Raw genomic sequence first — 57,671 nt, forward strand, 5'->3', positions numbered from 1 at the left:
GGCTGCGTCTCCTCCGGAAATAGCATTGCCTCCTAGAATCGCGTTCCCAGAGTCAATTGGATTTCCCTGCCAATAAAATGAACTTGGCGGTACTGGCGGTGCATTCGGGATCATAAATGATCCAAGATTGAGGGGAGACCCTGGTAATATAGGCTGACCTGATACACCACTTACATTACCGGCTTCAACTGGATTTCCAGGGTCATATGCCTTACCGGGAATAATAAAGGTTCCACCTGAAATAGGCTTCCCTGGGGTGATACTTTGTCCCGGTGTAATCGGTTTTCCTGGTGTAATAAAACCAGCTGCTCCAACAAATGCTGGAAAGGCACTCCAAAAGACAAGTACAGCAATCATTAGCAGAGCAACCACACGATTAAACAATCTTTCACTCAAAAATAATCACCTCGCTTATTGAGCATTCGTTTGATATTTTTCTTCGAGTGTTCTTAATGCTTCACTATAGCTTTTTTCGTTTAAGGCTTTAAGCTCCTCATTGAATTGATCAATTTCTTCTCGAATCCAATCATGATATTCATTGTTTTTCTGCTGCAAATAGTCTCTTGCTTCATTACTCATTTTTCCATTTTGCGCCATCTGTGAAGTGATGAGGTATATAATGGACTTTTCTTTGGTGGTTTTGGATTTCTCATCTGTGATATATACGAATATATCAATTTTATTATTAACATTCTTATACTCTAGGCTTTGTTGACCTTGTTCCTTCCACTTTTCCCATGTTTCAGCCAAATCACTTACTTTCGCAAGCTCTTCGCTTAACTCATTTCCGTCAGCAGCATAAGTGTAAATACCCTCTGTCACATCAGCAATTTCTCTGAGCTGATTTTGACCTTCATTATCAACATCGAACCCAATGACATTCACAATCGGTTCAATATTAGAATCGTATAGTTGCTTTGCTGCTTCTACTGGCTGGTCTTCACATGTAGAAACACCATCACTGACCAAATAAACAATATTTGTGTTATTTGCTCCATTAAACTCTGATAGATCTTTCTGTGCTTCAGTTATCGCTAATTCGATTGGTGTCCATCCACTTGGAGTAACTTCATTTAAAGCAGATTGAAACGAAGATTCTTCGTAAGCTGAAATAGGATAAATAATATCGCTACTGCTGCAAGACTTTTGCTTATCAGCTTCAGAACCGCTTCCTTTATGACCATAAACTCTAATTCCTACATTAGCAGTTTCTGGAAGGGACTCGACGAACTGCAGGATTGATTCTTTAGCTGCGTCCATCTTTACATCTCCATTTACCTCTGCTGCCATACTGCCAGAAGCGTCTAAAAGAATTTCAACATTTAAATTTTCTTTAAATTGATACCTTGAATTCTCCTGTTCTGGATTCCCAATAGACTGGAAACGCAACTGTTTAATGGCCTCTTCTGGTCCTTTGTATCCTTGCTGAACCTTTTTCAGAAGCTCTTGAAAGTAATAATCTAATTCTTCATTTGATGGTTCTTCTGACAGTTCAGGAAGATCACTGAATGTATCTAACATTCTTTGGATATCTTCATCATTTAAATTAAACGTAAAATCATGATGTTCCCCGACTGGCCTAGAAGCTAATTCTTCATATGTTGATGGAAGAGGCTCAATATCTAATTTAGGTTCTTCTTCATCAGACTCACTTAATTTATTTTCTTCCTCTTCTTCCTTTGTATTATCAGCTACTTCTTCTGTATCAGCAGAAACAGATACATCTTCAGTATTAGATTTAACCTGTTCCAGCTCCTCATCATTGCTGCAGGCAGCCAAAAGCAGGATAAACAATATGAAAATAGGAAAGATCCTTTTGGTATATGTCAATTTTTTAACCACCTTAAAAATAAAAATACCCCTAGAGTTTCAAAACGTTTATATCTTGTAAAATCCGAAGGCCATGAGAGCGTCCTGCAGCCTCAGGCAAAGACGCCAGTTTATAAATGACGAATCAGCCGCCTACCATCTGTGATATTTGCTCAATAATTTTAGAGATAATGGATCCGATCCCTGTACTCTGCTCACTTACTGCAGTCGATACAATCCCTAATACGAGAATAAGTAAAGCTGCAATTCCTAACCACTCGAGTGACTGTGCACCTTTTTCGTTTTTCACCGGATTCATTACTTTTGTCCAAGCCTTAATCATCATGTTTTTCATCGTAAATCTCTCCTTTTTTAATTAAATAAGTTAAATAGATTACTGCTATCTTTAAACATATTGATAGCCATCAGGCCGCCAATTAATATGATGGCAGACGGCATTACAATAAAAGTGGTTATCAAGGTGACCTTCGGTGAGGCTTTGGCTGCCTCTTCTTTAATTTTTTCTTTCTTGATCTTCCGCATTTCTTCGGATTGCTGTTTAAAGGTCTTGGAAATCGGAACACCAAGCCGTTCACCTTGAATTAATGATTTAATCAGCATCTGGAACTCTCTGCTTTCATTGCGCTTTAAGAGTTCCCGATAGGCATCTGCTCTTGGCACCCCTACATCTGTTTCCTGTATAAATCGGCCAAATTCATCTTTAACAGGTCCTTCAAAGTAAGGGACAATATCTCTAAGAGCTTGATCTAAGCCCACACCTGCCTGCAAAGTTACACTCATCGTATCGAGAAAATCCGGAAGCTGATAGGAAAGCTCAGCCTGGCGCTGCTTTGCCTTTTTCTTAAGCCAAAGTATCGTCAGCATATAGCCTGCAACAGGCAGCAGAATGACCGAAACTTCCGCAAAAGGCAGTCGAAGAACAAGTGATACTCCTCCAGCAATGACACCAACAATAAGTAAGAAGATTTTCTGGCCTTGAAATCGCTCTACTGTCAATCCATATGGAAAGCCAGCCTGCATTAGCTGCTTCTTTACTTCTTCGTTTTCACTAAAGAAATTGATTCTCTGGCCAATGCCAGAAAAGTCATCAGCATATTGCAGCATTTTTGAAATCATTTTCTCTTTTCTTGTAATCTTTTTTTCAAATGAATTATAGATAAATGTTTTCTCTTTTATTTCCTCTTTAAGTCTCTCTTTTGAGATGAGATACTTATAAAAACTTCTTAAAGAAAGGGCAACAAATATTAAACATAAGCTAACAATAATAAGGATTAATCCATCCATCTTTTCACACCCTAATATTCGTCACTTTTCGGACTAAAATGAACGTTAGTACAGTTCCAGCTACGAAAAATGCGAGCAGGAAGATTCCCAATCCAGAAAATAACGGATCTAAAAATCCATCGATGACATTATTCATCATTAACACTAGGAATATAGGAATCACCGGGACAATATAAGAAACATATCTCTGTTCAGCTGTCATTGTTTTGATCTCCTGCTGCAGGATTTTTCGATCTTCCAGCGTCTGACTCATTTCATCAAGAACAGCGTAGAGATTGCCTCCAGCCTTCTTTTGGATTAGCATAGTTGCGACAAAGAGCTGAAACTCTCTGCTGTCAATGCGTTTCTCCATTGCTTTAAGACCTGTATTAAAATCGATTCCCAATGACAGCTCCTGAGCGAGCCTGCGGAACTCACTTTTAGCTGGCTCACTCACTTCCTGTGCAACAAGGTTAATTCCTTGCGTCAATGTCATACCTGAGCGGCTGGAGTTGGCCAATGTTCGGCAAATCTCAGGAAGCTGTTCAATAATACGCTGCTTCATATAATTTTTTCGGATTAAAAACAGCAGCCTTTTGCCTCCTTCAAGCACTAATGCAGCAACAAGCAGATTGACTGGAAACCCAATGCCGAAGAAGTTCTGCAAGGAGATAATAATTCCCATAAAAATAACCACATGCGCTCCAAGGTATTCAGACGGTGTTAAAGGGATATTGGCACTGCGAAGCTTTTCATAGATCGGCTGTGCTGTTTCCGTTTGATCAAACTTCGTGCCGAGCAAAACAATAACACTTTTCCTCTTCACTCCATCGTTGTAAAACTCATGAACATCCTTGCGCCATTCCCGTTTTTTCATCCGGTAATCGAGTATGAAATAGATGGAGATAATCAACATAAGAGCGGCAAACATGGATAGAAAAAACTCGGCCATTACTTCACCTCCTCATAAACAGACGTAAAGGAAGATTCAGGGATATTTATTCCAAAGACCTTTAACTTATCAAGGGATGCCGGAATGTAACCTGTCGGTGTATAAAAGCCTTCAATTGCTCCATCTGATGACATGCCTGTTCGTTTAAAATGGAATATTTCTTTTACAGAATGGGAGCCATCCTGTTCTTCCACAACCTCAGAAATCGAGATGATTTTTCTCGTTCCATCGGTTAGTCGGGTAGCTTGAATAATGATATCGAGTGCCCCGACGATATATTCTCGGACAATATGACTTGGCAGCTCCATTCCGGCCATAACAACCATTGCTTCTACCCTTCTTAGAGCATCATCTGGTGAATTGGCGTGTACAGTTGTCAGCGAGCCTTCATGACCCGTGTTCATTGCCTGCAGCATATCAAAAGCCTCACCGCTTCGGACCTCACCGACAATAATTCGGTCCGGCCGCATCCTAAGTGCGTTTTTTACAAGCTGACGAATGCTTACTTCACCGCTTCCTTCCACATTGGCCGGACGCGCTTCAAGACCTGCGACATTTGGGCGGTTCAGTCTTAATTCAGCGGAATCCTCAATCGTTACAACTCTTTCTCCGTGCGGGATTGATGCTGCTAATACGTTTAGGATCGTTGTTTTCCCGCTTCCCGTACCTCCGGATATTAACGTATTCATTTTTGCCCTTACAACACCATCTAAAAATTGGGACATAGCAGAATTAAGAGCATTGAAGTTTAATAGATCATCCATTGTAAACGGCTCTTTCCGGAACTTACGGATCGATACCAATGTGCCATTCAGACTTATTGGCGGTATAACGGCATTGACACGGCTTCCGTCCGGCAGTCTGGCATCAACCATCGGAGAGCTTTCATCAATTCTTCTCCCGATTGGAGCTACGATTCGATCAACAATATGTCTGACATGATCATCATCGCGAAATTTTACATCCGTCAGCTCCAGCTTCCCTAACCGTTCCACATACACCTCTTCAAAGCCGTTGATTAAGACCTCTGTTATGGATGAATCATTAATTAACGGCTCTAACGGTCCATAACCAACCGATTCATCTAGTATTCTTGTAATTAATATCTCTTTATCATGGCGGGAGATAATCACTTTCTCCTCTGCCATGAACTGGCTCACAAATTGTTCAATGCTAAGACGCATTTCCCCTTGGGACAGCTTCGTCAGCGCCTCTAAATTCGTATCTCGAAGCAGCCTTGATTTGTAATGCTCAACCAATTCGTCCACTAGGTGATTTTCATATTGATAGGATTGCAGTTTGGCTGAGCTGATGATTTTTTCTTTTCTTTTGTCAAATAAGGATGCCATTTGCCAAACCTCCTATTCCAGTACAGAAAGTCCCCATTTCTTCACATCTTTTGCAAATGGAATGAGCCTTCTTTCCTTTGCTGTTTTTCTGATCGGCTCTCCTTTATTCAAGAAAGGCTGAAGTCCTTTATTATCCAATCTGACTGTTGCTGCAAGCGGAAACCTTAACACATTTTTAATATCCTTTACCTGCACCTCATTATCTTTGCTTGTTTTATTCAAAATAATGGAAGTTCGTGACGGCAATTCAATTCCCAGTCTCACTGCAAGCTCTTCAAATTGCTTTAGCACCTTTAAAGATGGTGTATCTGGTGTTAACACATAAAAAATGCGATCAGATTCTTCAAGTGCTGTAACAACATGATTATTCATATAAGAAGGAAGATCGACTATAACAAAATCAAAGCTTCTTCTGCATGTTCTCAACAGTTTAGCCACAAAATCCTCTGTTATTTTTTCTGCTGTTTCAGCATCACATGGACTGATCAGCACTTCAAGCTTAGAGCTTTCCAGCTTTTGCGATACATTCCGAATATGACTTTCGTTCAGCTCACTCACAACTGGCATCAGATCGGCTATAGAACGGTTAGATTCAATGGCCATTAACGTTTCAAGCCCGCCAAATTGTAAATTCAAATCAATCAGAATAACTTCTGCTGTTGACTCTACCTTGATCGTCTGTGCAAATGCGGATGCCAAGTTAGATTTGCCGCTTCCGCCATTGCCGCTGAAAATTGAATAGATCTGCCCTCTTCCTCTTGTAAAAGAAGATAACGTTTCCGTCTGTTTTGATTTATTAGCTTCATAGCTTTGAAAAATAGTAGGTATTCTGCTGATGAATAAACTATGTTCTTCCGGGTAAACAAAAAATTCAGAAGCCCCTGCCTTCGTAATACTGCGAAGCTGGCTAAAATCTGAGCTTTTCGCAATAAACATGACGAATGTCGTTGGGCTTGCCGATTTAATATACTCAATACTCTCTACCGCAATATCACTGTCAGGCTGCACAAAAATGACAATGTCCCGATCTTCCCGGTTCATTTCTCTGACAACATCTCTTGATTCGATCAGCTGGACCGAGTAGCTTCCTGACATGGCATTTAAAATCTGATTATGAATAACCTCATCATCACTGACTAACAGTACTTTTAAATTCGACTCCATACGATTCCCTCTTAGTTATTATTTTGATCGGCTTCTGTTTCACTCTCTCCAGATGAATCAGCCGCTCCATCCTCGGTTTCGGCTTCTTCATTTACTGCCTCTTCTTCATTCGCTGGAGATGGTTCCTCCTCCGTATTGTCTTGCTCTGGTATCTGAGCTGGAGGTGTATCCTCTTTCCCTACATTGGCCTTCAAGACTCTTACTTTATCTGCGTAATTTTGCATATGTATGAGTCTAGGTGCGTCCTCTATGCTAACCTCGAGAGCCACACCAGCGAAGTCTTCCTCCGTTCCATCAGCATAAGCAACTGGTACATCCCTCATGAACACTTCTGTCTTTTGCTCTCCGTTATTGTCAGTCGAAACAATGATATCAACACGATCCAGTGTCTCAATTACTTGATCAAACTGTACCTTTTCGGAAGGATACATAGCTATAAGCCTATTGTTTTCATCCCGCAATTCAGTGAAAGGTTTTAACATATTATTTGTTATGATTTCTCCTTCTGATAATGGCACAACAGAAACATTATGAATAATTTCATCTTTATCTGTTATGTGCGCATCATTCAGAAACTTATTCGGGATTTCCATTGTTCTAATTTGACTGCCCTCAATTAATGTCCTAACAGGGATATTGCCATTCGCAATATATATTTTCGTCATCCCTCCCAATTCAGCATTCAGATCTCTTACCTTATCCAGAACAAGATAACCTGCTCCAGCTGCTAGCAGAAAGGCAAGCAATAAAAAAATGGCAGCTCTTCTTTTAGACTCTAACATCCTGTTTCTTCTCTCCCACAGTCGTTCTTTTGTTTTTTTAAAAGCTTATTCAGCTGTCAAGCCATAAACTTGTCAGCAGCTCTTACACTTTGAAAGATAATAGCACCTGTTCTCTATAATGTTCCACTAAGCTATTTTCTTCTTCAAAACATAAGGAATTGGAAAACTTTTCCCTACCTTATACCTCGGCAAGGAGCAAATAAACCTATACTTTTAGAAAATTTTTCTTCTTTGATGCTATATATTAACTAACACGCGTTCACATTTCCGTCAAACTCTCTCGGGCAATGTCGAAATATGTCTGATATTTTCTCCCTATTATTCTCTCAAAATCGAGATTTTTACTTAGTTCCATATTCCCAGCAAGTAATAGGAGCATAGATATTTTTTTTAAGTCAATTTTAAATTTTCCTTTTCGTTTATTACAAATGTTACAAATAATAGTTATTTTTTCTTATTTTCCGATCAGGCTTTTATTTTGAAATGTGAATGTTCGTAGATAAATAGTTTGAATTAAGAGTAATATTTCACTTCTAGGGTATTTGTTCTTTTTTAAGAACGTCTCATTTAATAAGGAATTTGGCGGACAAGTTTTTAATCCTTTTTTTAATCGGCTACGATCGAAGGGGAGGCAGAGATCTTTGGGGTAAAACAAGTCCAAGCACTTTTTTCTATTTTTTAAAAATAATTCATAAAAAAGGTTTAAGCGTTATCTATATGTGGTATAGGGGTAATATTATTGCACATTTTTTCCTGCGGAGGGAACTTTTGAGTGAAACTATATATAGTCATGCATCTATAAGGGGGTAATGAAAATAGGAGAACAAATAATAACAAGTCTCGTGGATCATTCTCCAGATCCGGTCATTCTTTTACGGGACGGGGTGATTTTGTACCATAATCAACAGGCAGCACAATTATTTGGAATTCCTGAAAAAAATTCACTCGTGGCTAATAATATTTTTATGTCTGTAGCACCAGGATCCTTAAGCTCGTTTCAGCAGATGCTTATGAATTTGAAACAAGATAGCATCCTTGATTTTCAGGAATTTATGTTCTACCGACATGAAGGAATTTGCTTTGAAGCAGAGGTTAAGGGCATTCCGGTGATATTTCAGAGTGAAAAAGCTGTTTACTTACTTATTAGAGATACAAAGGAAAGAAAGAAGACAGAAGAGTTTTTACTTCATTCGGAAAAGCTAATGGCTGCTGGTCAGCTGGCTGCTGGCATTGCTCACGAGATACGCAATCCTTTAACAGCTATTAAAGGTTTTCTGCAATTGACAGAAGATCAACACGAGGATACAAAGCCATATTTTGAAATTATACACGCAGAAATAGACAGAATTGAATTAATTCTGTCAGAGCTGTTAACGCTGGCAAAGCCAAAAGATATGGAATTTAAAGTGATAAACAATGTGCAAGATTTACTTCATGATGTGACAACTTTAATAGAAACACAGGCAATCTTAAACAATATTGAAATTGTCACGAATATAAAATTGTGCACACCTTCCATTCAATGCGATGAAAACCAGCTAAAACAAGTTTTTATTAATTTTTTGAAAAATAGTATTGAAGCAATGCCAGATGGCGGACAAATTACAATTGATTTGGATGTTCTGCATGATTCTGTTCAAATCTCCTTCCGTGATAACGGTCCAGGCATTCCAGAGCACCTGCTCAATCGAGTAGAAGAACCTTTCTTTACGACAAAAGAAAAAGGCACTGGCCTGGGATTGATGATCAGCAAACAAATTATCGAAAATCATAATGGACGGTTTCATCTTTTCAGCAATGCACAGGGCACTTCGATTATAGTGAATCTCCCTTTTACATACCCGAGTTCCGAGGCTGTAAACATATAATAAATAAGTATTTTTTCCAGGCCCCTAAACCCTATTCATTCTGCGGAAAATCTGCCGATATGAATTAAGAGAATGAATAACACGGGGGAAAAACTATGAATGCAATGGATCAAATGAAGCTTGAGGATTTACAAGGTAAAAATAAGCTAATGCTTTTAAGCTATTTAGGCTCTTCCTCTTTAGTCATTATTAGCCTAATCATGTTAAGCAGCTTTACTTTATTAACTTATTTTACTCTCTTTCAAATTATTGCTTATGCTTTAGCCTACTTTGTAACAAAGAAAGTAAAAAAAGATCGCTATTTTCCTTATATTATTATTATCGGTATGAATATTTTTAACCTTCTTACTTTCACGATTGAAAAGGGAAACTTAACAGGAGTTATTACAGTATTCCTATTCCTGGTATTTGCAGCGATTCCCTTTCAAAAGGCTCTATATGCAATCGGATTATTTTTTGGCCTTATCACTATTATCCTTAACTGTTTTTATCCTGCTGAGGGTTATTCTTATTTAAAAGATGAATTTATTGGTTTCTTTATTTTATTCATATTATCAGGCGTTATTTTAGCGGTTTTAATTTTTATGAATCAAAAACAATTTAAACAGCTGCAATTATTTTTAGAAAATGCCAGTACCGAAGCTAGCTTAAAAGAACAGCAAAAACTTCAGTTAGAAAAAGAGATGTCAACAATTGTAGAAGGTATACAAAAGGTTAACGAGAAGGTTCAATACAGTGTGCATGCTCAGGATGAAATGCGAACAGCCATAAATGAAGTTTCATCTGGCAGCGCTGCACAAAGTGAACAAATTTCTGCGATTGCGAATCATGCGCAAAGAAATGTTCAAACGATTACAGAAATGAATCAATCAACGGAGCAGCTGATTCAGGATTCCATACAATCCAGCGCTTTTGCAGAAAGCGGCCATACTCTAGCTGAACAATTATCGCAGGAAATGCATCAGCTCCAAAACGTAATTACAGATTTACAGGAAAACTTTACGACTTTAGCACAAAAAATCGCAGAAACAAATCAATTTGCCAACGATATTGGGCAAATTACTGAACAGACCAACCTGCTTGCTCTAAATGCATCCATTGAAGCGGCACGTGCCGGTGAAGCAGGGAAAGGTTTCTCTGTAGTGGCAGAAGAAATCCGAAAACTTGCGGATATTACGAAAGAAACAACCATTAAAATCACCGATAATTTGAGAGCAGTTAACCATTCAAACGAATTAGCACAAACGAATATGAAAACAAGTAGCAGCAGCTTGCTTAAAAGTGTCCAATCTGCGAATGAAGTCAGCACTACTTTTAGTGAACTGAATGTCATGTTAAAAGGCATTAATGGCAGGTTCACAGAATTTTCTAGACTAGCTAGCGAAGTCGGGAAAAACAGTGAAGAGGTTGAATCTTCTACAACTGAATTCGCTGCTCTTATTGAACAAGCAACAGCAAGTCTTCAACAAGTTGGCGCATCAATAGAAACACTAACCGAAGATCAGCATTTGGTTGCTTCTTATATGAGAAGTACCGCGGAGAGTGCAGAAAATGTGAAGAAGAGTTTTGCGTAACGAATAGAAGAAATGAATACAAAAGAAAAGAGCCAGGAATACTGTCATCAGCATTCTTGGCTCTTTCTTTTATTTTATGGATTGACTAAATGAACAGGCGTTTCGCCATTTACTGCTCTCAAAAGATCATCAGCAGCAACCTCTGCCATCACACTTCTCGTTCTTATACTGGCACTTCCAATGTGGGGAAGTGTAACAACGTTTGGCAGGGACAGCAATGGATGATCTAGCGGAACCGGCTCCTGCTCAAAAACATCTAAGCCGGCTGCCCATATCTCTCCATTTTTCAGGGCATCATATAAATCTTTTTCATTCACAATTCCGCCCCGAGCGGTATTAATCAAGATAGCGTTATCTTTCATCTTTTTAAAATGTTCAGCTCGTATAAGATTTTTCGTTTCATTTGTGTATGGTGTCATTATACATACATAATCAGACGTTTCAAGGAGCTCGTCCATTGACACATAGGTCAGACCAAGCGACTCTTCCGCTTCGGGCTTCCGGCTTCTGTTATGATAGACCACATTCATTTGGAATCCTTTTGCCCTCCTTGCAATTGCTTCACCTATTCTGCCAAGCCCGATGATCCCTAATTTCTGATTATAAATATCCTGACCTGTCAAAAGCATAGGGGACCATGTTTTCCATTCCCCAGCTCTAAGAAAATCAGAAGCCTCGGGTATTCTGCGAGCTGTTGCCATAAGCAGGGCAAATGTTAAATCTGCAGTAGTCTCAGTAAGAACTCCCGGAGTATTCGTTACCATAATTCCCTTCTTACTTGCAGCTTCTATATCAATATTATTGTAGCCAACAGCCAAATTACTGATTACTTTTAGTTTATTCGCCTTCTGAATTAACTCTGCATCAATGCTATCTGTAAGCATGCAAAATAATCCATGTGCTTCAGCGATCTCACTTTCCAAAACATCTCTTGGCACAGGAGTATCTTCATATCCCCACACAGCCACTTCACATGTTTCTTCCAACTTTCGTATAACTGAATCCGGTATTTGCCTTGTGATAAACACTTTTGGTTTCATTCTTACCTCCCGCCTTTCTAATCCGATAGCACCTATATGAAAACGCTTTAGGATATATAGAAAATTATAACATATCAATAACTTTTATCTGCTAAAGAAACTCTTTATATCTAGAAGGAATATATCTGCACTCCAATTAACGTTGCCAGCCAGAAAGAATTTTCCAAATATTAATTGGCTGTTTTCACAAGCTTTCTTGATTTTTCAAAAACTTATTTATGTAAACAGCAATTATATAAAAAGGTCCATAAAAAAGCTCTCCTGCCATAGTTAAGGAAGGAAAGCTTTTAAATGCTATAGCTGCATGGTAGTAATACAGGTATCATCTCCTTCAAAAGAAGAAATCGTTGATTCCGCTGTTTTACCGTTATATGAGACAGAAATTTGATATGTTCGATCTCTCGGAATCCATATGTCAATGAATCCGTTATCTTGAGATTTCATCGTTTCATCTACTATCGGATTTCCTTCCTCATCTTCGATATATACGGAAAATTCTTCATTGACCATTTCACCTTGGCATCCGGTCAAATTATGGATTGCACATGGATGTGTCTCCTTGACATAGGGAGCAATCGAAACAAAGAAATCATCTTCTGGCAGTTCATATATACGTTCACTTCCATCGCTTTCTGTAACAATTAATTCATGTGAAGTAATGGAAACTGATTCACCAGGGACGTTCCCCGTGCTATAGTCTTTTACGAGTTTTTTTATGTTTGTATTCACTGTATTTGCTTCAAGATTATTAAAAGCTAAAAAAACAATCGCTGCTGCCACAAGTGCAGCTCCTAAAATAATTGCCTTTATCCTCATAATGCCTCCTCCTCATCTGTAAATGCAACCCATTACAAGTACAGTTAAAGAATAGCATAAAGAAGTGTCAAAGAATGTGAAGAATTTTGCACAAATATTCCGTTATGGCGTATCCTGAATAATTTTCCTGGCGATCGCTATAGTATATTCTGTTGCTTGTTCTGCACCAATAATCGTTGTCATAGACGTAGCTCCTTCAAGCAGCAAAGTAATTTGATTAGCTAAATCCAGATCATTTTCTTTCCCTTTTCTTTGCGCAAGTTCTTGAAAGTATTTCAACAGCTTAGCTTTGTGGCCACGCGCAATGTTTTCAATTTCATTATCTGTTCCAGCATAGTCTTCTATTGCTCTTAAGAACATATCACCTTTATGAGATTCTTCTTTTAGCCAATGACAATGAGCTTCAACAGCTAGTATAAAAGGAGAGTCTGTATCTTTTTCTATAAACATATCCAGATAAGACCAATACCTCTCCTCCCGCTGTTTTAGGACTGCTTCAACTAATTTATCCTTAGAAGGGAAATGATTATAAAGAGTCATTGTAGCCACATTTGCCTCATTTATAATTTGCTTCAGTCCTACCCCGCGGAAGCCATGTTTATAAAATAACCTTTCGGCAACATCAAGTAAGTTTTCTTTTTTTGAAGATCGGCTCATATATAAATCCCCTTTTATAAGAATAACACTATTTCTTAGACTATCAATTTAAGGGTTTGATCGTCAAACGTTTTTTTATCGATTCTATTATTGTTAACGGGTTGATAACTTATTCAAATTATGTTTAAAATAGAAAGGTCGTTCTATCTATTTTGTCAGAAAGGAGATTACTATGAAAAAAGTAACAGATGTATTTTGGATTTCATTAATTATTTGTGTGATCTTTGTCATTTGGGGCGGATTTGCTCCGGAAAATCTTGGAGCCGTTTCCTCAGGGATTCAATCATTTTTAACTGATAAGTTTGGCTGGTTATATATATTCTCAGTCGCTATTTTCCTCTTTTATTCTATTTATTTAATATTTAGCAAGTACGGTAAAATGAAATTAGGAAATCAAAATGACAAGCCTGAATACAATCGCTTAACGTGGTTTGCCATGTTATTTAGCGCTGGAATGGGGATTGGGATTATTTTTTGGGGTGTTGCAGAACCTCTTGCCCACTTCGCTTCAGCACCAGAATCAAATCCAGAAACGGTTGAGGCAGCAGCTAAAGCCTTAAGATATTCAACCTTCCATTGGGGTCTTCATACTTGGGCCATTTACACGATCATTGCTCTATCAATTGCTTACTTCAAATTTAGAAGAAAAGCTCCTGGAATGATCAGTGCTACATTTCAGCCTCTATTAGGAGAAAAGGTAAACGGCAGTCTTGGAAAAATAATTGATATCATCGCTGTATTTGCAACCATTTTCGGAGTGGCCACTTCGCTTGGTCTTGGAGCTTCGCAAATTGGCGGCGGCCTTGCCTTTATCTCGGATATTGAAAATACCATTTCAACAAAATTTATTATTATTATTGTCGTCACTCTATTATTTATGATTTCAGCTTGGTCAGGCATTAGCCGCGGTATTAAATATTTGAGCAACATTAATATGATCTTAGCGGCTGCGCTCCTTTTATTAACCATTATTATTGGACCAACAGCCTTTATTTTTGAAAGTATTTTTTCAACCACCTGGTCCTATATAAAGAATTTGCCAGCAGATACATTTAGAGTCGCTCCTGTAGACCCTGAGTTTAACCAATGGGTGAAGGATTGGACAATCTTTTATTGGGCTTGGTTTATCGCATGGTCTCCTTTTGTAGGAATGTTTATTGCAAGAATTTCGAAGGGCCGCACCATTCGCGAATTTGTTTCAGGTGTTCTTTTTGTACCGACGATCTTTTGCATTGTGTGGTTTGCCGTTTTTGGAGGAACTGGGTTATTTCAGGAAATAGAAGGCATTAATACAGGATTAACGGATTTAGCAACTGAGGAAGCGATGTTCGGCATGTTCTCTTCACTCCCTTTAGGGACACTGGCGACCATTTTAGCCTTATTTTTGATCGGAACATTCTTCATTACATCGGCCGATTCGGCTACCTTTGTTTTAGGCATGCAGAGTACCAATGGCAGTCTTAATCCGCCTAATGCAATCAAACTCAGCTGGGGTGTTATCCAAGCAGCAACCGCCTCTGTTCTTCTAGCTTCCGGAGGGCTTCAGGCATTACAGACAGCTTCTATTGTTTCAGCATTTCCATTCATATTTATTTTATTATTTATGATCATTTCCCTAACAAAAGCAATGAGGGAAGATTATCAAAAATATAAGTATTAAGTATGCGTTAGGCTCTCCATTTGGAGGGCTTTTTTTAATAGAATAGAAGACTATATATAATAGAAGAAACACATCTTCAGCAACAAAAAAAACGCACTATAAACAAATATAAATGAAAAATATCTGCTCATAGTGCGGATTGATCTTGAGGTGTGACACTTCTGGCTCAGCCTCACTATATCTCAAAAAAAAATTAGTGGGTAAAGCCAACCTTCAATGACCTTACCCACTAATCTAAGGATGGTTATATTGAGTTCTTAAGCAAGGGTACCGCCGTTTTACAGGTATTTATCAATATCTTCTGCAGCACGGTAAGCTAGAGCGCCTACTGTACCTGTTGGGTTGTACCCTGAGTTATGTGAAAACGCATTTGCAGGTAGTTGTTTAGTGCACTCGGTTCAGGGTTAGCACTTTCAGAAGTAGCAAGTACAGAAGGAGATCATCATGAACATGCTACTTCGTCCATTAATGCTGAAGAAGTTGTCAACACATCTTGTATTTCTTGTCATGGACAAACCTTAGAAGACGGAGCAGGTCATGCCTTAAATGATGTAGGTTCAAGACTCGATCAAGCTGCAATCGAAGATATTATCGTGAACGGTCAAAATGGAATGCCTGACGGACTGATCTCTCCAGAAGAGTCTGCTGCCGTAGCTGAGTGATTAGCTCAGAAAAAGTAATAGTAAAACACCTCGTAAAAAACTTGTTTTTACGAGGTGTTTTTATTTGCTGTCAATAGAGATCTCATACATAAAGCAATTACTCATTCCGTCATATTTTTAAGCGCATTGTAGGCATAATGGTTCCACCAAAGCAATAAAAATCCCAGTATTAAATACATAATTGTGTAATACAAAAAAGGGATCTCAATAACAAGCACACCAAATAGATACAGAGGCATGTCTACACCGAAAACGACAAGAGGCGCCAGTATAAGGTAGCGTATTTTTTGGATAAAAAAGACGGCTCCTGCAAATATAAATCCTTTTATCAAAGCCAAAATTGCGGCAATAAAAATAATCATCACGATAAGGATTATCAAAAAAACCAAATTGATAATACCGAATTCCCATTACTGACATAATGTACATAACCGTCGCTGCCCCACCCCAGCCTTGCATCCATAAGGATAAGAATTGGATTCCTCTCTTCCCGGACAGCAAAGCTTTCATCCAAATTTTACTGAGCAGGAAGAAAAGCAGGACTGCAATAAAGGTATGTACCTTCGTCCACCAATTCACATAATAAATTCCAAGGGATTCAAAAATCCACTCAACACCTACGAGGATAGCCGCAAACCCCACTAACCAGCGTAATCTTAATTGATACACTGCCGTTAATACTCCTAATACAGGAATAACAAATAAATTTGAAACAATGGCTCCTAAGATATGATCATAGTAGGGAATGTCCAGCACTTCTGGCTTATAGACATAGCAGTCTCCAATCACCATGACGAAAAGCTCTGCAACATAAACCATTCCCGAGTAACAAAGAAACAGCACAAAATATCCAAATTGACGCTGATGGAGAATGACTGTTATTAGAACCGACACACTAATTACGGTTAATACGAAATAAGGAACAATATTGGACATTACTCTTAATTCCTTTTTCAGTTAGCATAGCCATTGAACAATATTATATACACACAAAAGAAAACGAAGACTATTCAAGTAAAAAAGATTTAAAGTCTACACTTCCTGAACCGTTATATGTAAAATATAGTGCCTGTTTTCCATCATCAATATTGATTTTTGTACGAAAAAAGACATACTGTGAGCTCTGTTTGATTGGGATCCTGGCAGCTTCTTCTGCATACAATGAAGTCGAGATCAGCATCTCTCCCTCTCCGCTTGCTTTCACTCGAACCGAAATTTCCTTTAAACCCTCCATCATAAAATATTTAAACCCCGCAACCGCTCCATTCCTCATATTCGCAATATATTGAGTCGGGTTCTCATTTCTGTCCTTGCCGGTTTGTGTAAAGTATGGGTGGCCTGAAAACGTTATATGGCCAAAATAGGTGCCATAACGTCCTGCACCATTCCTGGACATTAGATGACAGGCAGTCCGTGCTTCATACTCTCCAAATCCATATAGTGGCCCATTATTTAAACCGCTGCTGGTCATTTCAACCTGAGGAATAACGCCATCTTCTCTAAGCGTGATGGGCTCTGCAAGTGCTTGTCTGGAGAAGTGGTGTCTGTTTGTCTGTCTATGATAAAACACATACCATTGCCCTTTCACACAGATAATGCTGCCATGATTATTGCCGATATAATTTAAAGCCTCTTCATCCCCGCTGCGGCCATTAAGGTATAAGTCACCATTACTGATAATGGTTCCTCCGAATATGAAGTCTCCTGTAGGATTTTTACTTGTCGCATAGCATAACTCATGTCCTTTAATGGAAGAATAAATAAAATAATAAGTGTCATTTATTTTTCGAATTGAGCTAGCTTCAAAGAACTCGTGCCCTTCAAATCCTGTTCCTGCCGCCTCGCCTGCTTTAGCAAAAATAAGCTTCGGTTCCTTTATGGCTGTCTTCATATCCTTTCCAAGCTCTATCACATATCCGCCTTTGTATGCTCGCTTTTTAAAACCCGTAACAAAACTCGGTAATCCTTTTTCAGGCGCAAAACCAGAATACAAATACACCCTTCCATCATCATCCACTAGTATTCCGGGGTCGAACAAAAAGGGATCCCCCTTTTGGCTGCACAAAAGTTCACCATTAGGCATTCTGACATGACCATAAAATTCAAATGCTCCATTTGGTGTACTGCACACAGCAACCCCCATAATACCGCTAAACCCGATCGTATAATACAAATAATATCTCCCGTCTGTTCCTTGTGTAATATCTGGAGCAAACATTTGATAGAGACCCAGCTTATTTTTAGGATCCTGTTTTTTCCTGTAAATAACCCCTTCATATCTCCATTTACTTAAATCGTCCACTGAGGCAGACCAGCAGACATAATCATTTAAGCAAAACATTTTCCCGTTGAATCGATCATGAGATCCATATACATATAATCGATCTCCAAAAACATATGGCTCGCCATCCGGTATGTATTCATAACTTGGCAAAAATGGGTTAACAGCTTGAATTTCCATTCGTTCCCCCCTATAAAATGAACGTATTTCATGCTTTGTTAAACGCTTACACTCTTTCCTTTAGACTAACTCACCCTGAGAAGAATGGACATCAACTAATTGTTAGGGGGACTAAACTTTTCGTTGAGCTGTTGGAATGTTTGCATATCATATAAACGTTCATCTTTATTGTGTAAATGCCCTTGCTAAAAGAAAAAAACCGCCAAAGGGACGGTCTTTTTTCCACTCAAGATAATACTTTCTGAGCTTTTATCTTTTTCTTTCTTTCCTTCCATACATGCCGTAAGCCTTTAATGAAACGTCCATTCACCATCAGTAAGATGCCGTCTAGCATCTGCATGTTTACAATTCCTCCAGTTAGCCTGGCAATTCCTCTAAATGGCATATAATAAATGGACATCATAATAAGGTTGGCAGAGCTTCTCTTCCCCATTTTCCATAAAACCCAATGTGCGAACACTATGGAATGATAAATAAGCCGGCCCGTAAACCCTTTTGCATATTGACACTGCTCAATGGTATCCGTATACCCCAGCGGTTTCGTGCGGTCCCAAGCAGAAGCGGGCACTTTGCGGCCAAGCAGCATTTCAAATTCTTCTTTACTGACATGACGAGCATTACCAGTAAAATAGGAAGGCAGCTTTTCCTGATCATAGGGCGCCTCTGCACCTGTTCCTTCTATATAGATTGAACCCTGCAGGCGAATATCCACGCTTGAAGCACCAATCATAATATCATACTCGGCCTCTTCAATTTCCCACTGGTTTGTCAGAACATTAAAATATCGGAATGTTTTATCATCAAATGGAATGGCAACGGTCTTTGTTTCACCTGCATTAATAAAGATTTTGTCAAAGCCTTTCAATTCCTTTTTTGGTCTGAAAATCTGATTAGATTGGCAGCCTACATACAGCTGCACCACTTCCATGCCTGCCCGATCTCCCGTGTTCGTTAATTTAAACGTGACGCCATCTTTATCAACACGAATATTTGAATATTCAAATGTCGTATAACTAAGCCCAAATCCAAATGGAAAAAGAACATCTACACCTGCTGTGTCAAAATAACGATAACCAATATACATGCCTTCTCGATATTCTACACTGGCCTCATTACCTGGAAAGTTATGATACGACGGGGTATCTTCGTAACGCAGCGGATACGACTCCGCCAATTTTCCTGATGGATTGACATCTCCTGATAGTACTCTCAGGATCGCTCTTGCGCCAGCTTGTCCGCCTAAATATCCGTGTAATAAGCATTTTACTTTATCAATCCAAGGCATCTCAACAACAGAGCCGCAAGAAAGAATGGCAACAATATTTGGATTTACCTCATGCAAAGCATTTAATAATTCAATTTGATTATCTGGAAGCTTTATACTTTTGCGGTCGGAACCTTCTGCTTCTGCCGCTTCATCCAACCCGATGTATAGAAAAACAACATCAGCTTTTTCAGCAAGAGAGCATGCTTTGCTGATTAACTCCGCATTTTTCTTTCCATATCGCTCAAAGCCTCGTTCAAAGCCAATACTAACGATCCCAGATTCCTCAAAGCAGTCCATTGTATGATCAAGGATCGTTGGATTTACAAAAGAAGAGCCCCCGCCCTGGTAGCGCGCATCTTTTGCAAAGTCTCCAATAACAGCAACCTTTTTGCCGAACTTAAGCGGCAGCAATTTATCTTCGTTCTTTAACAAAATAATGGATTCTTCTGATACTTTTTGAGCTACCCGATGATGTTTCTCCACATCGAAATCGCTTTTATAGGGCTTCTCATAGATTTCACTTGCAGTAAAAATTAAGTCGAGCAGGCGATCAACATTTTCATCCAGTGTTTTTTCTTCCAGCTTCCCCGAATGGATAGCATCCACAATTTCCCGATTAGTCTGACCAGCCGAAGTTGGCATTTCCAACTCATTTCCGGCTAAGAGGCCTGCTATACGGTCATTGCTTCCTCCCCAGTCGGTCACGACAACACCTTTGTAACTCCATTCACCTCTAAGTATATCTTTCATTAAATGCTGGTTTTCATTTGTATATTCACCATTTAATCGGTTATAGGAAGACATAACGGTTTTCGTTTGTCCTTCCTTGACAGCAATTTCGAAAGCTGTTAAATAAATTTCTCTAAGCGTCCTCTCATCTACAACCGTATCAATGGACATTCTTCTTTCTTCCTGATTATTCGCTGCAAAGTGCTTTATACAGGCAGAGATGCCTTGAGATTGAATTCCTCTAACATAGCTTGCAGCCAGTTTTCCAGCATGATAGGGATCTTCACTGAAGTACTCAAAATTTCTTCCGCATAACGGATTCCGTTTCATATTAACACCAGGACCCAGCAGCACATGGACTTGTTGGGAAACAGCCTCTTCTCCAAGAAACTCGCCCACTTTTTCTCCCAGATTTACATTCCAGCTATTTGCCACAGTTGCAGCAGTTGGAAAGCAGGTTGCTGGAATTCCTGGATTTAGTCCTAATTGGTCTGCGGCTGCTTCTTGCCGTCTAATTCCATGTGGACCATCAGCAAGAAATAAGCTTTTAATTCCAAGGCGTTCAATATCCTGTGTCTGCCAAAAGTCTTTACCTGACATTAGAGATGCTTTTTCTTCAAGTGTCATTTGATCAATTAAAGCTTTATATTTCATTTCGATTCCTCATTTTGACAAATTCAGCAGTATCCCCCGAAGAAATACATCTGAAGCTTTTTATATTCTTCTCTCAGCTAATCCTCTAAAAATATTCTACTATAGGATCTATCTATTTTCTATATTTCTCGTTTCTGGAATGTGAAAAAATGGCATATATAATGAGGCAGAAACAATTTTAAGAATTTAATGTTATAGACTAATTTTCTAAAAGGACAATAAAAACCCGAACTATTAAACGATGAAACAGTTCGGGTTTATCTATGACTGAGACGTTCTGTCTCGCATTCAATCAAGTATAGTTTAGTTAAATCCCACAAGCTTTTGAGATATTTTATATGCTCCTACAGAGATTGTTCTTCCAGCTCGGCCCGGCAGATTAATTAACCGGCCCATTATGCCAAATTTCAGGCGATGGTATAATTGAAAGTCATTTGTTCTGATATATTTCCACAGTTCTCTTTTCTTGTGCAGGTTTTCAACTGTTCCGGAGCGAATTAATAAAATACTCGAAACCACTGTGACAATTTCTAAATGTCTAAGCATATATTGACGGAGATTTTCGTTCTCTATCCGATCAAGATGGGCTTGTTCGATCATTAGCTTATTGACTTTAATCTGCTGATCAATTCTTCTAATCATCGTCTTTTCCTGTACAGATTGATCTTCTCTTCCGATGAGATAACGGTAAAAATCCACATTAACATAATAGATTTTTTTTACGTATTTTAACGGGGTAAAGACATATAAATTATCCACATAAAATGTATGCCTTGGAAGTTCTATTGAGCAATCCCATAACATCTGTGTCCGATAAATAACAGAGTGCATTAAGATATACTGTCCCTTACGGAATTCCTTCACGTCTTCCCAAGAGAAAACTCTATTTTCCGGAAGGACATTATCATATTTCATTACTTTTTTATATCTAGTACCTTCTTTTTCATATACAAAGTTGCTGATTACCATGTCTAATAAATGCTCGTCATTGCTATGGTTTCGTAAAACCTCTAACACTTTCATATAAGCTCTAATATCTACCCAGTCATCACTGTCGACTACTTTAAAGTATTTTCCGGAAGCATGACGAATTCCTGCATTTACCGCTTCCCCGTGGCCACCATTTTCCTGATGAATCGCTTTAATAATCGTAGGATATCTTTTTTCATATTCATCCGCAATTTCTGCTGTCCGATCACTGGAGCCATCATTTACTATCAGTAACTCTACGTCTTCCCCTCCTGGCAATAGGGACTCTATGCAATAGTTCATATAATCTTGAGAATTATAGCATGGTATAACAACTGATAATAACTTCATACTCACACAACCTTTTCTATAACCTACTTTCAGGTTCTACTTTACTCATCCTTACGAAGAGATGTATTCTGTCTGGCAAACCGCTGCATCTTTCTTTTCAATACGGTCCGATAAAAAGGATAGCGGTGAGACACCCATGTGTTTAAGCAATTTAGTGTCTCACCTTTTATTACAGAAAGCCAGCAAAAAATAATGTTTTAGTGTCTTGAAACCGAATATATAAACTGTGTACCTACTAATATATTCTTATATTTATTTAACCTGCGCCTCAGGCTCTTGTTTAAAGATAACTTTAAAGATCGGGAAGAATACCCAGAAAGAAATAGCACTGTTAATAATCATTGTAATTACATCTGCTGCCGTTTCTCCAGCTCCGCCAAAGCCCCAAGTGTTCATTAATAGATCATAAATTGGTGCTTTATAGAATCCTTGTGCAGCAGCTGCACCGATCGTAATGATAATGTAAGCAACTACATACCAGAAAGCGGCCTTCCAGATATTACTGTTTGATTTAAATGTAATGCTTCTTTGGGCAAAAAAGTTAATGATTTGAGCAATGGCTATGGTAATTTGCACAGCCAGGAAATAGGCCAGGCCTCCGCCTCCGCCGGCAGCAAGTGCTCCTGCTGCATAATCAAACACATAATACGGGCTTCCATCAAAATTTTGGCCAATCTGCAGCACTTGGAAATTGGTGCTTACTAATGCTGTTTGGGCAAAAATACTCTTAAAAACTGGCATTAACACGAGTTGTAAGACGGTGATTCCATTGCTCAAAATAAAGAATACTAGAAATTGAGCAATATTCGGATGTTTTTCTTTATATCTGGCCCAAAATCCTTGCGGACCAGAAGCTAATTTCTTTTCACTATTCATTTTACATCTCCTTCTCTGCTTCAACTACTGGTATTTACTTCATTTCGCAATCTTTACAAACTTTTTTCGTTCTCTTAAAAAATGTCCGATCCCTTTAAAGAATTGGCCATTCACCATCATGAGTATACCGTCCAGCATTGGCATATTAATAATGCCTCCCGTCATACGCGCAATCCCTCTAAACGGCATATGATAAACAGACATCATGATCAGATTGGCTGTACTCCGTTTCCCTATTTTCTTAAGGAACCAATGAGCAAAAGTAATGGATTTATAAGCAAATCTGGCAATTGCACCTTTTGCGTACTGACATTGTGCAATCGTATCATTATAGCCAAGCGGTCTTGAGCGATCCCATTTAGCCGGCGGAACCTTTCGTCCAAGAAGCGCTTCAAATTCTTCTACATTTATTTTGTTTGCTTTGCCAGAATAATAGCTTGGTAATTTTGATTTTTCATAAGGTGCAGGTGCGTTGGTACCTTCAATATAAATCTGTTCTCTGAGACGGATATCTGCGCTCGATGCACCAATCAGAATGCTGTAATCCGCTTCTTCTATTTCCCAATTATCACTCTTTACATTGTAATAACGGAATGTTTTATCATCAAAAGGAATTGCAACGGCTTTTGTTTCACCTGGGTTTAAAAACACTTTTTTGAACCCTTTGAGCTCTTTGGCAGGTCTGAAAATCTCGCCTGATTGGCAGCCAACATACAGCTGTGCTATCTCCATTCCAGCAACAGAGCCTGTGTTAGTTAAATTGAAAGTAACACCTTCTTTATTCACTTGAATATCAGAATAATCAAAAGTAGTATAGCTTAGCCCATATCCGAAAGGAAAACGAACTTCAACGTTGGCAGTATCGTAATAACGATAGCCAATATACATAGCTTCACGGTACTCTACACTTACTTCCTTACCAGGGAACTGATAGAACGCTGGTGTATCTTCATAGCGAATAGGATAGGATTCAGCTAATTTTCCTGAAGGATTCACTTCGCCAGTAAGGATCTTAAGAACTGCTTTCGCTCCTGCCTGGCCATTGAGGTATCCATGCAATAAGCCCTTTACTTTATCAATCCAAGGCATTTCAACTGCTGCTCCACAAGACAAAACAGCTACAATATTTGGATTCACCTTATGAATAGCATGTAATAACTCAATTTGATTTTCTGGAATTTTCATATCGCTTCGATCTAGTCCCTCAGCTTCAGTAGCTTCATCCAGACCAATATATAAAAGAACCACATCTGCGTTCTTAGCAAGTGCACATGCCTTTTCTATTTTTTTCGAATTCTTTTTCCCATAACGCTCAAAACCAGGTTCATAGCCGATATTTTCTATTCTAGAATCTGCAAGAACTTCCAAAGTGTTTTCTAAGATGGTTGGATTAACAATAGAGGAACCAGCACCTTGATACCTTGCTTCTTCAGCAAATTGTCCAATCGTTGCTACTTTAACACCACTCTTAAGCGGAAGGATTTGATCTACATTTTTTAGAAGTACCATAGATTCCTCAGCCACTTCCTGAGCGACCTGGTGATGTTCCATAACGTCAAAGCTTTGTTTATAAGGTTTATTAAATACTTCCTCTGTTGTAAAGATTAAATGAAGAAGCCGATCAACCGCTTCATCTAGAAAATGTTCTTCGATTTTGCCATTTTTAATGGCATCAATGATTTCTTGATTTGTCTCACCAGCTGTTGTCGGCATTTCCAATTCATTTCCAGCCACAAGACCTGCAACACGATCATTGCTGCCGCCCCAATCTGTTACAACAACACCGTCAAAATCCCATTCATCACGCAGGATCTCTCGCATCAAGTGAATGTTTTCATTTGTATATTCACCATTGAGCATATTATAAGATGACATAACCGTCTTCGTTTGTCCTTCTTTGACAGCTATTTCAAATGCCGTTAAATAAATCTCTCTCAGCGTTCTTTCATCTACGATCGTATCAATAGACATCCGCCGTTCTTCTTGATTGTTCACTGCGAAGTGTTTCACGCACGCAGAAATACCGTGAGATTGAATCCCTTTTATATAACTTGCAGCCATTTTCCCTGTATGGTACGGGTCTTCACTGAAGTACTCAAAGTTTCTGCCGCATAATGGGTCTCTTTTCATGTTGATCCCAGGTCCAAGCAGAACATTTACTTTTTGAGCAACAGCTTCTTCACCTAAATATTCACCAATCTTTTCTCCCAGTTCCACATTCCAGCTATTTGCTACCGTAGCGGCTGTTGGGAAACAGGTTGCTGGAGTACTCTCATTAAGACCAAGATGGTCAGCAGCAGCCATTTGCTTCCGAATGCCATGCGGTCCATCTGCCAAAAAGATGTTGTTTATACCAAATCTCTCTATATCCTGTGTTTGCCAAAAATCTTTCCCGGACATCAATGAAGCTTTTTCTTCTATCGTCATTTTTTCTATGATGTCGCTATATCTTAATGACTTTATTTTCGTTTCATCTAGTTTTTTCATTGGTCAGTCCTCTTTTTGTGGATTAAGCGGTACCCCCACAATAGGAGTACCGCTGATATTTTTTGCTTTATATTAAGCTAAGGTTGTATCTTCTGCTTGCTGCTGATCTCTATTTCTTGAACTGCGGAATACAAAGTAGAATCCTAAGATAATTCCTAGAGCAACTAGTGCATCAACTACAATTGTAATGATGACCCATTGAGGAGTATCAGAACTCATTCCATTGTCAATGGCTCCACTATTTGCAACAGCATACATGGCATTTTTAGCAGCATCTCTCATTGCCCATAGAGTATCATTGCTGTCCGTATTAATCTGCGGTACACCATATGGCGCTACACCAGTAAGCATAATATCGTTACCAGCACGCACAGCAAGGTCAGCATTCATATACGGATATGCATCCTGGATAAAGAAGTCTGTATTAACCAAACCTCTAAAGCCCCACTCATTTCGCAATACTTCCGTAAGCAAGCTTTCATCCGCACCTGCCCACACATCACCAATGCTATTGAAAGAAGACATCATTCCTAAAGCTCCGCCCTCTTTAACGGCGATTTCAAAAGGCTTTAAGTAAATTTCACGAATTGCCTGCTCATCGCCCCATGTTAGAACGCCAAGCGTACGGTTGTCTTCCTGGTCATTTAAGGCAAAGTGCTTTAAGTAAACAATTCCGCCCTTACTTTGGTAACCTGCTACTGTAGCAGCCGCGAACTTACCGGATAGATAAGGATCTTCAGAATAATACTCAAAGTTTCTGCCAGCGAATGCTGTACGGTGAATATTCATCGCCGGTGCATACCAGCCAGTCACACCATAAGCAGCCGCTTCTTCACCAATCGCTTCTCCCATTGCTGTAGAAAGCTCAATATTCCAAGTAGATGCAAGCATTACTTCTGCAGGGAATGGAATCCCAGACAATGGTGAACCAGAGATGAAGTTGCTGATTCCTGCAGGACCATCATAGTCAACTGTTGCAGGCTTGCCAACAGATGCGATTTCTGAAGTTTTATAACCTCCAAGTGTTACAATTGTTACTAAATCATCAACTGTTAATTGATCAAGTAATGGCTCCCAGCTTTCATCATCAAAAGCGACATCCTTATAATCTTCAAGCTTTAAGCCATTATCAGCGCCAGTTGTCGGTGCTGAATCCTGCGTATCAGCTGGTATGTCATAACGCTTGCTGTTAACCATATCGACAAAGTCTTGGTCTACTAAAGTACCTTCTACTTCTTTCGTTGAACCATCTTCATTTGTAACAGTGAACGTTTCGTTTTGGTCAATTTCATCCATGTTAGCGAAACCGTCAGCTCTGGATAGATAGGTTTCAATGCTGCCCTCACCTGTTACTTCTTCATCAAATTGGTTTACCGCTACTTGCTCGTCTGTTGAACGTCCAGAATCATAAACAATTTCAGTGAGTGTTTGCGAACCTACATCAGCGATCTTCTCATGAGAGTTTCTCATCAGGCTAAGGCTGTATTCGCCTGCTTCAAGAACATATGCACCGTTGTCACTGAAAATTTTATTATGGTCGTAAGCTGCCATATCTTCCACTTTGAATGACAATGTTACGGTTTCAGAAGCACCCGGTTCAAGAACACCCGTTTTTCCAAATGCAGCTAGATTAATAGAGGATTTTTCAATTTCCCCAGTATAAGGCGGAGTGTAATAAAGCTGAACAACTTCTTTACCTGCTGCATCTCCTGTGTTAGTTACTTCTACATCAACAGAAATATCTGTATCATTCCATGTTAAACTGTCAGCCACTACTTCTTGTTCAAAAGTTGTATAGCTTAAACCGTGCCCAAATGGATAGAGGATTTTTTCATCGTAATTGATTACCCCTTCTTCAGCAGCAGTTTCATAATAACGGTATCCAACATATACACCTTCAGTTAAATCAACATACTTTAATGGAACACCTTTTGAATCGACAGCTGTTGAATAAGTTCCATCGGAATTTTCAAGAACGTAATCAAAATCACCAAAGTTTACAGCTGCTGGTGCATCAAGAACGTCTTTTGCATAAATATCAACTGTTTTACCAGATGGGTTTAAGTCACCAGCAAGTACTTTACCTAGTGAACCAAATCCACTTTGCCCCGGTCCAGCAATATTGACAACACCATTAATTTGATCATAGTCATTGATCCAATCCAGTTCAAAAGTGTTCGCACTGTTTACAACGACAATAATATTGTCAAAATTCTCTGTAACAGCATCAAGCATGCCAAGTTCTCTGTTTGTCAGTTCTAAATAATGCTTATCTGGATCTTGGTCATCTTCAAAGCCAAATTTTTGTCCTGTTGGACCTTGAGGACTGCCATCTTCTTTATACGTATCTTCTCCATACAAGCTTTTCGGCAGATCCGCACCTTCTCCTCCAGAACGAGCGATGAAGAGTACAGCCGTATCCGAGAATTCCTTCGCTTGAGAAATTAACTCATCTGTATAAAAATCTTCAGGTTCAGGCTCTGGAATGGTGAAGTCCTGACCTTCAATTCCAATAACTGGTCTTTTTAGATCTGTTGCAGCGTAAGCATTATATAATTCTTCATTAATCTCAATTCCTGCTGCTTCAAATCCTGCTTTAGGTGTGATAGCTGTTGAGGCATCTGTTCCCCCTGACCCAGCACCACCATAAATTGGGTTTGTGAAACTCCAGCCGAAAACGTTTACTTTCGTTCCCTCAGCTAGTGGTAAAGCGTTCTCTTCATTCTGTAAAAGAATGATTCCTTCATCTGCAATCTTTTCGGCTACTTCAGTTGATTTTTCACGAGCTGCAACTGCTTCGCTGCTTGTCGTATCAATTTCTGTAAAATAAGCCGTAATGACATCTGAATAGTAAGATAGTGCAATGTTTGCCCCAAGAGCGATTACTAAGAGCAAACTCAGAATTGAGCTCCAGACAATGCGGAACTTTTTCTTACTCATTTTCTTCTTAGCCATTCTGTTTGACCCCCGCTTTATATAAATTTAGTAAATTAGAAAATTGTTTGACTATATCTTTATTCATCAAACAATTCCTGCCGAAATTGTAAAGCGCTATCATTTCAGTCCGGTTTTTTGAAACCGTTTTAATGATTGCACCTTAAGCTTAACTTATAATAATAGTACCGACTATAAACGAAAAGTTAGGGGGGTGTAACTTTTCGTTTGGCATCGTCTTTTTTTTTAGAAGAGGTGCCATTAATAGGCCAGATCTGACAGAATGTCACCATTGTGCTGGATTTCCATTAAAGAAGAGTTTTACTTCAAATGGATCAGGTTACGGTCCGGGGCGGCTTCCTATCAAACTTTTTCACTAATCTATCAGACTCGCTTGCTTTCCTATTAAAGTTTTTCTTTTTCCTATCAAATTATTTCAGTTACCTATCAAGATTTTGATTTTTCCTATCAAACCGCTCTTTCAGTTTTATAACTCTCTGATCAGCGGCTGCCCCCTTGCAAAAAACGCAAAATAAAAAGTCGATTTAACGCGCATTCTAGCACCTTAAATCGACTTATATCTCGGATTGATCTTTTATATAGCTTTTAAATAACATAATGGCTTTGGACTGGATTCCTCTTTTGCGTGAAACCAAATAAATATTTTGCGGAATTTTTTCTTTAAGCCTGATAATCTTTAAGTTATTTTCCTGTAAGGCTGCTTCAACAAAGTCTACAGAAATTGCAACAAAGCCATTTATTTCACACAATCGATGAGCTGTTAATATACTGCCGAATTCATGAACAACATTTGGGGTAAAACCTTTATCCAGACATTTATCAACAAACGCATGTTCCCTTCCTTTTGTAACAGACTTCACCACTAACGGCTCATCTTTCAGATCTTCAATAGAAACTATGTGTTTATTTGCTAAATGATGACTTGCCGAAACGACCGCAACAGCTTCTCCTAATCTGATCAATTCATGTTCACAGTTTTCAATATCTTCGTAGTCAGTCACCAAAGCGAGATCAACATCCTCTTGAAACATCTGATTGAGGATCGAGTCATCAGGCAATTCGGTTATTTTCACTTGAATATCAGGATAGCTTCTGGAAAATTCATATAATATCTCTACCGGCAGTACAGCAGTAGAAGAGTAGGTAACGACTGCATTCAGTGTTCCTTTTCTGCCGCTAAGAATACTGATTTCTTTTTTCAAATCCTCCATCAGATAAACAATATGCTGGCTTCTTGCGAAAAGCAGTTCACCTGCTTCTGTTGCAATCATTCCCCGAGGCCCCCGGTCAAACAGCTCGGCCTCTAGTTCTAATTCAAGCTGCTTAATGGTTTTACTTAGACCCTGTGGGGTAATAAATAATTCTTTAGCTGCCGAATTAATACTCTTCATCTGATATACCTTGTTAAAGTGTTGCAGTGCCTCAATATTCATAATTTCACCTTTTGTCACATTGTAGGTTTAAGTATAGCATTCTAATAGAATAGCTTGCAATTGCCTCTAGCAATTGACAAGGGTTTGTGACATTTTCATCCTATATAATTCCATATCGCTATTTTTAATACGTTTTCAATTTACTTCTCCCATTTTATACTATTATAAATTTAGGTTAAAATAATGGCAGTGATAAATTGTGAATAAGGAGATTTTCAGATGTACGATTATTTAATTGTAGGGGCTGGTTTATTTGGTTCTGTATTTGCTTATGAAGCCCATAAAAGAGGAAAGAAATGTCTAGTTGTTGATAAACGCAATCATATCGGCGGTAATGTGTATACAGAAAAGATGGAAGATATTCATGTTCATACATATGGAGCCCATATTTTTCATACTAACAACCAAAAGATTTGGGACTATATAAATGAGTTTGCTGAGTTTAATCGCTATACGAACTCTCCAATCGCAAATTACAAAGGCGAAATTTATAACCTCCCCTTTAATATGAACACCTTTAATAAATTATGGGGTGTTGTGACACCACAAGAGGCTAAAGCTAAAATCGAAGAGCAAAAGAATGCTGCTGGTGTCACCGATCCAAAAAATTTAGAAGAACAAGCTATCTCCCTGGTGGGAACTGATATTTATGAAAAATTAATTAAAGGCTACACAGAAAAACAATGGGGAAGACCAGCTTCAGAATTGCCGGCTTTTATTATCAAACGCCTGCCAGTTCGATTTACGTATGACAATAATTATTTTAATGATCGCTATCAGGGAATCCCCATTGGCGGCTACACAGGAATTATTGAAAAAATGCTTCAAAATATTGAGGTCAGATTAAATGTTGACTTTTTTGAAAAACGTGAAGAATTAAAAGGACTAGCGAAGAAGGTTGTTTATACAGGCATGATTGATCAGTATTATGATTACAAATATGGAATCCTGGAATATCGAAGCCTGCATTTTGAGACAAAGGTTATGAAGGACACAGATAACTACCAGGGAAATGCAGTTGTAAACTATACAGATCAAGAGACCCCATATACAAGAATCATTGAACATAAGCATTTTGAATTTGGCACAGGAGATAAAACGGTCATTACTGAAGAGTATCCATCAGAGTGGAAACCTGGTGACGAACCATATTATCCGATCAACGATGACAAAAACAATGAAGTCTACAGAAAATATAAAGAGCTCGCAGACAATGAGGCAAATGTGATCTTCGGAGGCAGGTTAGCCACATATAAATATTATGATATGCATCAAATCATAGGAGCAGCTTTGGTAACGGTTGAGAAAGAGTTTGGATCATAAGTGTGCATGAGAGGGACAGGTCATAAAATCTGTCCCTCTTTCGTCAAAAAAAAATGCCAACCAATTGTAGTATTAGCTACAGTTGATTAGACATCTTTGATTCCAAACAAATCATTCAGTTCTTTTCTATTTAATACAAAATCCTCTAATGTATAGCCATATAAGACATTCAAAAAAGCTTGCAATGCCTCATGCAGAGCATTTTTCAATTTACAGGATGGCGAGATTGAGCAATATCCTTCTCCCTGTTTAAAGCAGCCAACAATATGAAAATCATCTTCTGTTTCATAGACTACTTTTCCAATATTTATATCTTTTGGCTTTTCAGCAAGGCGGATGCCACCATTTCGGCCTCTGATTGTCTCCACATATCCCAGCTGGCCCAAGTGATGAATAATCTTCATCAGATGGTTCTTGGAGATATCATAAGAATCTGCTATTTCCTGAATCGTGCTTAAATCATCAGGCTTCTTCAGAGCTAAAAATATTAAAACTCGAAGAGAATAATCCGTATAGGTTGTTAGCCTCATTCTAGTTAAAGCTCCTTAATCAGTTTGCTAGTATTATATCTAGAAATCTCGCCGATTGGCAAGCCTTCAGACGGTTATCTTTGCTTAGCAGCACTTTATAGTACCTCCTTCTTCACATGTTAAATGTGACAACTTTTCAAAAGATGTATATTTTATATATCTTTTATTGTCACCGTTGGTATATTATAAACATGCATAAATAATACATGTTTATATTTCGAAGGGATGATATGATGTTAAGTCAAGAAACCATTAAAATTATACAAAGCACAGTTCCTGTCCTCGAACAATATGGAAAACAGATTACTACACGTTTTTATAGCCAGCTGTTCTCCAATCACCCTGAACTGCTGAATATTTTTAATCATGCCAACCAAAGAGAAGGCCGTCAGCAGGCAGCTCTAGCAAATGCAGTGTACGCTGCCGCTGCAAATATTGATCAATTAGAAACAATTCTTCCTGTCGTAAAACAAATCGGTCAAAAACATAGAGCACTAGGTGTATTGCCTGAGCATTACCCTATTGTAGGCGAACATTTATTAGCTGCCATCAAAGATGTATTAGGAGATGCAGCAACTGACGAAATGATCAATGCATGGGCAGAAGCCTATGGTATTATTGCAGATGCTTTTATTGGCATTGAAAAAGAAATGTACAAAGAAGCTAAAGAGCAGCCAGGCGGCTGGGAAGGGTTTAGAAACTTCATTGTGGAGCGTAAAGTAAAAGAAAGTGCTGTCATCACTTCGTTTTATTTAAAGCCTGAGGATGGATTGGACATTGCTTCTTACCGTGCTGGTCAGTATCTTACTGTAAGAGTTCAGCCTGACGGAGATACATATACCCATATCCGTCACTATAGTTTATCCGCCGAACCAAACAAAGATTATTATAGAATAAGTGTGAAGCATGAAGAACAAGGTGTGGTATCTTCTTATCTTCATGAAGATGTTCAGGAAGGAGATATAGTGGAAGTTAATGCTCCTGCTGGCGATTTTGTTTTAGAACAAAACGAGCTACCTGCCATTTTAATCAGCGGCGGTGTCGGATTGACGCCGATGGTCAGTATGCTTCACACCATTATAAAAGCACAGCCTAACAAAGAGGTTACGTTTATCCATGGTGCTTTGAACAGTGATGTCCATGCTTTTAAAAACGAAGTTATAGAGGCTGCAAGGAAATCAGAGCATGTAAAAAGTTTTGTTGCTTATTCCAGCCCAACTGAAAAGGATCGGGAAAATAATAATTATGACAAAGAAGGTTTCATAGATTTAGAATGGCTTAAGTCAATAGCTGGAACTCCTCAGGCAGACTTTTACTTCTGCGGACCTGTTCCCTTTATGAAAAAGATCTATTCCGCTCTTAAGGAATGGGGTGTAGCGTCCGAGCATATCCATTTTGAATTCTTTGGACCTGCTGGTGAGATCGAGTAAGGTGCTCTATTAAGAACTAATACCCTATAATAAGAGACTGGGACATAAGTATTTAACACTCTCATAGGACCGAATAGTTAGGAAGTCATCTTTCTAACCATTCGGTTTTTATGATTATAAAAGATATTATATTAACTTGAGTGAAATGGAGCGGAGGACCCTCGACTCCTGTGGGTAATAGAGGAAAGGGTGAGACCCCGCAGAAGCTTGCTTCTAGGAGGCTCAGCTTCCTCCCCACGGAAAGCGAGTGTCTGCAGCGCAGGTGCAACGGACTTGTGTAAACACGCATACCATGACAATGTACATTTGTGTTTAAGAAATAGTATTTTCGTTTTGTCTCAGCCTCTATAATTCCTCAGACGAATTAAAAATTTTCCCATTTGAGCTGGAAATATCTCTATACAATAAACTATTTTTTCTCTTTCTAGCGTATCTCTTCCATCACCAGCTTGACCACTTTTATGAAACCTATCGTTTGAATTTGGTACGGATGAATATCCCCCTAAGTCAACTGAGCCCCAAGTGGTAAAACAAATTAGGTTGACCATCTAGATCTTATTTTTAAAAGCTGCCTGTATAATTGTTCTTTCCATCTCTTTTTATCTGATACATGGCGTGATCTGCTTTATTGATTAATGTGACTACATCGGTTCCATCGTCCGGAAACATACTGATGCCGATACTCCCTGTCACTTGAAATATATGGCCATTAAGGAGAACAGGCTTTTGGAGTGCATTCAGAATTCGCCTTGCCTCTTCCTTTACTGCAAATTCATCGTCTATATGTTCTAAAATAACGATGAACTCGTCTCCTCCATATCGGCAAACGAACGGGATTTCTCCGGCGCATTTTTTTATTTGTTCTGCTGTACTGATTAAAATGCGGTCTCCTGTTTCATGACCAAACCGATCATTAATGTCTTTAAAGTTATCTAAGTCTATAAATAATACAGCTGCTTTTAGGTTTTCGAACATTATTTCCGATATTTTTTTATAGAGAGAATGCCTGTTAGGCAATTTCGTTAATGCGTCATAATACGCTTGGTATTCAATCACTCTTTCCAGTTCTTTTCTTTCCGTTATATCATGAGCAATTGTAGAAAGGAATTCCACAGAACCATTTTCAGATTTATGTGCCACAATCATTTGCGAAACGGGTACTTCTTTTCCATCACTTTTAAGGATCGAGGTTTCCCCTTTCCAATGGCCATTCGCGATGGCAGTTGGAATTCCATAATGTTCAATCGTCTCATTCACCCATCTTTGTTTCGCTGTTTGACTGCCAGTTTGCTCTTCACTGATTCCCAGCATTTTGCGTGCAGACGGGTTGAAATATAGACTATTTCCCTCTGTATCTAATGTTGCTATAAAGTCCGGGGAGGCTTCAATAATCTCTAAAAGCTGCTGCTGTCTGCGCTCATTTTGCTTCCTTAGTGTAATATCCCGATCCATTCCTCTATAGCCTATACAATTCCCATCATCGTCAATGATAGGGGAGCCGCTAGTTTCTAGTATCACTTCATGTCCATCGCGATGCAGATTAATATTCTCTAAGCTTTTAATAGGAAGCTTATTTACCACATGATATTCAAATATAGAACCAATCCGTAGCGCTTCTCCCGGCTCCATTAAGTCAAATGGTGTTTTGCCGATGACCTCACAAGGCTCATATCCTAATATATCTTTTACCCTTGGACTTGCATACGTATAGATGCCTTTTTCATCTACTTCCCAAATCCAATCACTAACATGCTCTACTAATACACGATATCGTTCTTCGTCAGTCCATAAATGCGCCTTCTCATTAGGTCGATTTTCCATTGTGCACCATCCTATAGTGTTAAACCAATAGAATTATTATAGCAGATATTAGGAGAAATATATGAACTGGGCAGTTACAATTTTGACAACCTTTGCTGCTGACATTTTCATATTATATTTAGACTTCTCTGCTAGAGACAAAGCAGAATATGAAAAACTCCATGCTTAACGCTCACTTGGGAGTTAATGAAACTCCTTTTTAATATAGTCTACAAACGGATCCAGTCCCGCTCGGCTGAACCTCGTCTTTTTCCTGACTACATATAAGTCTCTTTTAAGCTGGAAATCTTTTATCTTCACTTCTCTTAATAAGCTGTATTTTAATTCTTTTGCAATCGTTAATTTTGGCAATATACTGATCCCCAGTCCCGCTTCAACTGAGCTTTTAATCGCTTGAACACTGCCCAGTTCAATTGCAGATTGGATATTCATTAATACACCTCGTTCATGAAGAGAATGCTCCACTAAGCCCCTAGTGCCCGAGACCGCTTCCCGCCAGATCATCATTTCCTCTGTTAATTCTTCTATATGGATTTCAGTCCTGTTTTTCCAGCGATGATCGTAGGAAGTAACTAAGACTAAATCATCCTCTGAAAATTTTTCAATCAGCAGTTCCTGATCTTTTTTATCTTTTTCCAACAAGCCTTCTACTAAAGCGACATCGATCTCATTCAATTTCAGTTTCGTTAACATATCGGGTGTATTGCTCAATGCTAAATGAAACTTGATATTCTCCTGTTTATGCAAATAACGTTTCAGCAATTCAGGAAGAATATATTCTCCTATTGTTAAGCTGGCCCCTACGTTGAGCTTAATATCCTGACCTTCCAGCAAGTACTGGATGGCGTCCTTCGATTTTTGATAATGCAAAATCATTTCTTTTGCATATGGGTATAAACCCTTTCCAGCCTCGGAAAGAATTAATTTATTTTCAGAGCGATCAAATAAAGCAGCACCATATACATTTTCAAGCTGGCGAATTTGTTTCGTAACAGCCGGCTGCGATACAAACCCTTTTTTAGCAGCTTGTGTAATACTGCCTTCTTCCACTACAGCACAGAACATTTTAAGATTATCAATGTTCAAATCTGAACCTCCTACACGTTCAAAAATCTTGTTGGTTTTATTATAACATCGGGATTACGTTATTTTATTGTACTTGCTGTGGTATTCATGTATAACTTCTCGTTATACCTCATTCAATAATGGAATTTTTTTAATCAATGAAAGTTTGCTATCCTAATTTACATGAACGTTTTACGAACATAAGAACTGCATAGGGGCTGAAGAGGATGTTAATGTTTATTTTATATTTTGCCATTGGGTTAATTGCAACTACACTTGGTGCAGTTGCTGGCCTGGGTGGCGGAGTGATTATCAAGCCCATGCTGGACCTATTCGGCGACTTCGACCTTCCAACAATAGGTGTTTTATCGGCCGCTACCGTATTATCAATGGCTGCTGTTTCATTGATTAAACTGAGAGGTAAGGAAGTGAAAATTGATAAAGGTACGAGCTCGATCCTGGCAGCAGGGTCCATTTTAGGAGGGCTTGCAGGCAAAGCCATTTTTAACGTCATTGCGATCTCTCTAAACGTTCCAACTATTACTGCAATTATTCAATCTTCTTTATTAGCCATTTTACTATCACTAATCCTTATTTATTTTAAAAAGAAGCATAGCTTAAAATCGTACCTGCTAAAAAATAAAACCATTATTTTTCTAGTCGGCGGTTCTCTTGGCTTTCTCTCAGCCTTTCTGGGAATTGGCGGAGGACCACTAAATGTGGCAATCTTATGCCTCCTGTTCTCCATGAGCACAAAGAATGCCGGAGTTAATTCTATTTTTATCATTTTCTTCTCGCAGCTGTCAGCTTTATTGCTAATTGCCTTTTCTGGCGGCTTCGGTGACTACAACCTATCCATGCTTTTCGTCATGATTCCAGGCGGTATATTAGGAGGCTGGATCGGCTCTAATATCGTCACCAAAATAACAGATAGCCAAGTAGAAAAGATATTTAATTTCGCTATTCTTCTTATTATATTTATTAACTTGTATAACATTGTGAAGGCTGCGTTTATGTAGTGGGTGGCTGTAGCGGATGTATACTTTAAAAAAAGACCTTTAAACGGTGTCGATTGATAAGAATAAGAATTGCCAACTCACTCGTATTAATTATAGCAAAACTAGATGATCTCTAAGACCTTCAGTATCAGTAACGAACCATATTACTATGATACTGCGGCACTTTTTACAATCTTTTTGGCCACAATTGTTCAGGTTTTAATGATATTAAACCCTTCATTTCATTACTGGTGTGATAGATCTTCTAGACAGAAAAACACTCCCCCTAAGATTGTCAGACTTAACCTCTATCTGCCTAGCTTATGGGAAGCGTTTCATCTCTAATAAACAAACTCCTCTAAATCAGAACTTTATTGAATATCATTCTTCTTTGGATCTAGCCGCTCAGAAACAACTTTATTGTATTTAAATAGCATAGTGCTTATCATGGCCAATCCCCCTCCAGCCAAAATTGAAAATATTGGCATGATAAAGAATCGGTATCTGGTTTGAATTTCAATTAAGAGATGTGACATGACATACCCTAAGATCACTACCAATAAAAATATGAGAGGAGTGCTTAGCTTTTTTCTAAATAAGAATAAGAAAATAAAAGCAAAGACCAGCATAATAAAATAGGTTGCACGTTCTATTGCTTTTAATTGCTGGAAAACAAATGGCCTATCTATGGAGCTCATACTCCAATTAATGGACGCATCACCATGCCCCCACATAATTTTAAATTTCCTATACAATAAATTAGCAACTTGCTCTTTATCTGCTATTCTTTCTAGAATGAGTTCTTTTTCAACCTTATCACGTTCATCACCTAGTGAAAATTGTGACATAAAAGAAGCATCTTCTGCAGAATAACCTCCATTTGTCTCCTGATTGACTCCGATAAGAAACTTCCAGTACGGCGCTCTGTTAGATAAGGGATATTCTGTTACTCCTGCAGCAATGAATGCATAGCTTGCAATATTCATGACGAGGAAATAGGCAATGAATATTCCAAAAAGGGTTCCTAACGATCGGAGTCTTCTTTCCTTTGTCTCCAGAATAACCCTGTAAACTATATAATATAGAAAAATAGCGATGAGAATTAAACTTCCCAGAGGCCTTATGATATTGCCTAATCCAATAAATAACCCTATGAGTAATCCTATCTTTATCGTTGGATTTTTAGTTTTGACAATTAGGTAAAATCCAAGCAGATAAAATAGTGTGGAAAGATGATCATTCGTAAGTACAGAGGTCATAACGATACTAGAGGCATAAGACGCATAGAAGATCGCTGCTATCCTGCCTGCTGTTTCATTTATAACTTCTTTCCCAATTAAATAAATTAATACAGTAATGCCAATAGAATAAAAAACACTTATAAACTTTAGAACAAATACACTCTCTCCAAAAACTGCAATAACTAGTGCTTGGTACATCGTAAAGCCAATCTGATAAACCCAGCTCCTAAAATACAGCTGTTCAGAGAAATTAAAATTGCCATTAGCTGCATCTACCGCGGCTGTATATAATATATAAAAATCTGATTCAATACGCGTATTAAAATTCAAAATCCAAATTAGTCGAACAGTAAATGCAAATAAGATTAGAAAGATTAAAAACATTTTATTCGACAATAAACGATTAATAAAAAGTATATAAACACCTAAAGCTGCAACTATTCCGCTAATCCAGGCTAAAAAATGAAGGAAATCGTTTGTATATATATAAGTTTCTATCCCATTTATAAATGAGTAAAATGCAGCTGCCACAAAGAAAATTAAACAGAGTACTAAAATGATCTTTGTAGAAAGAAAGTCGAGCCAATTGCTCAAGGTATTCATATATAAATTCTCCTTATTCTTCACTTATTTCGAAAGGTAAGATACTTGCTAGTGACATAATTTATTACAATAACTACCACATTCGCAGTAATTTTAGCCACAATATCATTCGTCATGAAAATGTCAATCAGCAGGAACATAATTAACAGATCTACTGCTAATGAAAGAACTCTAAAAAAAACAAAATTGCCTAATTCCTTCATAGTTCGGTTAATTGACAGATCTTTGCTATTAAACACAAACAATTTATTTGTGAAAAACGCAAAGATAATAGAAATGATCCAGGCAACTGTGGTAGCAGCTTTATAATCAATGTGGAATATATGTACTAATAAAGCGTAAACTAATATATTTACTGCAGTAGTTAGTATCCCAAAAAATAGATAATTAATGGTTGCTCGATTAAGCATGATTCTTAACCGAATTTCTTACTTTTTCATCATTGTAGATATTCACATAGTACAATGGTCGATTTTTTGTTTCATTAAATATTCGACCTAAGTATTCACCAATAATGCCTAGAGATAAAAGCTGAATACCACCCAAGAATAAAATAACGGTCATAAGAGAAGGGTAACCCATTACAGGCTCATCCCAGATCAATGTCTTTATAATTACCCATGCCATATATAGAAATGCAAAGAAGGAGATTCCAAACCCAAAGAAAGCGGATATTCTTAAAGGAGTAGTTGTAAACGAAGTCAACCCTTCAATCGCAAGATCAAAAAGTTTAAAATAATTCCACTTAGATTCACCAGCTGCACGCGGATCTCTATCAAATAAGATTTCTTTCTTATTATATCCGATCCAACTAAACATTCCTTTCGTATAACGCTGTGATTCTCGCATTTCTTTTAACGCATCGACGCACCTTCGATCTAGAAGACGAAAATCACCCGTATTTTCTTGAATAGGAATTCTAGTTAACTTCTGCAACAAAGAATAAAACTTGCTAGCTGTCCATTTTTTCAGCCAAGTTTCACCCGCTCTGTTTCGTCTCTTCGCGAACACATCATCGTATCCTTGCTCCCAATAATGAATCATTTCAGGAATTAGCTCAGGAGGATCCTGCAAATCTGCATCTATAATGATGACTGCATCTCCAGTAGCATAATCAAACCCTGCAATCATTGCTATCTCCTTACCAAAATTCCGAGATAAGTCTACATAAGACACACGTTGATCCTGCTTCCTTAACCTCTGTAAAATGTGAATGGTATTATCTTTACTGCCGTCATTAATAAACAGAAATTCAAAAGAGTATTTTTTTATACTATCTGCAACAGTCGATATCCTTTTATATAACTGGTTTAGAACATCTTCTTCGTTATAAGCAGGGATTAGAATGGTCATTTTTTTCAAATTAAAAACTCCTTTCCTGATAAAAATTTACAATTAATTCTATATATTGTCAATTACGATCCTTTAAGCAGTTGATTCTCCCGATTATAGTTATTAGCCCACTGATTATAAGTTATTAATTAATTTGCTATTTCCTTTATTGGCTTATTTATACTTAGTTATGCATTGGGCATCGTGTTAATATTATGTACTAATTTTTCATTTTGGAGGCCAGTCTCAATTCCTAAAAATTCGATTTTACTTTTGCGAAATAGAACCTCTGCTTTCTGCATATACAACCTTGTTCCATTTCCTCAAAATATACTATTTTAAACTTGCTTTTCTTATTTTTTTATGATAGATAAATTTGAACTACTCCTGACAAATCCAAACTATATACCAGGAACCATGCCCACATTTTCTGTTTTTGGGACTGCTCTAGTATAAATAGTGTTTTTTAGATACCTTCGATTCACCGTCAATAAATACAGAACACCCATTCATCCTTTTAGCCAGCATAGAAATACCTTTTAAAAATGCGTTTTGATCAATATCAATGTGATCAATATCACAGACAAACATCCTCCTTTCACTTAACATTTTTTATAAACTTGACTGTTATAAAGGAGAAAAAAATTGATGGCTTATGGAGGAACTGCGACACTCAAGCCTGCATTAACATCCGTCATGTGGAAAACCGTTTCTGAAGCATGCAATTTAGCATGTGACTACTGCTATTACAGCCAGTGCAACGGGATGCCGCAGAAGATCAACCGTATAGATGACACTGTATTAGAAAAATTCATTATTGAATATATGAATATATCAAAAGGCTATGTATCGTTTGTATGGCAAGGCGGAGAGCCCTTATTAGCAGGATTAGACTTCTTCAAAAAAGTGGTTCACTTACAAGCAAAACATGCACCAAGCAACACAGTCATCAGTAATTCCATCCAAACAAATGGTACGTTAATAAATGAAGAATGGGCAGCATTCTTTAAGAAATATAACTTTCTGGTCGGCGTAAGCTTGGATGGACCAGAAGAAATTAATAATGCCAGACGGGTCATGGGGTCTGGTAAAGGAAGCTATAAAAGAATAATGCGCGGAATTGAGTATCTTAAAGAAGCAAATGCGGACTTTAATATTCTAACCGTTTTACATGAGAACAATATTACAAGAGCAGCTGATCTAATGAATTTTTATCAGGAACAAAATTTCCCTTTTGTTCAGTTCATTCCCTGCATGGATTTTCGAGCACAGGAAATTAATAAACCTGGCGTTTTTCTAATCACACCTAAACAATATGGTGATTTTTTATGCGATATTTTTGACGTGTGGTATAACGATGGTACGCCTCAGACATCCATCCGTTTCTTTGATGACATGTTAGCAGTGTACCTGAATCAGCATGCCGGCCTATGCTCTCACCTTGAAACCTGTCCCAAACACCTTGTTTTAGAACAAAACGGTGATGCATATCCATGCGATTTCTTTATACATGAAGAGTACCGATTAGGAAACGTTGGCGTTGATACTCTAGAAGATCTGCTTACGAATGAATTGATGGAGAATTTTCATGATCTAAAGCCAAACTTACCGAACCAATGCAAGTCTTGTGAATTCCTTCATTTATGTCATGGAGGCTGTCCTCGCAACAGAGTCAAATCCAATAACGAATTCGGCGTTGAGTATTTTTGTGAGAGCCACAAACAAGTGTATCGCTATGCACATGAAAGAATGCTAGTCGTCGCATCCCATGTAAAGAAAAAAAGAATCCAAGACCTTGTTAATGCAGATTATAAAATGCCTGGAAGGAATGATCATTGTATATGCGGAAGCATGAAAAAATATAAGAAGTGCTGTGAGCCGTTGTTGGGTCTTAACTAATTCTATTAGATATAGAAGAGGCTGGGACATAACGAAATTAATCTTTTTAAAACACGAATATTCACTATCTTGGGTTGGGTGTTTAAACAAGTCCGTTCCATTGCGCTGCGGACCCTCGCTTTCCGTGGGGAGGAAGCTGAGCCTCCTCGAAGCAAAGCTTCTGTGGGGTCTCACCTTTTCCTCTATTCCCACAGGAGTCGAGGGTCCTCCGCTCCATTTCACTCATGATAATAAAATATATTTTTAATCATATATAAAAAAACCGAATGATTAGAAAGATAACTTCCTAACCATTCGGTTCTATGAGTGTGTTAAATCTTATGTCCCAGTCTCTCTCATTTGCCACATTTAATTTAACAAGGAGAAAAATTGTAGGTTAATTCATACACATAGAAGCGCAGTAAATCATCTGCTAAGTTCTATTCTTTTTTCAGCAAGCTCAACAATTGCATTCGCACTTACTTCTGGACCCGTTAAAATAGGTGTTGTTCCTTTTTTATAAGTATCTAGTGCACGAGCCATCGAATATTGGGCCAACAGAATGACATCCGAGCTCTGAGACAGTTTGTCAATTGCTTCATGAATTAATTCATCATGCTTTGCTTGGTTTCCTCTTTGCAAGGCTTGGAAAGCTTCAGTGATTACAATTGTATCTACCTCTATTTTTTTCCCTTGTTCATCTGCAGTTTGATAGAGAAGATTCGTTGTAGTAGGTCCCGCCTTGCCTACGGTTGCGATTACCCCAACATTACCGCCAATTTTTACTGCTTCATTAAGCATACTTTCATCCGAACTTAATACAGGAACTTTAAATAAATGCTTAAACTCAGCCACATATGGTGAAAATGATGAACACGTTAATAATATGGCATCTGCACCAGCGTCTTCTGCTTTTGAAGCAATATCGATTAATCTCCGTGTCATACTGTGTGTAATCTGATTTGTTTCATTTAATTCCCAAATTAGTCCTTCATCCATAACGTTAATTAAATCAACTGATGGATGAAGTGTCCTAAACGCATGTAAAATGGGATCTACAGAATTCATAGTGGCATGTACAAGACCGATCCTTTTAGTCATTTCAATCTCCTCCCAATAAATAATCTGCATAATGTATTAATAAGTTCATTTCTCTTCAGCTCTTGCTATAATCTATTTCGTAACTCCCAGGCAATTTGTGCACTCTCTTCCAATTCCTCTAATGAAAAAAATGCTTCCATTATATTATTTCCTGGCACCACTGGTCCATGCTGTGCTAAAAGCCACCCATCACTCTTTGTTACACGCTTATCAAATTCAACAAACAGTTCCTTACTCCCCGGTTTTTCATAAGGGACCAGACTGACTGTTCCTAACTTCATTTTCAAATAGGGGGTATGATCTGGAATACAATCATATTCCTGTAATCCTGGTACAAAACTCCACAGTACACTGTATGTACTGTGAACATGGACGACAGCCCCTACTTCAGGTTTTGCCTTATAAATGGATAGGTGCATTGGCAATTCTTTACTTGGTTTTAATTCATCTATCTGATTTCCTTCCAAATCAATGACAGCAAACTCATCTCGTTTCAGCGTTCCAAAACATGTTCCGGTCGCAGTAATATAAATCTTATCCTCATGCTTAAAGCTTAGATTTGCAATACTGCCGCTTGCTTTTCCACGATTAAAGAGGCTATGAGCAACCCATATTGAATCATCGAACTTTTGATCTAATGTCTTATTCAACGTAACCCCTTCCTTCTCCTAAGTTTTCGACAGTGCTTGTAAGAAAAAATTACTGTCGCCAAAATTACCGCTTTTTAAAACCAAACGAACTCTAGTATCCTGTGTAGGAATCATAATAGGAACTCCAGGTGCAATACTGGCACCTATATGATAGCTGCTATATCCAAGTTTTTTCGTTACTGCACCGCTAGTTTCTCCTCCAGCAACAATAATTCTGTGATAGCCCGCTGCTACTGCACGTGCTGCAAGCTCTGCAGTTGTATTCTCTAATAAACCTGCAACTTCTTCTTTACCCTTCTCCTGGGTCTTCTTTATATTTTCTGCAGTATCACTGCTATAAATGAGAATTGCTCCTTTAGTGTTTTCGATCATATTCCAAATGGTATCAACCGTTTCATCACCTGACAATATCCTAAGCGGGTCAATAAAATAGCTGTCTCCACCAGATTGTTGGAAAGCTTCAATTTGTTTTCTTGTTGTTTCACTACAACTTCCTGATAAAATCAAGGCCTTAGAATCAGAACGTCCAAATCCCTCTTTTTTCTTGTCTTGTTTAAACGTTCTAGCCAAAGGTTCCGCCAAGCCGCTGCCTCCTGTTAATAGAGGGAGATCCCCAAACAACTCAACAATTTTTTCTGCATCGCCTTCATCTTCATAATCCGGTATAAGGTAAAATGGTGTTGAATTATTTTCAGTTTTAATTTTTTTAATGAATTCAGCTGTGTCTTCTTTTGTTAGATCATTTGGTAATTTTACACTCTTAAAATTACTTTGAGGCTCCATTAATTGGACTAAGTCATAATCCCACATTGGTGTTAGTGGGTGATCCTTCATGGAACTCTCGTGCAAGGGAACTCCATGAACATATAAACAACCATCTTTTACAATACGGCCATTTACTGGAAGTGCAGGGCATATAATCGTGTAAGGAACACCAATTTCCTCCATTACCGCATCATTTATTGGTCCAATATTCCCCTCTGGTGTAGAATCAAATGTCGAACAGTATTTTACATAAAACTGTTTTGCTCCATGTTCCTTCAGCCACTTTATAGCCTCGAGAGAATCCTTTACCGCATCAATCGTATTTTGCGTACGTGTTTTTAACGCGATAACACATACATCTGCTTGCGGCACGCTTTGATTACTAGGTACTCCGTTATATAAAATAGTGCTAAGTCCTCCTTTTGCAAAAAAGGAAGCGATATCACTACCGCCAGTAAAATCATCTGCAATACACCCAAAGATCACTTTTTTTGCCTCCTATTACATATTGACTTAGAGTCCCTCATGGAAAGACTAAGCTATATTGTTAATAAGTCGTTTAAGCTTACTATGATATAGCAGGGGAATATTTCCCCTGCTGGCTGCTGGTCAGCTTATTTAAATCCTTCTTTACGCACTTTTACATCTAGCATATCTTCATAAAACTTAATCATGGCTTGCTTATAGTCATCTCGGTGTCCACTCTGCAGTGCCAGCTGGTATGATTGCATTGTTCCATTTAAAGTTGGCAGCGGGATTTCAGATTTAACTAATACTTCATACATACTTTCCATATCCTTATATGCTCTTCCAAGTGAAAATCCATGTTCAAAATTGCCTTCTAAAACCTTAGGGATTAAAGTCTTTGATGCAAAACTTGATCCAGTAGCTGTCATCAATACATCACCTAGTTTTTCTGGATCTAATCCGAGCTTAACTCCTACTGGCAGTAACTCACTAAAGCTTGCCACACAGATATTTAGAGCACAGTTATTAATCATTTTAGTTAATTGTCCAGCCCCGTTCTCACCCATGTACAGAACCTGCGAACCCATTCTATCGAGCATTGGTTTAATTGTATTAAATACTTCTTCGTTGCCTCCGCACATAATGCTAAGTGTTCCATCCATACTTTTTGCCTGTTGCCCTGAAATTGGGCAATCAAGAAACTCAATTCCAGCTTCATTACATTTTGCTGCAATTTCTGTAGCACCTAAATAACTAATCGTACTAAAGTCAACAATTGTCTGACCAGATTTTAAATGTTTAAGAAGCCCATTCTCCCCTAACACAACCGCCTTAACGATTTCTAAGTTTGGGAGACATAAGAAAATATAATCACTATCAAATGTATCTTCAATTTTAGTAGTTGTTTTTAATCCCTTTTCCTTAAATTGCTCTAGTGCACTTTCATTTGCATCGCATGCAAGAAATTCATAGTGACCTTCACTTTCACCTTTTCCTAGATTTAATGCCATACCTGCTCCCATTACTCCTAAGCCAACATAACTTACTTTCATTGCAAATCGCTCCTTTAAGATCATATAATTTTTATGTTTTAAGATTGCTAGAAATGAATCTGCTAATATAGAAACTAAAATACTTTTTAATTCTTTACTGCCATTTTTAAAACTTCATTTACTGCTTCTTTGGGACTTGTTAAAACTGGAAGTCCTAATTCCTTCGCTTGTGTTTCAGCGGATGCCTGGGTAATCTGTGCAAGTATAATTACTTCACAGCCTCTATCTCTCAATTGTTCTGCAGCAAGGGTGTTGAGACGATTATGCTCTTCCTCATTGCCTGCTTTAAGCTCTGTCATAGCCTGAGTGTTAATTTCAATATCCACCTCAATTTTCTTACCAAGTTCCTCAGCAATCTTCTCCAATTGAGCTTTTGTTGCTGGTCCTGAAGGTGCATTCGTTGCGACCACACCAATCTTATGATAGTTATTTACTGCCAATTCAAGCATCGGGCGATCAACTGCAATAACGGGTATAGTAACAAATGGCTTCACTACATCTACAATCGGAGTCAATACAGTACAAGCAACTATTATCGCATCTACTCCTGCTTCTTGAGCAGTCATTGCCATATTGACAAAATCCCTGTGTACTTTATCATCTATCCCTTTTATTTGGTTAGCATAGTACTGAATATGTTCATCAACAAAGTTAAATACAATCACATCTGGAGCTAATGCTTTAAATGCACCATTCAACGGTGGTACAGCATTACAGGTAGCATGAATAACACCAATTTTCATTTATATATCTCCCCAATATTTTTTATCATTACTTGTAGCTAGTTGAAGCAGCCCCCGCTAATTCATACATAGCTAATTCACTATTCGATTGTAAATGAGACTCCATAAGCATTTTGGCATTTTGTGGATCTCTATTAGCAATCGCATTTGCAATCATTTGATGGTAATGAACAGCCTTTTCTACCATGTCAGGCCTTCTTGTATAAGCACGCATACGTTTTAATTCCTCTTGTAAGTTTTCATATACTTTTAAGGCATATTCGTTATGCGTTGCTTCTACAATCAAACGGTGAAAGCGCAAATCCTCACTAGTTGTGACTTGATTATTTTCAGCCATTACACGCATGATTTCTGCTGACTCAATAATTAGATCGATCTCATTTTTATATGCTTCCCTTGCTGCTAAAGCTGCAAATGCGGGTTCTATGATTGTACGAAATTCTGTAATCCTTAGTAACTCCATAAAAGATGATCGGTTCGCAAATTGTTTATTGCTGTTATACGTAACGAATGTACCTCGTCCCTGTTGAATCGCAATATAACCTTTAGATTCTAAAGCTCGATAGACTTCCCGCACTGTAGAGTTTGCTACATTATATTGCGTTGAAAGCTCATTCATACTAGGGAGTCTCATACCGTTCTTCCATTCTTCACTTTCAATCTTTGTTTCCACTTCACTGAGAAGCTCGTGGTATTGGACCTTAGACATGTAATACCTCCATAAATGGCTTATCCTTAAAATTCATCAGATGAATTTTATTATTTTTTTGGTCAAGTATCTTAGTAATACTTGACCATGCTCTTAATATAGTATTCTACCTTTTAAATAACAGCCTAAGCTTACTAAATAATGGTGTTGATTGAAGAACAGTAAATAAAGCAACGATTAATAAAACAACAGCTAATGGACTTGAAAGGAAAATCATCCAGTCCCCTCCGCCAATCTTTAATGATTGGTGCATGCTAGTGTCTAACATAGCTCCGAGGATTAAACCAACGACCATTGGTGCTACTGGGATTTTCATTTTATCCATAAAATAACCAAGAATACCAAATCCGAACATAATCATGACATCTACAATACTATTATTTACAGCAAAGGTTCCGATCACACACAGCAAAATGATAATAGGAGCCAGCACCTTTGGCGGAACTTTTGTAACCTTAACCGCAACTCTTGTATACAAGAGTCCTAAGATAAATAAGAAGAAACAAGATACTAAGATTGCCCAAAGTAATGTGTATGCAACATCCGCATGTTCCGTCATTAATGTTGGACCTGGCATGATGCCATGAATCATAAGACCACCTAGAAGAACCGCAGTAGATGAACTTCCTGGAACTCCTAACGTAATGGTTGGTACTAAAGCTCCGCCAACAACAGCATTATTTGCAGACTCAGGAGCAGCCACTCCTTCTCCATACCCAGTCCCAAACTTCTCTTTATGTTTAGAAAACCTTTTAGCTTCATTGTAACTAAACCAACTCGCTGTATCCCCTCCAGTTCCAGGAATCAATCCGGTGAAGACACCTATAACACTGGATCTGAGCAGAGTCATTCTATACTGAAAAACTTCTTTCCAAGACGGCAGTATTTTATCCTTTATCTCTGTTACTTTCACTTCTTTTTGATCTCTTTCAATTAATTTTATAGCTTGTGGAATTGAAAAGAGACCAATTAAGGCAACTACAAAGGAAATTCCATCAAATAAATAAATACTGCCAAATGTAAATCGTGGAGTACCCGTTATGGCGTCCATTCCAATTAAAGAAATTAACAATCCTAATGTACCTGACAATAACCCTTTAACAACAGAACCAGCAGAAAGTGATGATATTATTGTTATTCCTAGTACAGCAATTGCGAATAATTCAACTGCCCCAATTTTAAGCGCTACCTCTCCTAAAAATGGTGCAATAGTTAATAGAACTATTGCGCCGATAATACCACCAATAAAGGAAGCAACAAGTGATATACCCAGCGCTTTACCAGGTTGACCATTTTTCGTCATTGGATAGCCATCCAACACCGTCGCAGCAGCGGCAGGTGTACCCGGTGTATTGATTAAAATAGCCAGAATAGATCCCCCGTATGAAGCACCCATATATAATGATGCCAGCATGGCAATCCCCGTTGCGGGATCCATACCATAAGTGAGCGGAAGTAAGATTGCAATACCCATGGTAGCTGATAGTCCTGGCATAGAGCCGATGAATATACCAAGTGTCATACCGATTGCGATGAATAATAAGTTACTGAATGATAATACATTCAGCAAACCGGACATAATTTCTTCCATCCAATTCTCCCCCCTGAAAAGAATTTACATTTCTTAAAAGAAAATGCCTCTTGGGACAGGTACATTTAGGAAAATACTAAACAACCCATAGATAAAGGCAGTAAAAGCAATTGATAGAATAATTGCGACAACCACTTTCGTAGCTTTGAAATAAACTAATGCTGCAAATGTAAATAGAGGTGTCAAGATGAAGTAACCAATAATGTCCATAAGGAAAATATATAACGCAATCAGTGCCACAAAGATCACTACGCGTTTCACATTAATCTTCTCAGGCCTTTCTTCACCTTCCGTACTACCTGTATCCTTGCTTTTTTTCAATGCCTCAACAAACATCAGAATCCCTAAAATAGCGATAATAATGATTAAAATCTGCGGTAATCTTGCCGCTGTGGCTGGGAGGTCTAATGATTCTAGAAAGAATACTACACACAATGTTAAGACTAATCCCGTTGCAATTGCGTGTTTAACAACCATTGACAATTAAAATACCCCCTTTAAATTAGGAAGAAGAGGAAAATCTCTTCTTCCTGCTTTATTGTTACTGTTGATATTCATCCTTTACTTCATCCCAAATTTGCTGCGATAATTCCTCATCTTCTTTTAGAAAATTAGCATAATCCTCACCAATTTTAAGATCCATTGGCAATGCTGAACTTTCTAATCCCGCCTTGAAATCAGAGTCATTTTCTAATTGCTTAAATGCATCAAGTAATTTTTGTTTTATTTCCTCTGGTAATCCTTTCGGTGCACTATATCCACGGGAAGAACCTGAGACAACATCCACGCCTAATTCTTTGGCTGTTGGAACATCTGGTAATAACTCCATTCTCTCTTCACTAAATACAGCTAGAGCCTTTAAATTACCAGCTTCAACCTGGGAATATACAACTCCAAGATTATTAAAGTTAACCTCTACATCTCCTCCAGCTGCAGCCTGCCATGCTGGTCCGTCACCTTCATACGGGATCAATTCAAGTTGGAGTCCTGTTTCATTCATATATTTTAATAGAGTAAAGAAGTCATCTCCTCCAACACCGGAGTGAGAAACATTTAAGCCACCAGGATTTTCCTCGAGATGTTTTGCTAAGTCTTCATACGTATTGAATTCACTATCTGCAGGAACAACAATAATTCCAGGGTCAGTTACGATATTTGCGATTGGTTCAAAATCTTCTAATGTATAACCTATTTCAGAGTTCATAATATAGTTTGTCATAAGCATTGGAGCATTTGTAATACTGATGGTATAGCCATCTGCATCTCCTTTTTGAGCTAACCTAGTCCACCCAATTGCTCCTGCAGCTCCTGGAACATATTCATTTGTAAACGTAGTATCAAGAAGTTCATTTAAATAGGGTTGAGTTAGTTGAGCTAACTGATCACTTCCTCCTCCTGGATTAAACCCTTGAATAACAGTAATTGGTTTACTTGGATAATCTGGGTCAGCCTCACCGCTAGATTGACCAGAACAAGCTGCTAAACCAAATATTAGGACGAATAAAACCAGTGATAAAGAAACTTTTCTAAATTTAGAGTTAATCATTATTTTCCTCCCCTTATATCCGTATTTCTCCGTTAATATAGTAAGCGTTTTCAAATCAATTTTAAAAAAAAATGAAAAGCAATTTTTATAAATTGTTCAACAATAGTCTCTTTATAGTCCCACAGTAAAGACTATAGATAGACTCCAATAATTAGTTTACATCCCTCCTTTTAATTTATGAAACTCTTATTTTGTAATAAAATTACATTTTTTCCACCTCGTTTGAAATCGATTTCAAATCAATGAAAAAAAATATAAATTTTTAAATATTATATTTTCACCATGTTAACGTTAAAAAATGAGTATGTAAAAATATAATATTTCGTTATTTCAAAATATACATCATATGTTTCCCTAAGTCAACAGATGTTTTGTAATTTGCTGAACTTTTTAATTAACAGAATACTGGAAGCCTTTTCAACGGAGGCTTTTACTTAGAAACAGCTATAATTTATTTTATAGCTGTTTCTAAACCTTTAATAAAAATCTATTTTGATTGAAGGTGCAAGACTCCTGTGGGAGAAGCGGGACAGATAAGACACCGCAGGAGCTTAAGCGATGAAGATTAATCTTAAAAAACAAATAACTTATGATGTAAAAGAGACAAATTTCAACTCAGTCATTTCTTCTGTAGAATATTTAATCCCTTCTTTGCCCAGACCACTATTCTTAACTCCACCATAAGGCATGTGATCTACTCTAAAGGTTGGGACATCATTTACATTAATCCCACCAGATTCAAGTTCTCTTGCAGCTTTAAGTGCGGTTTGAATTGAATCGGTGAATATGCCTGCTTGTAGACCAAACTGAGAATCGTTTGCCTCTTTAATCGCTTCATTAATATCTTTAATAGGATTAACGAATACTATTGGTGCAAATGCCTCTAGCGTACATAAGGATGTTTGACGAGGTACATTTTTTAAAATTGTAGGCAGTAATGTTTCAGGGTTATACAACTCCCCACCTAAGACCTTTGTTGCTCCTTTACTTACTGCTTCATCAATCCAGGTAGTAACTCTTGTTACTTCTTTTGTATGGATTAAAGCTGATATATCTGTCTTTTCATCTTGTGGGTTACCAATGACCAGTGATTGAGCAGCGGATGCAAATTTCTCAAGGAATTCATCAAATATATCCTCATGTGCATAGATTCTTTGGACAGAAATACATACTTGACCAGAATAAGCAAAGGATCCTTGTATACATTTATTAACTGCTCTATCTAAATCTTGTACTTTATCTATAATAACTGGTGCATTTGATCCCAATTCTAATGTTACTCTTTTTAAACCAGCGAGTTCCTTAATTCGCTTGCCCACTTCTAAACTTCCTGTAAAAGTGACCATTTTAACTCTATTATCTGAGACGAGTAAATCACCAATAACTCCTCCACTGCCTGTTAGAACATTGAGAACACCTTTTGGCAAGCCAGCGCGTTCAAAAAGTTCAGCAATATATAAGGCACTTAATGGTGTTTGACTAGCAGGTTTTAATACAATTGTATTCCCTGCAGCGATCGCCGGTCCCAGTTTATGAGCAGCAAGGTTAAACGGGAAATTAAAAGGAGTAATGGCCGCAATGACTCCTAACGGTTCCCGAATCGTAAATCCGAATTTGTCCTCGGCCCCTTTAGCAGCATCCATTGGAATCGTCTCTCCAAATAATTGTTTTGCTTCTTCTGCTGCAAAGCGGTATGTTTGCGCTGTTCTACTTATTTCTACCCTAGCTGCTTTAATCGGCTTGGCATTTTCCAATGTTAGAATTTTAGCTGCTTCTTCGAGGTTTTCTTCTAATAGAGCAGAAACCTTTAGTAAAATATCTGCTCGCTTATGAGCAGGCATTTTTTTCATAATAGAAGCGCTTTCATGCGCGGCATTGATCGCTTCTTCCACGTGACTTTTATCTGCTAATGGTACATTAGCTATTACTTCCTGACTATAAGGTGACTTCAGCTCATAATATTCATTTGCTTCAACCCAATTACCATTAATATATAGATTCTTTTTATCCATGTTCAGCCTCCTATTACAGCACTTTGTGATATGCATTTTTGTAAATTTCAAGGATCGATTTGACAGACAATGAATAAGGAGTATTATCTAACAAACGACTAACTTTAGATGCTTCTATTGCTAAATTTTCTAAATCACTTTCATCTACATCCAATTCTTTTAAACTGGCAGGTAAGTTTAAATCTGCTAATAATCTGCATAGATAATCAGTGACCGCATTCAATGCTTGATGTGGTCGTTCACTGAAATCACCTAAGGATAAGAAATTTGCAATCTCGACCATCTCTTTGTTACAGGTTTTTCCCGTTACATTAAACACATATGGAAGCAGCAATGCATTAGCTACACCATGAGGTATATGATATTTTCCGCCTAAAGGATATGCCAAAGCATGAACTGCACCTACCCCTGCATTTGCAAGCGAAACACCGGCTAAAAAACTAACCCAACTCATTTCCTCTCTAGCATCCAGATCACTGCCATTGAAAACCACTTTAGTAATATTACTTGAGAACCGCTTCATCGCTTCTTCTGCATATATTTTTGTTAAAGGAGTAGCTTTTTTAGAAACATAAGATTCTATAGCATGCGTAAAAGCGTCTACTCCAGAAGCAGCACTTACCATAGGCGGACAGCTTATCGTAAGAACTGGATCAATAATCGCAGTATCCGGTAAGTAATAAGGACTAACGATCCCTCTTTTAATATTGTTTTTACGATCTCCAAATATAGCATTCATTGTTACTTCAGATCCCGTACCTGAAGTGGTAGGAATTAAAATGCATCGTATCCCTCTTGTTTCTGGAATTGCTTCTCCAGCCAGTATTTTTTCAACCAGAATTGAGTCCTTGTCTGCTAAAGCTGCAGAAGCTTTTGCTACATCAAGTGCACTTCCACCACCTAAACCTAGAACCAGATCTGCATGATGTTCCTTAATAAAAGTAATTGCTTCACTGACTGTATCAAAATCTGGTTCGCCCTCTATATTTGTAAATGTTTTAATAGGTATATTATGAATACTCAATTCATTCATTACATCCTCTACTACTTTTGCCTTTTCTAATCCCTTATCACTGATAAAAATGATTTGACTAGGTTTGATATTTCTAATTTCTTCATGAATCGTAAAAAAAGAATTTCGGCCAATTTTTACATTCCCAGGCATTCTAAAATCATGTATATTAGTTGCTGTTTTGTAATTCAGTGTACCAATCATATTAGTTCCTCCTATTAATCAATTTAATTACCAAACTGTCCAACCACCATCTACCATAATGGTATGGCCTGTAACCATATCAGAAGCTGAAGAAGACAAGTATATGATTGCTCCAAATAAATCTTCTGTTTTTCCTAATCTTCCAAGTGGAATTCTATTTAGTACATCTTCTAAAAATGCTTTATCTTCAAACATTGGTTTTGTCATTGGCGTCTCAATAAACGTTGGGGCTATAGAATTAACTTTTATATTATATTTTGACCAATCTATTGCTAAACTCCGAGTTAGTTGTAGTAATCCGCCTTTACTCGAACTATAGGCTGTTCTTTTATAATATCCGACAAAAGCCATCTGCGAAGACATGTTGATGATCTTACCTTCACGGCTGGGAATCATATATTTGGCTACATTCTTGCATAAAAAGAAAACACTTTTTAAGTTGATGTCTAAAACTTTATCCCAATCCTCTTCTGTGACTTCCATGGCCGATTTAGGAATATTAATTCCAGCATTATTAACTAAAATATCAATTCTTCCAAAGTAGTTATAAATCTCCTCAACTTTTCCCGCCATGCCATCCACGTCTAATAAATCCATAGGAACACTTAAAGCTTTTTTGCCTGTCTGATTAATTTCCTTCGCAACTTCGTTTAATTCATGTTCATTCCGAGCAATCAATGCAACATGTGCACCTGCTTTAGCAAGTGCGATTGCCACTTCTTTTCCAATCCCTTTACTCGCGCCAGTAACAATAGCAACTTTGCCATCTAATCCAAATAATTCTTGAATAAATCCCATTATCTATCCCTACCTTTTTGTTTATCTTTTTATTAAAAAACACCGGAATTTATTAGGTAGTTTTTCTGATTATTAATTTTGGAGGTATTAAGACATGTTTAGGAATTTCTTTTTCCTCATCTTCGATTAAATCAATTAACGTATTTAACGAAATTTCGACCATTTTATTTTTCTGCTGAGAAATCGTTGTTAAGCTAATATATGGATTACTGGAAATAGAAATATTATCAAAGCCGATTACCGCTACATCAGCTGGCACTTGGTAATTATTTTTCGAAACAGCATCTAAAACTGTTATAGCGATCTGATCGGTTGCTGCTATAATTGCTGTGGGTCTATCATCTTCATTGAGCACCCTCGATACAAAATTTTGGATACTTTCACTGGTTGGTCTTTCTTTTAAAATAAAACTCTCATTCAATTCCAAACCAAACTCTATAATTGCTTCGCAATATCCTAAATACCGACTATAATATGTAGAATACTCCATCATTCCGCCAATAAAAGCAATTTTAGAATGACCTTTTTGCACTAAATGCCCAATAGCCATTTTCGAAGCTTTCTTATTATCCATGGTCACTGAAAATAGATCTGTTTCTTCAGGCTTTCGGTTAAAATATACAATTGGAATTTTCTCATCAATCATTTCTTCATGTTTTTGATCAAATCTTAGTACCGAACCTACAATAATGCCCGAAACATTTTTATTGGATAAAAACTGCAGCGTATGTTTTAATTCCTCCTCACCATTCGTATCATAGATGAGTACTTCGTAACCCCTTTGCCTTGCTTTACTAATCATTAACTTAGATGTTTCAGAAAAGAATGGATTTGAAATATCATCAACTACTAATCCAAGCGTTTTTGTCTTTTTTGTAATTAAGCTTCTGGCAATCTCATTAGGTTCGAAGTTTAGCTCATTAATAGCTTCTTCAACCTTCATCTTTTTTTCTGGCTTAATAAATGGATAGTTATTCAGCACCCTTGATACAGTTGCTGGTGAAACACCAGCATATTTTGCTACATCTTTAATTGTTACTCTTTTTTTCATTAATTTTGCTAAACCTCCATCTTTTTGAAATCGATTTCAATATATTTTAAAAGTAAAATTAAAATAATGTTTCTATATTTTAGTTTTTTATTATTTTATTTTGAAATCGATTTCAATATAACTTTAATTTTAAAACAAACCATATTAATTGTAAATATTTTAATTTGCTGAAAATAAAATTAAGTCTCTGAACACTTAATTTTTACTGATAATTCGAAAGAAAATTGTAATAACCGCCTGGGAAACTCAAATATTGGATTTGCGGAGGCAATTAAAGAAATAGAAGAAACGTTTAGCCATTGATTAAGCAAATTAATATAAAAATGCCTCACATTTTAAAAGAGAGGCATTTATCATTTGCTAGTGATCTAAAACAATGTCGTGAAAAGAGATGCATATTAACTCAAAATCATAACCCATTCTCCACTAACCAGTTCATAATACTTTCTTCTCTTCTCTTACTATTATCTTCCTGTCCGTCATATTTAGACATTTTCTTTTGAGAAACAATCTTTCCATCTACCATAAACAGGATTCTTTCTGTTTTTGCAGCTACCTTTACATCATGCGTAACGAGCATGATCGTTGTTCCATTTTGATTAATCTCAGCCAGAATGGCCATAATCTCTTCTGTCGATTTGCTGTCTAAGGCTCCGGTCGGTTCGTCTCCAAAAAGGATATCCGGATTATTGATCAATGCCCTGCAGATACCTGCCCTCTGCAGCTGTCCGCCAGAACCTTGTGTAATCGTATGGTCTGCAAGTTTTTCTATTCCTGTCTCCCTCATTAGTTTTTTTGCTTTTTGATTTATTGCATTTTTATCCTCCCCTGTCGAAACAAGTGCAGGAAACATTATGTTGTCAATCAGGGACAAGTTCTTTAATAGGTTAATATCTTGAAAGATAAATCCCATTTTTTTCAGTCGGATCTTTGCCAATTCTTCTTCATTTAGACTGCTGATCTCCCGGCCTTTAAACCTCACCCTGCCAGATGAAATACGATCCATTCCGCTTATATTGTATAACAATGTTGATTTCCCGCTTCCGGATGGTCCCATAACCGACACAAACTCACCTTCTTCTACCTCCAGATTTATATCCTTTAAGATATGAATCTCATTTCCCTTTCCTAACTCTACGGTTTTGGTCATCTCGCTTGCTTCAAGTATGTTGGTCATCTATGATTCCTCCCATGCCATTTTTTCTGTGAGTCCTGAGATAATTGCGGGACCTTCTTTTCTTTTGGTGAGGTTAATTTCTAGATTTTGGATTCCTCGGGGGTGTTTCTCCCCTTTTTGCGACACTATTTTCTAGATTTTGGATTTCGCGGGTGTGTTTCTCCCTTTTCCGCGACACCTTTTTCTAGATTCTGGATTTCAAGTGGGTGTTTCTCCCTTTTCCGCGACACCATTTTCTAGATTCTGGATCCATAGGGGTGTTTCTCTCCTTTTCGTGACACCATTTTCTAGATTCTGGATTCCATAGGGGTGTTTCTCTCTTTTCTGCGACACTAATTTCTAGATTCTGGATTTAACGGGGGTGTTTCTCCCTTTTCCGCAACACCAATTTCTAGTTTCTGGATTTCACAGGGGTGTTTCTCACCTTTTCGCGACACCATTTTCTAGATTCTGGATTCCATAGGGGTGTTTCTCACCTTTCCACGACACCAATTTCCAGTATCTAGATTATAAAGGGGTGCTTCCCCTCTCCTCGTGACCACATCTTCAAAACGCAAAGTGTAAGAGACATACCTCTCCCTTCCCATAGCAATCTCAACTTCTTAAAACAACAGATAAATCACCTTTTACAGCAGCCCTACAGGATACAAATATCGTGAATCCAACAGCTATAAGCAGTGCTAAAGGACAAAGCAGCCAAGTCTGCCATAAAATTTGAACAAATTCAATTCTTGCTGCTCCCATAGAAAACATAGCCAAACTTACAAGAAAT

At 37.9% G+C, this 57,671-nt stretch carries 48 protein-coding genes and 1 pseudogene (1 of these 49 only partly in view); 8 read left to right on the plus strand and 41 right to left on the minus strand.

What is annotated here, in order from left to right:
* From B7E07_RS23850 to B7E07_RS20870, 8 genes and pseudogenes are all read right to left on the minus strand, one after another.
* Positions 1–396: pseudogene (locus tag B7E07_RS23850) on the minus strand (hypothetical protein); the annotation flags it as partial.
* Between the two features lie 15 nt (positions 397–411).
* The gene (locus B7E07_RS20840; protein ID WP_080848721.1) at positions 412–1,830 is read right to left on the minus strand and encodes a vWA domain-containing protein; all 1,419 of its coding nucleotides are present in this window, start codon (positions 1,828–1,830) and stop codon (positions 412–414) included.
* Between the two features lie 124 nt (positions 1,831–1,954).
* Positions 1,955–2,164, minus strand: coding sequence for a hypothetical protein (locus tag B7E07_RS20845; protein ID WP_080848722.1), 210 nt, complete (start codon positions 2,162–2,164; stop codon positions 1,955–1,957).
* Between the two features lie 17 nt (positions 2,165–2,181).
* The gene (locus tag B7E07_RS20850) at positions 2,182–3,114 is read right to left on the minus strand and encodes a type II secretion system F family protein (protein ID WP_080848723.1); all 933 of its coding nucleotides are present in this window, start codon (positions 3,112–3,114) and stop codon (positions 2,182–2,184) included.
* 4 nt (positions 3,115–3,118) lie between these two features.
* A complete protein-coding gene (locus tag B7E07_RS20855) occupies positions 3,119–4,045 on the minus strand; it encodes a type II secretion system F family protein (RefSeq protein WP_080848724.1) in 927 nt (308 codons plus the stop codon).
* Entirely contained in the window at positions 4,045–5,394 is a 1,350-nt protein-coding gene (locus B7E07_RS20860; RefSeq protein WP_080848725.1) for a CpaF family protein, read from the minus strand. Before B7E07_RS20860 ends, B7E07_RS20855 begins: the two co-directional genes overlap by 1 nt.
* Positions 5,395–5,406: 12 nt before the next feature.
* Positions 5,407–6,558, minus strand: a complete 1,152-nt coding sequence (locus B7E07_RS20865; protein ID WP_080848726.1) for an AAA family ATPase — start codon at positions 6,556–6,558, stop codon at positions 5,407–5,409.
* A gap of 11 nt (positions 6,559–6,569) precedes the next feature.
* Positions 6,570–7,340 carry a CpaB family protein gene (locus B7E07_RS20870; protein WP_080848727.1) on the minus strand — a complete coding sequence of 257 codons (771 nt, stop codon included), beginning with the start codon at positions 7,338–7,340 and terminating at the stop codon, positions 6,570–6,572.
* An 809-nt stretch (positions 7,341–8,149) separates the two neighbouring features.
* Here B7E07_RS20870 and B7E07_RS20875 point away from each other — a divergent pair.
* Both B7E07_RS20875 and B7E07_RS20880 read left to right on the plus strand, forming a co-directional pair.
* Complete coding sequence (locus tag B7E07_RS20875; RefSeq protein ID WP_080848728.1) at positions 8,150–9,208, plus strand: ATP-binding protein; 1,059 nt, start codon at positions 8,150–8,152, stop codon at positions 9,206–9,208.
* A 95-nt stretch (positions 9,209–9,303) separates the two neighbouring features.
* The gene (locus B7E07_RS20880; RefSeq protein ID WP_080848729.1) at positions 9,304–10,782 is read left to right on the plus strand and encodes a methyl-accepting chemotaxis protein; all 1,479 of its coding nucleotides are present in this window, start codon (positions 9,304–9,306) and stop codon (positions 10,780–10,782) included.
* 74 nt (positions 10,783–10,856) lie between these two features.
* Here B7E07_RS20880 and B7E07_RS20885 read toward each other — a convergent pair whose 3' ends face one another.
* The 3 genes from B7E07_RS20885 to B7E07_RS20895 form a co-directional block, all read right to left on the minus strand.
* Positions 10,857–11,822 (minus strand): 2-hydroxyacid dehydrogenase, encoded by a 966-nt coding sequence (locus B7E07_RS20885; RefSeq protein WP_080848730.1) that lies wholly within the window; start codon positions 11,820–11,822, stop codon positions 10,857–10,859.
* A gap of 294 nt (positions 11,823–12,116) precedes the next feature.
* Complete coding sequence (locus tag B7E07_RS20890; protein WP_080848731.1) at positions 12,117–12,638, minus strand: CueP family metal-binding protein; 522 nt, start codon at positions 12,636–12,638, stop codon at positions 12,117–12,119.
* Between the two features lie 102 nt (positions 12,639–12,740).
* Entirely contained in the window at positions 12,741–13,295 is a 555-nt protein-coding gene (locus B7E07_RS20895; RefSeq protein WP_080848732.1) for a TetR/AcrR family transcriptional regulator, read from the minus strand.
* Positions 13,296–13,467: 172 nt separating this feature from the next.
* Here B7E07_RS20895 and B7E07_RS20900 point away from each other — a divergent pair, with 172 nt between their 5' ends.
* Complete coding sequence (locus B7E07_RS20900; RefSeq protein WP_080848733.1) at positions 13,468–14,955, plus strand: glycine betaine uptake BCCT transporter; 1,488 nt, start codon at positions 13,468–13,470, stop codon at positions 14,953–14,955.
* A 380-nt stretch (positions 14,956–15,335) separates the two neighbouring features.
* Positions 15,336–15,617, plus strand: coding sequence for a c-type cytochrome (locus tag B7E07_RS20905; RefSeq protein WP_080848734.1), 282 nt, complete (start codon positions 15,336–15,338; stop codon positions 15,615–15,617).
* A 204-nt stretch (positions 15,618–15,821) separates the two neighbouring features.
* Here B7E07_RS20905 and B7E07_RS20910 read toward each other — a convergent pair whose 3' ends face one another.
* From B7E07_RS20910 to B7E07_RS20945, 8 genes are all read right to left on the minus strand, one after another.
* Positions 15,822–16,553 (minus strand): hypothetical protein, encoded by a 732-nt coding sequence (locus tag B7E07_RS20910; RefSeq protein ID WP_080848735.1) that lies wholly within the window; start codon positions 16,551–16,553, stop codon positions 15,822–15,824.
* A 70-nt stretch (positions 16,554–16,623) separates the two neighbouring features.
* The gene (locus B7E07_RS20915) at positions 16,624–18,078 is read right to left on the minus strand and encodes a family 43 glycosylhydrolase (protein WP_080848736.1); all 1,455 of its coding nucleotides are present in this window, start codon (positions 18,076–18,078) and stop codon (positions 16,624–16,626) included.
* A 226-nt stretch (positions 18,079–18,304) separates the two neighbouring features.
* Complete coding sequence (locus B7E07_RS20920; RefSeq protein ID WP_080848737.1) at positions 18,305–20,728, minus strand: beta-glucosidase family protein; 2,424 nt, start codon at positions 20,726–20,728, stop codon at positions 18,305–18,307.
* 303 nt (positions 20,729–21,031) lie between these two features.
* On the minus strand, positions 21,032–22,048 hold the full coding sequence (locus tag B7E07_RS20925) for a glycosyltransferase family 2 protein (RefSeq protein ID WP_080848738.1): 1,017 nt from the start codon (positions 22,046–22,048) through the stop codon (positions 21,032–21,034).
* A gap of 252 nt (positions 22,049–22,300) precedes the next feature.
* Positions 22,301–22,924, minus strand: coding sequence for a hypothetical protein (locus tag B7E07_RS20930; RefSeq protein ID WP_080848739.1), 624 nt, complete (start codon positions 22,922–22,924; stop codon positions 22,301–22,303).
* A gap of 39 nt (positions 22,925–22,963) precedes the next feature.
* Entirely contained in the window at positions 22,964–25,411 is a 2,448-nt protein-coding gene (locus B7E07_RS20935) for a beta-glucosidase (RefSeq protein WP_080848740.1), read from the minus strand.
* Between the two features lie 72 nt (positions 25,412–25,483).
* Entirely contained in the window at positions 25,484–28,366 is a 2,883-nt protein-coding gene (locus tag B7E07_RS20940; protein WP_080848741.1) for a glycoside hydrolase family 3 N-terminal domain-containing protein, read from the minus strand.
* A 554-nt stretch (positions 28,367–28,920) separates the two neighbouring features.
* Positions 28,921–29,799 carry a LysR family transcriptional regulator gene (locus B7E07_RS20945; protein ID WP_080848742.1) on the minus strand — a complete coding sequence of 293 codons (879 nt, stop codon included), beginning with the start codon at positions 29,797–29,799 and terminating at the stop codon, positions 28,921–28,923.
* Between the two features lie 219 nt (positions 29,800–30,018).
* Here B7E07_RS20945 and glf point away from each other — a divergent pair, with 219 nt between their 5' ends.
* Positions 30,019–31,122 carry a UDP-galactopyranose mutase gene (gene glf / locus B7E07_RS20950; RefSeq protein ID WP_080848743.1) on the plus strand — a complete coding sequence of 368 codons (1,104 nt, stop codon included), beginning with the start codon at positions 30,019–30,021 and terminating at the stop codon, positions 31,120–31,122.
* Positions 31,123–31,208: 86 nt separating this feature from the next.
* Here the strand turns inward: glf and B7E07_RS20955 are convergent, their stop codons facing one another.
* A complete protein-coding gene (locus B7E07_RS20955) occupies positions 31,209–31,652 on the minus strand; it encodes an Rrf2 family transcriptional regulator (protein ID WP_080848744.1) in 444 nt (147 codons plus the stop codon).
* Positions 31,653–31,885: 233 nt separating this feature from the next.
* Between B7E07_RS20955 and hmpA the strand changes: the two genes are divergently transcribed.
* Entirely contained in the window at positions 31,886–33,082 is a 1,197-nt protein-coding gene (gene hmpA / locus B7E07_RS20960) for an NO-inducible flavohemoprotein (protein WP_080848745.1), read from the plus strand.
* A 561-nt stretch (positions 33,083–33,643) separates the two neighbouring features.
* Here hmpA and B7E07_RS20965 read toward each other — a convergent pair.
* The gene (locus B7E07_RS20965; protein WP_080848746.1) at positions 33,644–34,903 is read right to left on the minus strand and encodes a sensor domain-containing protein; all 1,260 of its coding nucleotides are present in this window, start codon (positions 34,901–34,903) and stop codon (positions 33,644–33,646) included.
* A gap of 183 nt (positions 34,904–35,086) precedes the next feature.
* On the minus strand, positions 35,087–35,989 hold the full coding sequence (locus tag B7E07_RS20970) for a LysR family transcriptional regulator (RefSeq protein ID WP_080848747.1): 903 nt from the start codon (positions 35,987–35,989) through the stop codon (positions 35,087–35,089).
* Between the two features lie 212 nt (positions 35,990–36,201).
* Between B7E07_RS20970 and B7E07_RS20975 the strand changes: the two genes are divergently transcribed.
* Positions 36,202–36,987, plus strand: coding sequence for a sulfite exporter TauE/SafE family protein (locus tag B7E07_RS20975; RefSeq protein ID WP_080849321.1), 786 nt, complete (start codon positions 36,202–36,204; stop codon positions 36,985–36,987).
* Between the two features lie 350 nt (positions 36,988–37,337).
* Here B7E07_RS20975 and B7E07_RS20980 read toward each other — a convergent pair whose 3' ends face one another.
* From B7E07_RS20980 to B7E07_RS23855, 4 genes are all read right to left on the minus strand, one after another.
* Entirely contained in the window at positions 37,338–38,810 is a 1,473-nt protein-coding gene (locus B7E07_RS20980) for an ArnT family glycosyltransferase (RefSeq protein ID WP_080848748.1), read from the minus strand.
* Between the two features lie 20 nt (positions 38,811–38,830).
* Positions 38,831–39,220, minus strand: coding sequence for a GtrA family protein (locus tag B7E07_RS20985; RefSeq protein WP_080848749.1), 390 nt, complete (start codon positions 39,218–39,220; stop codon positions 38,831–38,833).
* Positions 39,213–40,172 carry a glycosyltransferase family 2 protein gene (locus B7E07_RS20990; protein WP_080848750.1) on the minus strand — a complete coding sequence of 320 codons (960 nt, stop codon included), beginning with the start codon at positions 40,170–40,172 and terminating at the stop codon, positions 39,213–39,215. The genes B7E07_RS20985 and B7E07_RS20990 overlap by 8 nt, the downstream gene beginning before the upstream one ends.
* 417 nt (positions 40,173–40,589) lie before the next feature.
* Positions 40,590–40,733, minus strand: a complete 144-nt coding sequence (locus B7E07_RS23855; protein WP_176215259.1) for a hypothetical protein — start codon at positions 40,731–40,733, stop codon at positions 40,590–40,592.
* 57 nt (positions 40,734–40,790) lie between these two features.
* Between B7E07_RS23855 and B7E07_RS20995 the strand changes: the two genes are divergently transcribed.
* Complete coding sequence (locus B7E07_RS20995; protein ID WP_080848751.1) at positions 40,791–42,041, plus strand: anaerobic sulfatase maturase; 1,251 nt, start codon at positions 40,791–40,793, stop codon at positions 42,039–42,041.
* A 405-nt stretch (positions 42,042–42,446) separates the two neighbouring features.
* Here B7E07_RS20995 and B7E07_RS21000 read toward each other — a convergent pair whose 3' ends face one another.
* The 15 genes from B7E07_RS21000 to B7E07_RS21065 form a co-directional block, all read right to left on the minus strand.
* Complete coding sequence (locus tag B7E07_RS21000; RefSeq protein WP_080848752.1) at positions 42,447–43,121, minus strand: aspartate/glutamate racemase family protein; 675 nt, start codon at positions 43,119–43,121, stop codon at positions 42,447–42,449.
* Between the two features lie 65 nt (positions 43,122–43,186).
* Entirely contained in the window at positions 43,187–43,771 is a 585-nt protein-coding gene (locus B7E07_RS23985; RefSeq protein ID WP_218970446.1) for a class II aldolase/adducin family protein, read from the minus strand.
* An 18-nt stretch (positions 43,772–43,789) separates the two neighbouring features.
* On the minus strand, positions 43,790–45,022 hold the full coding sequence (gene otnK / locus B7E07_RS21005; protein ID WP_218970447.1) for a 3-oxo-tetronate kinase: 1,233 nt from the start codon (positions 45,020–45,022) through the stop codon (positions 43,790–43,792).
* Positions 45,023–45,150: 128 nt separating this feature from the next.
* A complete protein-coding gene (locus tag B7E07_RS21010) occupies positions 45,151–46,056 on the minus strand; it encodes an NAD(P)-dependent oxidoreductase (protein WP_176215260.1) in 906 nt (301 codons plus the stop codon).
* 86 nt (positions 46,057–46,142) lie between these two features.
* Positions 46,143–46,799, minus strand: a complete 657-nt coding sequence (locus B7E07_RS21015; protein WP_080848754.1) for an aspartate/glutamate racemase family protein — start codon at positions 46,797–46,799, stop codon at positions 46,143–46,145.
* A 28-nt stretch (positions 46,800–46,827) separates the two neighbouring features.
* The gene (locus B7E07_RS21020) at positions 46,828–47,508 is read right to left on the minus strand and encodes a FadR/GntR family transcriptional regulator (RefSeq protein WP_080848755.1); all 681 of its coding nucleotides are present in this window, start codon (positions 47,506–47,508) and stop codon (positions 46,828–46,830) included.
* 106 nt (positions 47,509–47,614) lie between these two features.
* Positions 47,615–49,099 (minus strand): tripartite tricarboxylate transporter permease, encoded by a 1,485-nt coding sequence (locus B7E07_RS21025; RefSeq protein ID WP_080848756.1) that lies wholly within the window; start codon positions 49,097–49,099, stop codon positions 47,615–47,617.
* Positions 49,100–49,132: 33 nt separating this feature from the next.
* On the minus strand, positions 49,133–49,576 hold the full coding sequence (locus tag B7E07_RS21030) for a tripartite tricarboxylate transporter TctB family protein (RefSeq protein ID WP_257391561.1): 444 nt from the start codon (positions 49,574–49,576) through the stop codon (positions 49,133–49,135).
* A gap of 64 nt (positions 49,577–49,640) precedes the next feature.
* Positions 49,641–50,645: a tripartite tricarboxylate transporter substrate binding protein gene (locus B7E07_RS21035; RefSeq protein WP_080848758.1), complete on the minus strand. Its 1,005-nt coding sequence runs from the start codon at positions 50,643–50,645 to the stop codon at positions 49,641–49,643.
* 587 nt (positions 50,646–51,232) lie between these two features.
* On the minus strand, positions 51,233–52,657 hold the full coding sequence (locus B7E07_RS21040) for an aldehyde dehydrogenase family protein (RefSeq protein WP_080848759.1): 1,425 nt from the start codon (positions 52,655–52,657) through the stop codon (positions 51,233–51,235).
* A gap of 13 nt (positions 52,658–52,670) precedes the next feature.
* Positions 52,671–53,873, minus strand: coding sequence for an iron-containing alcohol dehydrogenase (locus tag B7E07_RS21045; RefSeq protein WP_080848760.1), 1,203 nt, complete (start codon positions 53,871–53,873; stop codon positions 52,671–52,673).
* Positions 53,874–53,900: 27 nt separating this feature from the next.
* Positions 53,901–54,671: an SDR family NAD(P)-dependent oxidoreductase gene (locus B7E07_RS21050; RefSeq protein ID WP_080848761.1), complete on the minus strand. Its 771-nt coding sequence runs from the start codon at positions 54,669–54,671 to the stop codon at positions 53,901–53,903.
* Positions 54,672–54,723: 52 nt separating this feature from the next.
* Positions 54,724–55,722 (minus strand): LacI family DNA-binding transcriptional regulator, encoded by a 999-nt coding sequence (locus B7E07_RS21055; protein ID WP_080848762.1) that lies wholly within the window; start codon positions 55,720–55,722, stop codon positions 54,724–54,726.
* A 409-nt stretch (positions 55,723–56,131) separates the two neighbouring features.
* Positions 56,132–56,899, minus strand: coding sequence for an ABC transporter ATP-binding protein (locus B7E07_RS21060; protein ID WP_080848763.1), 768 nt, complete (start codon positions 56,897–56,899; stop codon positions 56,132–56,134).
* Between the two features lie 594 nt (positions 56,900–57,493).
* Positions 57,494–57,671, minus strand: the end of a protein-coding gene (locus tag B7E07_RS21065) for an ABC transporter permease (RefSeq protein WP_080848764.1). It continues 2,180 nt past the right edge of the window; only the last 178 of its 2,358 coding nucleotides appear in the window; its start codon lies beyond the right edge, outside the window; it ends in the stop codon at positions 57,494–57,496.

This window comes from Cytobacillus gottheilii (assembly GCF_900166665.1).
Taxonomy (GTDB): Bacteria; Bacillota; Bacilli; order Bacillales; family Cytobacillaceae; genus Cytobacillus; species Cytobacillus gottheilii_A.

Excerpts from the sequence above, each read along its gene's own strand:
- B7E07_RS20845 (WP_080848722.1), bottom strand. The coding sequence starts at position 2,164 with ATGAAAAACATGATGATTAAGGCTTGGACAAAAGTAATGAATCCGGTG.
- B7E07_RS20850 (WP_080848723.1), bottom strand. The coding sequence starts at position 3,114 with ATGGATGGATTAATCCTTATTATTGTTAGCTTATGTTTAATATTTGTT.
- B7E07_RS20855 (WP_080848724.1), bottom strand. The coding sequence starts at position 4,045 with ATGGCCGAGTTTTTTCTATCCATGTTTGCCGCTCTTATGTTGATTATC.
- B7E07_RS20860 (WP_080848725.1), bottom strand. The coding sequence starts at position 5,394 with ATGGCATCCTTATTTGACAAAAGAAAAGAAAAAATCATCAGCTCAGCC.
- B7E07_RS20865 (WP_080848726.1), bottom strand. The coding sequence starts at position 6,558 with ATGGAGTCGAATTTAAAAGTACTGTTAGTCAGTGATGATGAGGTTATT.
- B7E07_RS20870 (WP_080848727.1), bottom strand. The coding sequence starts at position 7,340 with ATGTTAGAGTCTAAAAGAAGAGCTGCCATTTTTTTATTGCTTGCCTTT.
- B7E07_RS20875 (WP_080848728.1), top strand. The coding sequence starts at position 8,150 with ATGAAAATAGGAGAACAAATAATAACAAGTCTCGTGGATCATTCTCCA.
- B7E07_RS20880 (WP_080848729.1), top strand. The coding sequence starts at position 9,304 with ATGAATGCAATGGATCAAATGAAGCTTGAGGATTTACAAGGTAAAAAT.
- B7E07_RS20885 (WP_080848730.1), bottom strand. The coding sequence starts at position 11,822 with ATGAAACCAAAAGTGTTTATCACAAGGCAAATACCGGATTCAGTTATA.
- B7E07_RS20890 (WP_080848731.1), bottom strand. The coding sequence starts at position 12,638 with ATGAGGATAAAGGCAATTATTTTAGGAGCTGCACTTGTGGCAGCAGCG.
- B7E07_RS20895 (WP_080848732.1), bottom strand. The coding sequence starts at position 13,295 with ATGAGCCGATCTTCAAAAAAAGAAAACTTACTTGATGTTGCCGAAAGG.
- B7E07_RS20900 (WP_080848733.1), top strand. The coding sequence starts at position 13,468 with ATGAAAAAAGTAACAGATGTATTTTGGATTTCATTAATTATTTGTGTG.
- B7E07_RS20910 (WP_080848735.1), bottom strand. The coding sequence starts at position 16,553 with ATGTCCAATATTGTTCCTTATTTCGTATTAACCGTAATTAGTGTGTCG.
- B7E07_RS20915 (WP_080848736.1), bottom strand. The coding sequence starts at position 18,078 with ATGGAAATTCAAGCTGTTAACCCATTTTTGCCAAGTTATGAATACATA.
- B7E07_RS20920 (WP_080848737.1), bottom strand. The coding sequence starts at position 20,728 with ATGAAATATAAAGCTTTAATTGATCAAATGACACTTGAAGAAAAAGCA.
- B7E07_RS20925 (WP_080848738.1), bottom strand. The coding sequence starts at position 22,048 with ATGAAGTTATTATCAGTTGTTATACCATGCTATAATTCTCAAGATTAT.
- B7E07_RS20930 (WP_080848739.1), bottom strand. The coding sequence starts at position 22,924 with ATGAATAGTGAAAAGAAATTAGCTTCTGGTCCGCAAGGATTTTGGGCC.
- B7E07_RS20935 (WP_080848740.1), bottom strand. The coding sequence starts at position 25,411 with ATGAAAAAACTAGATGAAACGAAAATAAAGTCATTAAGATATAGCGAC.
- B7E07_RS20940 (WP_080848741.1), bottom strand. The coding sequence starts at position 28,366 with ATGGCTAAGAAGAAAATGAGTAAGAAAAAGTTCCGCATTGTCTGGAGC.
- B7E07_RS20945 (WP_080848742.1), bottom strand. The coding sequence starts at position 29,799 with ATGAATATTGAGGCACTGCAACACTTTAACAAGGTATATCAGATGAAG.
- glf (WP_080848743.1), top strand. The coding sequence starts at position 30,019 with ATGTACGATTATTTAATTGTAGGGGCTGGTTTATTTGGTTCTGTATTT.
- B7E07_RS20955 (WP_080848744.1), bottom strand. The coding sequence starts at position 31,652 with ATGAGGCTAACAACCTATACGGATTATTCTCTTCGAGTTTTAATATTT.
- hmpA (WP_080848745.1), top strand. The coding sequence starts at position 31,886 with ATGTTAAGTCAAGAAACCATTAAAATTATACAAAGCACAGTTCCTGTC.
- B7E07_RS20965 (WP_080848746.1), bottom strand. The coding sequence starts at position 34,903 with ATGGAAAATCGACCTAATGAGAAGGCGCATTTATGGACTGACGAAGAA.
- B7E07_RS20975 (WP_080849321.1), top strand. The coding sequence starts at position 36,202 with ATGTTTATTTTATATTTTGCCATTGGGTTAATTGCAACTACACTTGGT.
- B7E07_RS20980 (WP_080848748.1), bottom strand. The coding sequence starts at position 38,810 with ATGAATACCTTGAGCAATTGGCTCGACTTTCTTTCTACAAAGATCATT.
- B7E07_RS20985 (WP_080848749.1), bottom strand. The coding sequence starts at position 39,220 with ATGCTTAATCGAGCAACCATTAATTATCTATTTTTTGGGATACTAACT.
- B7E07_RS23855 (WP_176215259.1), bottom strand. The coding sequence starts at position 40,733 with ATGTTTGTCTGTGATATTGATCACATTGATATTGATCAAAACGCATTT.
- B7E07_RS20995 (WP_080848751.1), top strand. The coding sequence starts at position 40,791 with ATGGCTTATGGAGGAACTGCGACACTCAAGCCTGCATTAACATCCGTC.
- B7E07_RS21000 (WP_080848752.1), bottom strand. The coding sequence starts at position 43,121 with ATGACTAAAAGGATCGGTCTTGTACATGCCACTATGAATTCTGTAGAT.
- B7E07_RS21010 (WP_176215260.1), bottom strand. The coding sequence starts at position 46,056 with ATGAAAGTAAGTTATGTTGGCTTAGGAGTAATGGGAGCAGGTATGGCA.
- B7E07_RS21015 (WP_080848754.1), bottom strand. The coding sequence starts at position 46,799 with ATGAAAATTGGTGTTATTCATGCTACCTGTAATGCTGTACCACCGTTG.
- B7E07_RS21020 (WP_080848755.1), bottom strand. The coding sequence starts at position 47,508 with ATGTCTAAGGTCCAATACCACGAGCTTCTCAGTGAAGTGGAAACAAAG.
- B7E07_RS21025 (WP_080848756.1), bottom strand. The coding sequence starts at position 49,099 with ATGGAAGAAATTATGTCCGGTTTGCTGAATGTATTATCATTCAGTAAC.
- B7E07_RS21030 (WP_257391561.1), bottom strand. The coding sequence starts at position 49,576 with ATGGTTGTTAAACACGCAATTGCAACGGGATTAGTCTTAACATTGTGT.
- B7E07_RS21035 (WP_080848758.1), bottom strand. The coding sequence starts at position 50,645 with ATGATTAACTCTAAATTTAGAAAAGTTTCTTTATCACTGGTTTTATTC.
- B7E07_RS21040 (WP_080848759.1), bottom strand. The coding sequence starts at position 52,657 with ATGGATAAAAAGAATCTATATATTAATGGTAATTGGGTTGAAGCAAAT.
- B7E07_RS21045 (WP_080848760.1), bottom strand. The coding sequence starts at position 53,873 with ATGATTGGTACACTGAATTACAAAACAGCAACTAATATACATGATTTT.
- B7E07_RS21050 (WP_080848761.1), bottom strand. The coding sequence starts at position 54,671 with ATGGGATTTATTCAAGAATTATTTGGATTAGATGGCAAAGTTGCTATT.
- B7E07_RS21055 (WP_080848762.1), bottom strand. The coding sequence starts at position 55,722 with ATGAAAAAAAGAGTAACAATTAAAGATGTAGCAAAATATGCTGGTGTT.
- B7E07_RS21060 (WP_080848763.1), bottom strand. The coding sequence starts at position 56,899 with ATGACCAACATACTTGAAGCAAGCGAGATGACCAAAACCGTAGAGTTA.